Genomic DNA, 56,517 nt, shown 5'->3' on the forward strand with positions numbered 1-56,517 from the left:
AAGGTCTGGGCGTCCACATAGGCCTTCAGGATGCGACGCACCTCCCAGTGGTCGCGCTGCCCGCGCAGGGGCCGCAGGAAACCGAGTTCGGCGGCCTTCTTGATGGTCGTCTCGACCTGGTCGACGACGCGGGCGTCGTTGGTGGATTCGGCCTGGAACAGCCGCAGCATCTCCACGATCTGCTCGGCACTGAGCACCAGGCGTCCCTCACCCCCGTTGGTTTCGAACTCGACGAGCCGTTTGCGCAGCAGGACCAGCAGCAGACTCACGTTGTAGGTCAGGGCGCGTCGGCGCACCAGCCGCGGCAACGCCTCCTCGCCCTGTTCCTCGGGTCGTGACCGCAGGTAGGCGTAACCCTCGGTGTCGTCGATCACCACGTCGACGCCGATGGTGGCGAAATGGTCCTTCACGCCGGCGCCCAGCCGCTCCAACGTCCCCCAGGTGTCCTCATCTGCGGTGCGATAGACGACACCCTGCATCAGCCGGATGATGGCGGCGGCGACCCCGCGGTCGTTACTCATGACCGCCGTACCGTCACCTTCGGTAGCCGTGCCCGTTTGGTGACCTCGGGGTCGCTCGGGTCGGGGTAGTCGAGCACCGTCTCCTCGGTGTCGTCCAGGTCGATGCTGACATCCTCGTCGTTGAGGGCGAGGTAGCCCACGATCTCGGCGGCCCCCTGCTCGATCGGGTGGACCGCAATGACATCGGACAACAGTGCCGAGGAGTTCTGCGGCAGCACCGCACGGATGGTCTCGGCCAGCCGAGCCTGATCGATATACGTCTGCGCGAACAGCAGATCGGCGTCGACAGCCTCGTCGGCCTGGGCGACGTGGCTCTCGACGGCAGCCGCCACCGGCGGCTGATACAGCGGCCGCTCGAACGGCAGCGCGATCTCGATGCCCGCTTCGTCGACGTCCAGGCCGAAGGCCGGTGGATGGTCACGAACCGCGAGCGCCGCGGCCTCCACCGCCCGAACCAGATCCAGCACTCGTCGGTTCTCCAGCCACACTTGGTCATCGAGGAAACGGCGCAGTTGCTCGGAGATCTGCCGGACGGTGCGCTGGGCCCGGTCTGCGGCCTCCGACCAGTCGTGATGGATGCCGCGCATGCGTGGATCGGCATCGACGGTGTCGAGAGCGGACACCCTGGCCAGCAGCTCGGCTAGTTCGGTCTGGCGTTGCTCGGAGAGTAGGAAATCGTAGAAGGACTGAAAGCTGCGGCCCTGATCCGACCCGGCGATCTCGGAACGGCTGCCCACCAGATCGGCGAGCAGGTCACCCTTGGAACCCTCCCAGGCCGCGATCTTCTCCCTGGCCGCCCGATCCAGCAGCCGGAAGTTCTCCTCGACCTCCCGGAAGTCCGAGAGCAGTTCCCGCGCGGTCGACGACAGCTGCTGGTAGCGGTCCCGCACTCCAGTCGCATCGAGCATCGGCACATCGCCGGATTCCACGGCTGCGATCTCGGCGTCGAGTTCGGCCCGGCGCCGGTGCAATTCGGCCAACCGGGCCTCGGGTTTCACCTCCGTGCCGTGCACAATCTGGCGCAGCAATTCGATCACGGTGTGCAGCCGGGATTCGGTGCCGACGAAGGACCGGCCCTGCAGGCCCAGCACCCAGGCGTAGGCCTTTTCGAAGGCCGGCGTCACCTCGTAGTGCACCTCGTCGTCGCCGGGCGGGTAGAACCGCCGTAGGTATCCGGCGTCGGTCGCGGCCCAGTCCTCCAGGTAGGCGCGCGGCGCCTTCGGGTAGCGGGTCTCGTCGGCGTTGAGCGCATAGAGGTGGTCGTCGAGGGCGTCGGCGACCGCACTGGCCGAGCAGGCACCGCGGTTGCCCTCGACGAAGAAGTGGCCGAGGAAGGACAGGACCAAGGCTGCGTTCCCGGCGCGCAACAGCCGCCAGGCCGGGTGTCGGTCCCGGACCGCGGCGATCGCGTCGTAGTCCACAGCCATGAGCGTAAAGAGTCCGGCCGACAACGCCGTGTTGCGCATCGCCAGATAGGCCGTCTTCACGGACGACCTTGCAGCCCGAGAATCGATCGTTTAGTGACATGACCGAGCCAACAATGTCACTGAAGTGCCTATAGAGTGACATTGTGGACCTGTCCATGTTCGTAAATGACCACACGGGATCTCTGGTGCAGATCTCCGGGACCGACCCACGGACCGGCGACTGGCACCACCGCGCATTCGTCCCCGCACCGCTACCCACGACGATGCCCGCATTTTCGAACAACACATTCCTCGTCGTGGCGGCCGCGCGCGCCGCGCTGGCGGCATTGGACAGCACTGCCCGACAGTTGCCGAATCCGACCATGCTGAGAACGCCGGCGCTGCGCAGGGAGGCGCAGAGCACCTCAGCCCTGGAAGGGACGTACGCGCCACTGGCCTCGGTATTCACCGCCGACGAGGACGAACCCGCGTCCACCGAACTGGTCGAGATCCTCAATTACGTACGCATGGCAGATCATGGGTTCAGCTGGGTCGCCGACGGACGACCCGTCACCGTGGCGATGCTCGAACACCTACAGGGCGAGTTGATGCGCGGCACACCGCTGGCACATCACTCGGGGACCATCCGAGCCACCCAAGTTGTCATCGGGCGACGCGCCGACGCCGGCGAGCAGATACCGTCCGTGCATGCGGCGCGGTTCATCCCACCGCCACCGGGCGACCACCTGATGTCCGGGCTGCGCGATCTCATCAGCTGGCTGCAAGATGATCACTCCGACACCATCGACCCTGTCGTCGCCGCAGCGATGTCGCACTACCAGTTCGAAACACTGCATCCATTCCACGACGGCAACGGCCGGCTCGGTCGACTGCTGATCGTGCTGCACCTTCTGCAGATGAAAGTCCTCAGTGAGCCGACACTGACCGTCTCGCCATGGTTCGAGGCCAGACGCACCGAGTACTACGCACATTTGCTTGCGGTCAGCACGGACGGCGATTGGGATCGGTTCGTGAGCTTTTTCGCCGCGGGATTACGCGAAGCGGCCGACAGTACCCGCGAACAAATGCTCAAACTCGTTGCCGTCCAAGCCGATCTCAAGGAGACCGTTCGGGCATCACGGCTTCGCGCTGACAGCGCGCACGCGTTGGTCGACTTTGCCATTGCCAATCCGTCCTTTTCCGTGCGCAAAGTCGAAGCCGATCTCGGAATTTCCTATGGGCGGGCCAACAAGCTGGTGGGCCAGCTGGTCGAGTTGGGGATTCTCGACGTCCTCGATCCGGATGCGTACAAACGCCGGTTCTATGCGCCCCGGGTGCTCGACGTTCTGACCGCAGGAACCTGATGCCGCTCTGCGCCGAGGCTTCTGGGCGCACTGCTGTCGGCAATGGGATGGAACATCGCCAGGCTGGTGCAGAGGTCGACATCACTCGTCGGCGCTGGTCAGCCGCGGTAAATCTGGGCCCTCCGTATAGATCCGTATACTTCCGGGTCATCTATACCAACCTATACGCGGGGTAAACCACTTTACCTATGGACGGGCCCTACTCCTGCCGCAACCGGTCCCGGGCGGCAATCAGCGACTCCCGCTGGCTCGACACCAGGTACTCCGGTGAGCCGTACTGCACGTGGTACCCGTTTCCGGGGAATCCCGCGGCTCGCAGGAACGTGCCACCACGCTGCGATGGGGAGGACTTGATGCCGAAGTGCTCGACAATGTGGCTGGACCTCACCGGAGATCCGAAGTCGAATAACCCGTTGCCCTTACCCGCAATCCACACCACCGCCGCAGCCGCGGTCACCGTGCTGGCCCGCCGACGAAACGCCTCCGGAGCGCGGCGCGCCACCCGAGCCAACACCCGCCGGCAAACCGTGCGGTACTCGACGTTTAGCAGCTCAGCGCAACAGCGGTCGGCGGCATCGAGCACCGCGCTCACCGTTGCGGCGATGTCCTCGGGGATGTCCGACCAGTCGAACTCTTCGTCCGGCAGCGGCTGGGTATCGAGCCGATCCAGTTCCTCCTTACCTCCGACCGCATCCGCCACGCTCTGCAATTCCCAATCATGCCAATCGGAATCGGAGAAGCCGGCAGAACTACTGTCGATTGCCCGCAGATACCCGGGAACCTGCGCGATGACCGCGTCGAGTGTTTCGGCGGTCAGCTCCGGTGAGATCCCGACCTCATCGTGGGCGAACCTGATGAACGCCCGGGCCAACTCCGGAGCCAGCGCAAGATACCCGAAGGGCGCCATCACCTTTCGCGGAAGCCAGTCGGCGAACAGGATCTCCACCCGCTGCGCACTCCACCGCATCGGGTCGCCGGACCCGTAGTCGATGGCGTACCACAGCAGCGACTCCAGCAGACCTCGGTGGTCGTCGTTGTACAATCTCACCCCGTGCGGCGACGCAAAGAACCGCTGCGCCAGATGGTTCCGATCCTGCGGCGGCCATTCGGGCCGGACATACCCGGTGCCGCCCTCGGGCAGCCCGGCGGTCAGCCACTGGACAAGAAGCCGACTGGCCGGCCATGTCTCGGATTCCAGCGGCGGATAGAACATCGACCCCAGCGTGATACCACCGTCGATCCAGGCACGGGCATCGGCCAGGTCGATATCGTCGAAGCTGAACCCCTGGCCGTCGGTCTCCCGGACGAAGTCACCCACCACCTTCCCGATCGGCACCGGCACGATGAACGCGTCCTTGACCGCGCCGCCCATGTGCTGGTCGATGAACACCACCGCGGTGAGCTCGTGGCCGCCGGGAAGCCGCACCCCGAGGATGATGTCATCGCCGTCGCCGAGGACATGGCTCATCCTGACCGCGCGGTAGGTTACCGTGTCGGAAAGCTCTGTCAGATAACGCGGTTCGACCGGCTGCCGATCGGCCAGCGCACGCCGGATCCGGGCTCGCAGCAGATCGTTGTCGCCCAGCAGCACGGCCAGGACCGACAACAGTACCGTCGTCTCGGGTTCGTCGACGTCGATGAAGCTGCCGATGATCTCATCGCGCTGCGGGCCCGGCCCCTCGTCGAGCGGGTGGCGCTGCGGGTCGATGACGCACATCAAGGTGCTGACCAAGGACAGCAGGGCCACCGGACTCGGGCCAGCGACAGCCTCCCGGATTCCGGCCAACAGATCGGGTTCCTCGCGTCTGCTGCGGGTACGTCGGGCCATATCCGTCACCCTAATGCGCGGACCGAGCGCCCACCTGCACGTAATTCTCCACTGCGATCCGCTGCTCCCCCGACCACCGGTATGCCGTCAATGACCCGCCCTTGACCGCGCTGAAGTCCACACACGCGGAGTACTCGGTCCAGTCGTGCAGGTGTCGCGGCGAACCCTGTCGCCAGTAGTGCCCGTAGAACACCGGCACCGGATCGCCGTACACGTGCGACCGCTCCACCTCGACAGCCGGCAGCGCCGGGTACGGCTTCTTGTCTTCGGTGGTGAAGGTGCTGCTGATCTCGGCGAGGTCGGCCAGCGTCGTCGCCGCCCCGTTCCACCACCGCAGCCGGGCCTGCTCACGCGAATGCCCGTCCTTGTCCAGATACGGTGGCTGGCCGTGGTCGACCAGGCTGATCTCCGGGCCTTTGAGCAGCGTCTCCACCGCCACATACATTGGGTCACCCTTCGTCGACATCCTGACCAATTGCTCGTCTGTGCCGATCCGGTCATCCCCCAATACCGCCATCGACTCGGCATGCCAGCAGGCGTGCACCACCCGGATACCGCCGAGGTCCAGCCACAGCGGCTGGGTCCGGAACCAGGCCAGGTACTCGGCCCGCGCTTCCCCGGTCACCTGGCGCAGGAACTCGGCGTGCTGTTTCTCGTTCTTCGCCGACCACGGATGGTCGGGATCGTCGTGCGGGCGCAGATACTTCCCCGACCCGGCCGGCCACTCGGTGGCGTACGCCAGCGCGTTGAATTCGTGGTTGCCCAACACCATTCGCGCGCTGCCGGCGTCGGCCATCGCCTTGACGATCTGCAGCACCCGCAGCTGATCGGGCCCGCGGTCGATCAGGTCGCCGACGAACACCGCCGTCCGTTCCGGGTGCCGGTAGACCCCGTCATCCACCGTGTAGCCCATCTGCGCCAGCAGCGCCTCGAGATCGTCGGCGCAGCCGTGGATATCGCCGATCACGTCATAACCGGACATGGTTACCTCCTCTATAGGGACGGCATGCCGACCGCCGCGCACCGGAGAAGCCGGCGGGCAGGTCTGGAATCTGATCTCAGGATATCGCGGGCTTCCGACATGTCCGACGATCCTCCCGGCACACTGAGCAGATGTCCGAGTTGCTGATCGCGCGGAATCCGGTCGAGGACTCCCGGCTGCGTTATCTGCTGCGCATCCCTCACGCGGGGGGCGACCTGGTGTTCCGGACGTCTGACACCTGGCCGCGAGTCAAGGCGCTGTATTGCCATCCGGTCAGCCTCGCCGAGTGGCCGGACGACGCGGAGATCGTCGAGCGGCATCCGCTGCGGTCCTGCGAGCGTCGCGGTGCGTCGATCGATGTGATTCTGCAGCGCGCCCGCGAGAACCGCTCCCAACTGGTGTTCACCTCGGCCCGTGGCCGCGACGTCGTGTTCTGGCAGTCGCCCCGTACCCGCAAGCAGGCCCGTCCCAACGTGCGCACGCCGACCGCCCGCGCCCAGGGCATCGAGCAGTTGGCGATCCTCGTCGACAGCCACGAGCGCTATGCCTACCGGTTCGCGGGCCAGCAGGTGTCCACCGAGACCTGTGCGTTGCCGTGCGGCGACTACGGATTGAACGTCGACGGGCAGCTGGTGGCCAGTGTCGAGCGCAAATCGCTGGCCGATCTGGTGAGCAGCCTGATCAACGGTCGGCTGCGCTTTCAGGTCGCCGATCTGGCCGCGTTGCCGCGGGCGGCGGTCGTCGTCGAGGACCGCTATTCGCAGGTGTTCAAACTGGATTGGATTCGACCGGCAGTGGTGGCCGACGGGCTGGCCGAACTTCAGGTCCGCTGGCCGAGTGTGCCGATCGTGTTCTGCGAGACCCGCCCGCTGGCCGAAGAGTGGACCTACCGGTTCCTGGCCGCCGCGCACACCTGGGCGGTCACGGAAAGCGCTGCACTAGAGCGCATCTCGGCGGCGCGGGTCGACATCGCCACTCCGGCTGCAGCAACCGACGGTCCGACGACCGCCGACGTGCGCGCCTGGGCGCGGTCGGCGGGGCTGCCGGTGCCCGACCGCGGGAAATTGCGGCCCGAGGTGTGGCAGGCATGGCGTGATGCGCATCCGGACGCGGGGCCGGACGACGGTCGCTGATCTGCTGCGCCGGTTGGTCACGGCAGTTGGATGGCTGACGTGACGTCGGTGAAACCGAAGTCATCGCCGACGTACAGCACCGACTCGCCGGTCACGTCTGCCAATCCGTAGGTGTAACAGTCGCCGAGATTGAGCCCGGCACGATGACCGCTACCTCGCCCGAAATCTCGATAGGCGCGTGCGGCACTGGTGGCCTGCTTCCCGTCGAAGGGAACCGTTCTGATCCCCAGTCGCTCGATCAGGCGCTCGACCCTCCGGTAGTCCTCGGGAGTCAGTCGTCGTACCAACACCGCGGCGATCTCGACTCGCGAGGCCGCAGACACTTGTGGGTCGGTCGCATCCAATATTGCCTCGACGAGCCTGTCACGCTCAGGCTCGTTGAGCACGATCGCGACGATTGCACTGGTATCGACGATCACAATGGCAGCCCGTGGTCGTCGTACAGCCGATCCTGGGCGCCGCGGATCTCCTGCTTCTGAGCGTCGGTCAACGATTGGTCCAGCTCTGCCAGAAGACTGTCGATTCGCGCCCGGCGCGCCGGGCCGCCTTGGCCGACCTCGAATTCGGCCAGCTTTGCGCGAACAGCCTCTTCGACGGCGCTCGTCTGACTGAGCCCCGTACGCCGCGCGAGTTCCCGCACCAGCTCCACCGTCCGCTCGTTCTTGATATTCAGACCCATGGTAGAAGTCTAGCCCGATACGGTAGAAAGGGTCGATATTGTATTCCATCGTCACCGCGGCTGGCGCCTCGCCTACATGTCGGACCGGATCCGTACCCTGAACTCAGCTCACGAGCGGACGACTGTTCGGGTACCTGGCCCGTCGTCCCGGCAACCGCGCCCCACCGCACGGTGCCCCAGGGGAAGAGCCGGCACGACAGTGCAAGCGGTGGACGTCCGGACGTGGCGCCGCCAGAACGGCGAGACGATGACCGACTACCCCACCCAACCTGACCACGCGCTGCGCGAACGCATCACTGAACTCTCGGTGCACATCCCGTGCAGCACCCTGCGCGGGCCGATCAACCAGCGGCTGTGGCAGTCCTGCCGGCATGAGGACACACCGGCGCGCTGGGGTGTGGACGTGTCGCGGCTGCACGACCTGTGCATCGTCTGCTTCCGCGGCACCGCCGGCGGCACCTCGCGGTGGTCGTGGCTGGCCTGCGAGCACTGCCGGGCGGTCAACGATCAGCACGGTCGGCCGCTGCCGCTGGGCCGGCACACCCTGATGAACCGGCAGTCCGTCGAAGACGCCATCGGCGGGGACTGGCGCCTCAACGCCTGGAAGGAGCACGAATACCGGCTACTGGCACTGCGATTCGCCCCCGACGCCGACGTGCCGCTACGGGAGTGGCAGCAAGCCTGGCCGCCGAGTGTGATGGCCTCGCGGGAAGCGTTCGCGCGACTGACCGGCCTTTAACCGCGGAAGCGGTCCGGCACCGCCAGTTCGTGCACGATGCGCTGCGTCCGGAACAACTGCAGCGCAAGCGGTCCGGTGTTGTAGGGCAGATCGTACTTCTCGCACAGTTGCCGCACCCGGACGCTGACCTCGGGCAGTCGGTTGCTCGGCAGGTCCGGGAACAGGTGGTGCTCGATCTGGTAGCACAGGTGCCCACCGGAGATCTCGCCGAGCCGGTTCACCTCGAAGTTGGCGGTGCCGAGCATCTGACGCAGGTACCACTCGCCGCGGGTCTCGTCCTCGACCACGGCGGGGTCGAAAGTCTCGGCGCCGCCGGGGATGTGCCCGCAGATGATGTTCACGTACACCCACAGGTTGCGGACGATGTTGGCGGTGAAGTTGGCCGCCAGGGTGCGCCGCCACCGACGCAGGCTCAGGGCCGGGAAGAACAGGTAGTCCTTGCCCATCTGACGGGCGATCTTGTTGCGCAGCTTGCGCTTCTGCTCGGCGACCGCCCCGGGAGTGGCGTCGTTGTTCTGCTCGGCGCGGATGCCGTGCACGGCGATACCCCACTCGAAGGTGGCGGCCAGCACCAGGTTTCGCAGCGGGGTGAGCAGGTGGGCGCGGCGCCACGGCTGATCGGTGGTGACCCGCAGCCACCGGTAGCCGATATCGTCGTCCATGCCGAGCACGTTGTTGTAGACGTGATGCCGATAGTTGTGCGAGTGGCGCCACTGCGCGGAGTATCCGACCATGTCCCACTCCCAGGTGTTGGAGTGGATCTCCGGGTCGTTCATCCAGTCCCATTGGCCGTGGGAGATGTTGTGGCCGAGTTCCATGTTCTCGAGCGACTTCGCATAGGCCAGCGCCGCGGTGCCCAGCAGCCAGCCCTTCTTGGACCGGGTGCCGGCGATCACCAGCCGGGCCGCGACGTCGAGGGCGCGCTGGACGTGGATCACCCGCCGGATGTAGGCGGCGTCCTTGGCTCCGAGCGAGTCCTCGATGTCCTGGCGGATGACGTCGAGTTCGTAGGCGATCTCTTCGACGTCCGCGCTACTGAGATGCAGGTAGCTGGGAACATCGGCGATCGCCATCAAGGTGTCCTCGGGTGGGTGCGGGATGAAGAGCGGCGCAATCCACCGCGAGCGTCAGACCGCAGCTTAGAGGCTGCGGCTGAACGGCGAGTAATCGAGGTTCGCCGTCCAGGCGAAATGCCGGTGCGGACGTGCTGTGCGGCCACCCCGTGACTGCGCTCGGACTCAGCATCAACGTGCAGGAACGCTGGTCGACGACTCGGCGATGCACCCCGCGGACTTGCTGAGAGCGTGTTCAGGATCCCGCCGGGTGCCCACCATGATCGGGCGCCGCATCCACCAGGTCGTGCGCCATGCCGTAGCGCTTGCGCTGCTGCGCCATCACCTGCGGAATGCCGGCCTGCGCCCGCCAGGTGCGCCAATCGTTGACGCCGGGCACCGCGCCGAGCACCCGGTTCACTCCCCCGATCACCGGGCTGACCACGGCGGGCAGATGCTTCAACACCGTGTCCGGCACCCCCAGCTTCGCCGCGGCCTCATCACCGAGGAATGCGCGCGTCAGCCCGTTGACCACCGCCACACCCAACCCGTGCCCACCCACCGGCAGCAGGTCGGCGATCTCGACCGCCAGGTAGTCGTGAGTCAGCGCACGCACGAAGTCCCGATCGCCGTCATCCGGGTTGCTCCCGGTCAGTGCGTACAACTCCTCAATGCGCACATGGTCGGCCTCGCACGTCGGATTGAGCCCAGGGCCAACACCATTGAGAAATCCTACGTAGCGCCAGAAGTGGAAGATGTCGTCCAGCTCGGCAGCGGTGTACCGCACGCCGAGCTGACGCATCGCCGTCAACGCAATGTTCCCGAACTCGACGATGGTGAACGCCATGAAGCTCTGCGCGATCGGCGCACCCCAGGCTTCCGAGTCCCACGAACCACTGTCCCACAGCGATTTCCGCACAAACGCATGGATCAACCGCACCCGCAACGTCGTCGCGAAGCCAGCACCCTGACGTCGCAACCCACCGGGCGTCAGGATCGTCTCCATCCATGACCCGACCTCCAGTGAACGCACCGCGGCTTGGCTGGTGTAGCGGTTGGTGACCACCAGCGGCATGCCGGCGACCTGGTTCATCGCACCCTTGGCCAACGACGCTGCGCCGAGCACGATCCCGTAGGACGCCATGTGCCGCACCAGGTGTCCGGCAGCCCTGTCCAACGCCGCACGGTCCAGCCACGCGGGCTCGGTATCGACCTCGGCGAAGAGGTCCCGCAACGCCGCCGGCGCGTCGGGTACCGCGTCGATCCCCTCGGCCAGCGCCGTCCGGAACATCGCCATGCCCGTACCCCTGGGCAGCTCAGCGAACGCCGCCACCGCCGCATCGGCCAGCGGGTCGGCGGCATACACGCCGTCCACCCAGTCCTGGCCGGCCGGCCTGTACCGCTGCACGGCAATATCGGCCTTCGGAACAGCGGTTTCACTGGCAATACTCATGCCTCCATGCAAACATGAGAATTCCTCACTTACTACTCACCTTTAGACGAGACGAGAATGGCCACCAAAGCTCGATCCCGGCCCCAGCAGCAAAGGGCCCGCGAGATGCGCCGCCGACTGCTCGACGCCGCCCTGCAGTTGATCACCAAACGCGGCATCCAGGCGCTCACGACCCAGGCCATCGCGGACACCGCGCACGTCAGCATCGGCACTGTGTACCGGTATTTTCCGGACCGCGCCGGCATCCTCGCCGAGCTCGTCGACGAGGCCACCCGCGACATCTCCTTCGAACTCGTGCGCGGGGTCAGCGCCGCCATGGACCGCGACGTCCCCGATGCCGCCCACATCGTGGTCGACACCCTCACCACCGCCTACGAGAAGCACGCACCGATCCTGCACGCGGCGCTGAACTCCTCATCTTTCGACATCCCCGCCTACCTCAATCACACCGCGATGGACGAGATCGAACGCAGCCTGCTGCCACTCGGAAATGCCATCCCGAGCCGTTCCCGACCTGACCTCGACGCCAAGCAGCTGCAGGATCTGGTGTTCGTCACGATGGGCGTGACCTCGAGTGCCTGCCTCCGCATCGCGCTGCAACGCCCACCCGGCTCGGACCGCGACGCCATGGTCGCGCTGACCGCCAGGATGCTCGCGGCTGCGCTCACGCCGCCCCCCTGAATCGGCAACCAATCGTCGAATACCACCCGGCACTCGGTCACGTTGTTGGCGTGGCGCGGTCTCGCGGAGTAGCGAAAAGCGCCAATCAAACCGCACGAAAGTCATTCCGCGTCAATAACTTCCGGTCGGCTCACCTCGATCACCTCACCTTTGATGGCCCAGTTTCGGCCAACTGGCGCCGCAGCGAGCAACTCGCCCGCCACACACCAATGATCTGAGGGGTCCCACTTGACACCGTCACGGTAGGCGGCTGCGAGCTTCGGCACGCTGCCGAGAACCCCACGGCGCTGATCCAACAAGTACTGCTCGATCGATGTTGTATCGACCGAAACGGTTGTGGAGATCCGCTTGGCAACTTCACCCAAGTTCGTTGTGTCGGAATGAGACTGAAACGCAGTGATCACCCCGTCGAAGATCCCTTTCACCAATCCACCCCACACGGGCTGTGTTCCCTGCGGCGGGCGGACGTGGACTCTGACCGCGAACGTCGTATCCGGCAGGCGCCGCACCGTCGCAACCTCTGCCTCTGCGCTTGAGAGCGCGAGCCAAACTTGGGCCGGTTTCTTCTCGCCACTAAAAGCACCCAAGTCGGTCCAATCGAACGACGCGAGCGTCCGGCCGCCCCGCCAGTGAGCAAACGAGCTCGACCGGGAAACCAGCGAATACCGATAACAGAACGGATAGGCGGTCCCATCCGGGGCCGGAGGCACCGCGGAGCCGTGCTCGAAGCGGATTCCATTGCGTCCCGCAGTTCGAAACGAGCCAATGTTGTAGAGCACGATGTTCTCGATGTCTGCGTTCGGCAGCTTCGAGCCGAAAAAGCTGGCCTCCAGTACCTGGTCACCCGACGGCACCAACAGGTCGCACCGACTCCGAATCTCGTCTCGAAGACGAGCTTGCCATTCGGGCAGCCCACCAAAGCGGATGTAGTCATCAGCCCAAACCTCAACGACCGAGCGGCCACTCGATGGACCGTTGACAACGGAACGCCGCTCGGGCGCCGACGCTGTCACAGCTCCGGCCTGGTATCGAAACCGGATTTGACCGTGCCGCTCCTGTCCGAACCGAATCCGGCGAAGTTCTGTCCGGGGTCGCCCTGTGAGATGCCGCCAGCCGGGCCACAGATCCCGCACGCCGCGACTGATTGCCCTACCTCGCCGATTGCCCATTGCTGTAGTTCGGCGACACGTTCAGAGCACACCTTCACGTACGGTCCGGTCCATGTTCCGCCACGCGCTGGCCGACCGGAAATCGTTCGGCAGCCCGCATGATGCACGCGCGCGTAGGGCGCGGTGTATTTGCGCGGAATGTTGATAACAAACCCATCCGGATGCTCGGCGATCCACGCCAGGTAGCCACCATCGTCGTTACGAAATTCAACAATCCCCGCCATAGGCGCACATTCTGCCGCCCGGCACCGACAGCGACATTGTGTTCGGGCGGCGGATGACCTGTGCGTTGTCGATCCCGCGCTCCGGAATTAGTGCATTTGGGTGATCACGCGCGGCGGTAATCTGACAAGGCAGACGTATAACGGGGAGGACGTGGGGTGCCCGAGCAAGCCGAGCCGCTGAAGGTTGATCCGACTGAGTTGGTGCTCGCCGCCGGTCAGCTCGACGGCCAGGCCGGCGGCTTCAGGACGGCACATCAGTCCGCACATGCACGGGCGAGCCACGCGGCACTGGGCGCCGGCTCGTCCGCTGCCGCTCTGCCTGGAATGCTGGCTTCCTGGGAAAGCGACGGCATCCGCTACGACCGACAATTCACCTCACTCTCCGAAAAGCATCGTGCCGCTGCCGCGAAGTACGCGGCGACGGACGACCGGGAGTCTGAAGACATCGACAACGCAGGCTCCGCGCTCTGAGGTGACTGCGTGTCGATGACACTCAGGGAGCTCAGAGAATGGGTTCCCGAAATAGCCGACCTGGCGGGATCTACGCGCGACGCGGCGGCCAACCACACCTCCTCAGCGGACTTCTACCGGTCATTGGCCAGCGCGTCTACCTGGGAAGGTGACGGCGGCAGCGCGGCCCGAGCAGCCATGGTGGCCAGCGCAACCGACCACAGCGACACAGTTGACAATCTCACCACCGCCGCAACGGGCATGGACATCGCACACCAGCAAGCTGAGGCAATCGCCACAACGATCACCGGCATCTTGAACGACGCGGCGGCATCACCTGCCGTGCTTGTCGACGAGACCACCAACCAGGTGATCCCGCCCGACGTCTCCTACCTCGACGACGAGACCGCTGCCCAGGTCGCCGCAAAGGTTGCGGACCTACAGGCTCGTATCGCCGACGTACTCGCCGACGGCGAACAGGTCGACGCTGACCTTGCAAGCGCTATCGGCACAGCCACCGGCGTCCCGGCGCCAGCACAGCCTGCCACGTCGCTACAGGACTTACTACTCCCGAAGGCCGGAAGTCCCGCGCAACCATCTGCGCGCAGCCAATCAGACTCTGCACCAAATGATCTTGGCGAAGCGCTCGCCCAAGTAGCCGGACAACCCAGCGACCAACCCATCACGCCTCCCGCGCCGCCTCCGTTGGATCCCGTGAAAGTGGAGCAGTTCAAGGCGCTCGCGAGGCAGGAAATGCAACGTGCTGGAGTGCCGGCCGATCAGATCGAGGCACGACTCGATGCGATGGTTGCAGCAGCACAGCGACCGCTTCCGCGCTACGTCCCGCCCAAGCCTGAAGCGATGCCACCTCCGGGGTTCGGTGAGGGCTTCGCCGACCGGTGGTTTGAGACCGAGCAGGGAATCAAGGAACTCATGGGGCAAGGCGGCCCCGGTGCTCCCGGAGTGCTGGAGTCATGGCGCGAGCTCGCCGTAAGTACGCACGACCAACTCACCAACCCGTTCGGCGCGGCCGTGGACGAGATCCAACATGCACTGAACTCTCCCAGTGCTGCCTACTATCTGGGCGAGAAGGCGGCCGACGGCGCCGTCGCCACGCCAGGTTTGATCTTCGGCGGTGAAGGCGCTCTTATCGCACGGGCGGGAGCGCTTGACGGACCAGGGATCCCCGACGATCTGATCGACGGGCCGGCTCCGACAAGTTCATTCGATACCCCGACTCCCCTTCATGGCGACTCTTCGCCGTTCATCGGTGATAGTCACAGCCCCGACGCGCCAACGCCGAGCCCGTCGGTACCGCATCCATTACCCGCGGATTCGCCGATATTCGACGGCTATGAGCCGACGCCACCCGGTCCGCAGTTCACGAATCCCGACGGCGGGCTTTTCTACCCCGATGACTCCCTGCCCGACAAGCCCTATGCGATACAAGGCACTGTCATCGACAACGCCCAGTTACCTGCGGGCACCGCAATCGATCGCTTTGGCTATCCGGGCGGGGCGTATCTGTCACCGGATGGCGTGCCCTTTGCGGAGCGCGCTCTACCGCCTGACAGCGCCACCAAACCATACTTCCAGTACGTCGTCGCGGACCCATCTAAGCTCCCACCGGGATGGCGTATCGAGGAATCTCAGGTAGCGCCCTGGTTCCATCAGCCCGGAGGCGGCACGCAGTACCGCATCATCGCGCCAGGCAGCGAGAGGCCATCGACGCAAGCGTTGGTCGACTCGGGCTTCTTGAGAGAGGTCGGATAACAAATGTCGAACTTCACACGGCTAACGGAGCAGTGGATCAAATGGACACGGCTGTCAGGTATGACCGACGTATCTGTATCCGAGGCCGACGAAGATTGCCTCATCCGATTCAAGTCCGCGGATGAATCATTCTTCCTTAGGCGAGAAGGCACCTGGTGGGTAATCGACGAGGTTGACGATCGCGGCAAACGCTACGACGATACGGCGAGATTCTCTACCTTTGAACTGGCGGAAAAGTACTTGATTTGGACGTGGGGTTCGGTGGCGCGCAGTGTCCTCCGCGCTGAGCAGCTCGGCGTGCGCCTCAACTCACTTGGAATGGCGCCCGGCGTAAGAGTCGAGCCCACCGATCGGGAGTATGTGGTGGAACTGCATGCCGCTACCGGAGTCGCAATCCTGCCATTATCGAGGGCGACGATCGCGAGCCACTGGATGACCTTGTCCATCGAAGAGGTCGAGCAGATGCTTGAAGCAGGTCTTGGCTGACACAGCGCGCACCGCAGGGCCCGCGCGTCAAGGTACGACTGCGGGCTACGGGCACTCCTCGGAATCGATCCGCACCACACCGAAGTCGATCTTGGTGCTCACGGTGAACGTGCCACCCGGCGCCGGCGTCGAGCTGCATACCTGCCAGTTGCGGTCGCTCATCTGCGCACGATCCTGACCGGTGAGGTCGGTCGAACTGCTGAACCAAACCTGCCCGCCGCTCACCGACTGGATCGCGTCCTGCGCACCCTGCAGGTCCATGCCAATCAGGTTCGGCATAGTCCAGGACGGCTCCGCCGACGCAGGCGGGGCTCATCGCGATCGCAACACCGACCAATGCCGCCACCACAACAAGATTTCTCATCGATTTCTCCTTGGCTCTGAACTTCTCATCTTTCGACATCCCCGCCTACCTCAATCACACCGCGATGGACGAGATCGAACGCAGCCTGCTGCCACTGGGCAGCGCCATCCCCGGTCGCGCCCGACCGGACCTCGACGCCGATCAACTGCAGGATCTGGTGTTCGTCACGATGGGTGTCACCTCGAGCGCCTGCCTGCGCATCGCGCTGCAGCGACCAACCGGCTCGGACCGCGACGCCATGGTCGCGCTGACCGCCAGGATGTTGGCGGCCGCGCTGACGCCGGATCCGAGTTGACCCTGATCTGTTTCGCCACAGACGTGTCGCCACCTGGCCACCGGAACCGCGACTGAAATCCTGATACATAAACCCTTGCGCAGGTTGCATTTCCGGCATATACTCGAACACAAGTTCGAATGCGACGGGGCTCCCATCTTCACCCGGTGAGCTTCAGACCGCGACTACGGTCGCCGCCAGGTTCGACTGCCCCTTCGGGGTCCAGTCGGGCTGTATTGACTGATCGTGCGCTGTGCGTGCCTTCTGTGAAAGTCGGTATCCCCATGGACGCCACCTATCTCAATAACGTCATCGATGGGCTCATCGACGACCTCACCCCGGCAGCCGTCCCGGAGGACGGTGCCGATCGGCTGTTATGTCATCTTCTGGAATCTCCGCGCCGGATCGTGGATGAACCGGCGTTGCTCGCGGTATTGAGTGCCGCGGTCACGTTGCGCAACCTGGTCGATCATGTGATCGCCCAGGCCGTCGCAGCCGCAGAACGGGCCGGCATCCCGGCCCGCAAGCACCTGAGCACCGGCGCGGACCTACTCGCCCAACTGGGGATGTCGCCGGGTGCGACGTGGCGGGCGGTGCGGGTCGGACGCGCAGCACACTCCCTGCCGGCGCTGACTCAGCAGCAGCGCCTCGGTGCGGTCGGGATCGAATTCGCCGACGCCGTAGGCAAGGGAGTCACTCACATCACCGAACGGGTCCCCTTGTCCGACAACGACCGCACGAACATCGTGACGAAGTTGATGATCGAGACCACCCCGTCGGATGTGGCCAGGAAGGCTCGCACGATCGCCATCGACAAGGCCGCCGCGGCACCCTCGTCCGAGGATGTCGTACCGGTCGCGGAGAACACCGACCTCAACGACATGACACTGGCCGTAAACGGCGAAGGACGTATCACCGGCACCCTGGACCTCGATGCGCTCACCGGCGAAGAACTTATCGCAGCGCTCGATCCGTTGTGCCGGCCCGTACCGCTACCCGACGGATCAGCGGACCCCCGCCCGGTCGGGCGGCGTCGCGCGGAGGCGTTCGGGCAGATCATGCGGACCTACCTGTCGAATTCGCAGCGCCCAATGTCGGGAGGTGTGCTCCCGCACGTCACTGTGATCCGGCCCGCCGAACACGGCGTGGACACACTGGGATTCGGCGGGCCCGTCAGTGCCGCCACCGCCGAACTCATCGCCTGTGACAGCACTCTGACTTCGGTGATCGTCGACCACTCGGGCGTACCCCTGGATGTGGGGCGCAGCGAACGGCTCTTCCCGCCCCATATCCGTAAAGGGTTGGCGGTCCGTGATGGTGGTTGCGCGCACCCCGGCTGCGGGCGACCGGTGTCCTGGTGCGATGCCCACCACATCCGACCGTGGGAACACGGCGGAACCACCTGCCTCGACAACGGAGTACTCCTCTGCCGGCTCCACCACACCGCCATCCACCACGGCGGCTGGCAGGTCTACCTCGGCGCAGACCGGCATCCCTGGTTTATCCCGCCCCACCAGCCCGGTGAAGCAGAACCTGCGCACCTGCGATCCCACGCACGGCGCACCATGACCGATCTGCCCGCCGCCGCATAGCTTCAGCATCAGCTTCACGGAACCTTGAAAACTACACAGAGAACGCACACGCGGCGGGAACCGGCGAAGATCACGGCGCCGGACCCGCCACGATGAATCCTGCCGTGACCCACGGGCCTGCCAACTAGCCTCCGCCGAGCACCAACGACACACCGTTGGATTTCAGTTCGGCGAACGAGAAGCTGAGTTCACCGCGTCGCCCTACATTCACGACGTAGCGATCCTGCCCTTCCGTGATCTCAAAGGTGATCCCGAAAGTGCACATGTACCGACCGCCTCGCCCCTGCTCCAGGTAAGTCGTCGTCAGGATCTCGCCCTTGCCGTTCTTGACGGTGACGGGCGTGCCGGCGTTGACGTCGCTGTAACCGCCCGTTCCTTCGCAATCAGACCCGTCGACATCGATCGACGGCGAGTAGGTGCTCGGCGAGTCGTCGTTGAGGGTGAAACTACCGGTGATCGTCGCGGTCTCGAGGACGTGAAACCCTTCACTGAACTCCGGGCAGAAGTGCTGCACCGCAATCTCATCGGCGGGCATTCCTTGCTGCGCAGCACCCGCGCTCAGTTGGCGGCAGACCTGCTTGCCGTGGGCCACCGCGTTGGCATCCGAATTGAATTCGCCCGAGTAGTCGGACTGCTTCAGGGCTTTGAGATACTCCTCATCAGGGTTGACCTGCTCGTGGTTCAGATACAGGTACGCACCGACACCTGCAGCAGCGAGCACCACCATCGCCATCACCGACGACGCCACCAGCCACATTCGGCGTCGACTGCTGGTTTCCTTCTGCACCGGACGTGAATCAGACTCGGCAACAGCGCCTTCCAGCTGTTGCTTTCCGATCGGGTCGAGCGTCTCGCCACCGCCGTCGCGAGTCAGGTCTGTCGGCTGCCCACCGACGAAATAGCGGCCTTCGTGCCGTCCGGTCGGGTCAGGCCGCCACCCGGTGTCACTGGCCTCGCTGACGACGGGGACCGCCGCCTCATGCCAGGTGTCGCCCACCTTGACGGCGCCGCACGATCCGCACCGCGAGTAGTCGCTGAGCGCGGCCCCGCAGAACACACAGAATCCCATGGTCGCGTCACTCACTTTCGGTACACCGTGGTGCGCTCCGGGCCGAACATGGAGCTGATGAACTTGGCGAAGCAGTCGTCGACCCCGAAGTCCTGTTCGTCGCACCACTGGTTGGCGTTCTCGGGGAAGGTCCACGAAGGCCCGACCACGGTCACCCACCAATCGGTGTCGCTGAAGGTCGACCACTGACCCGAGTACACGAGGCGAGCCTGGCCGAATCGCTGCCGAAAGTTGAGATGATCGCGCAGCACGTCGGCGTCGGTCAGCGCCCGGCCGTCGACCACCAGACCGGCCCGCTTCGAACTGACCTGCGGTACCCATCGGTTGAACGCATTGCTTCGCAGATCGGCAAAGTCGGCGTCCCGCAACTCCCCGAGAACCGCCTTGGCCACACCGTCCACGCTCCCGTGTTCTGGATCCGCGGGTCCGACAGCGACCAGCTCCTCGGCGCCCGACTTCGAAGCAACCGGCGTCGCTGTGCGGTCTTCTGACCGATGCGCAGTGAGCGTCGGTTTGCCACCCACCATGTCGGGAGTCCTCCAGTACATCCCGTGCGGAAACACCAGCGTGCGGTGGTCCGGCACGCCGGCCTTCATCTCGACCGGCGATGCCGAGAAATCGAACTCGCCTGCCGCGATATCTCGTTGGCCGTCTGCCACCGTCACCCGGACCGCCTTGCCCGCTTCGACGTCACCGCCGGCGCATCCCGAGAAGAAGGCTGCACCGATCTTGATCCCCTCGGCCGTCATATCGAACGACTCAGTCTCCAGAATGGGTGGCTCCGTACACACAGCCTGCGTGGGTGCGGCGGGCGGCGTGCCGGCACCGAATCCCCCAGAATCCGGACTGGCTTCATCCCCCGGCGACCTGGTGAACAGCACCGCTGCGGTCACACCGGCGACCGTCGCCACCACCGCGGCAATGACTCCGACGATCAACCCGAGCCGCCGTGTGGATTGGGCCGTGCCGTCCTCGCGCGAGTCCTCATCGGCCGGAAACGGCACCACACCGATCGGTGACCCGCACAGACTGCAGAACCTGTACGCCGGTGAGTTCACGTGCCCCTGCGGACAGAGCACCGTCCCCGACGAGTCACCCGCCCGACTCCACGCGTCTGTCATTGCCTTATCCCCCTACAACAACCTGGGGACAAACTACGCTGACCTCGGAGTACGTGCACGGGATTGCATTCACCCGTTCGTTTGCCAGACCGCCCTACGGACACTCCTCGGAGTCGATCCGCACCACACCGAAGTCGATGTTGGTGCTCACCGTGAACGTGGCACCCGGCGCCGGGGTCGAGCTGCATACCTGCCAGTTGCGGTCGCTCATCTGCGCACGATCCTGACCGGTGAGGTCGGTCGAACTGCTGAACCACATCTGCCCGCCGCTGACCGACTGGATCGCGTCCTGCGCACCCTGCAGGTCCATTCCGATCAGATTCGGCATGGTCCACGACGGTTCCGCCGTCGCAGCCGGGCTCATCGAGATCGCCACACCAACCATCGCCGCGGCCATCGCAACACTTTTCATCTCAATCTCCTTGGCTTGAAGTAGCCGGACATCGTCGCATCCGGTACCGACAAGACCATGGCAGAGCCCTAGGAGAGCTCGAAGCCGAACCGCTCTAGAGACGCGAGCGGCGCAGATTCGCGGCTTTCAACGGCGACGAACACCCACGTTCTTCCTCGGTCGTCGGTGCGGGTGGCATAGCCATGCTCGACGCCGATGGTGCCCACGTCACTGGTTGCCGCCGCGGGATCTTCGTACACACCGACCAGAACGCCATCTCGCCCTGGCAGAGTGATGCACAGCGCCACCGGGTCTGCCCCAGGAAGCCAAGAGTTCGGCGACGCATCCCCGACAGACGGGCTGCCGCAGGCCGCGGTCAACCACGCGACGCCGTCGCGTGTCTCAAAGGGCGACTCCGGCTCGGTCGGTTCGGCGACTCCCGAAGACGTCGACGGTGGGGCAACCGGGTCGTCGGTTGCACAACCCGCGAGCACCGAAACAACACCAAGAAGCCCTACGCCCCGCCAAGTGACTGCCATGCCATACATCCTGCACTCAGGGCGCGACTCACTCGCACTTCTGCGCCATCACCGCAGAGCCAAGCGGAAATAGTCAATGTCGCTCAGAGGCGGGCAACTAGATACCCAAAAATTTTCCGCGCGCGGCGGGGGCGACCGGAATCAGCGCCGGCCCGAAGGGATCGCATCGCTGTACGGCGCGGTACTCCGACCAGCCACCGGGTGAACCACCATGTACACCAACCCGATTCCGATCACCACGACCGCCGAGAGCGCGACGATCCAGTTGTCGTACCACGCCGCATCCGGGGTCCGCGGCCACGCCATGTTCACCATCGCGATCACGCCGTACGCCAGTGCCGCGACGTTCACCGGCAACCCCCAGCGCCCCAACGAGTATTTCCCGGACGGCACCCAGCCCTTCAGCCGGGCCCGCAACGCCGCCAGCACCACCATCTGGAACGCGATGTAGATGCCCAGCGCGGCGAAGCTGATGATCTTGGTGATGGCATCGGTGGAGAACCGCGACCCGATCACGATGACCGCCGGCACCACCGCCGCGATCACCAGCGCGTAGGGCGGCACATGCCGGGTCGCCGAGAACTTCGAAAGCAGAGACGATCCCATGATCATTCCGTCGCGCCCGTACGAGTAGGCCAGCCGGCTCGCCGCGGCCTGCAGGCTCATCGCGCACGACAGGAACGAGATCAGCACGACCACCAGAATGACCTTGGATCCGACCGGGCCGAACGCCTCGCCCAGCACCGTGCTCACCGGGTCGGTGTCCTCACCGGCGATCACCGCCGGAATATCGGCCACCGCGAGGATCAGCGCCAAGCAGACGAAAGTGGCTGCGGCGCCACCGATGTAAATGGTGCGGCGCATCGCCTTGGGGATCAGCCGCCCCGGGTCGGGCACCTCCTCGGCGACATCGCCGCACGCCTCGAAGCCGTAGTACTGGTAGATGCCGATCAGTGCCGCCGCCGCGAACGCGAAGAGGTAGTTGCCGTCACCACCGGTGCCGAAGCTGTCGAACAGCACCCCGAGGTTGTGCTCGCGGTGCGCGATCAGCAGCCAGCCGCCGACCACCAGCGCGCCGATGATCTCGGCGACGAAGCCGATGATCGCCGCCTTGGCAAGGACTTTCGTGCCCAGGAAGTTGATCACCGTCGCCACCGCGATCAACAACAACGCGAACAGGATGATGTTGTCGGTGGTGGCTTCGATACCGAAGACGGCGGCGACGAACGGCCCGCCGCCGTAGGTGACCGAGGCGATGGTGACCAGCAGCGCCACCAGGTACACCCACCCGGTCATCCACGCATACCGTCTCCCCCACAGTCGGCGCGCCCACGGGTACACCCCGCCGGCCACCGGGAACTGCGCGACGATCTCGCTGAACACCAGCGCAACCAGCAGCTGGCCCACACCGACGATCAGAAAGCTCCAGATCATCGGCGGCCCACCGGTGGCCAACGCGAACGCGAACAGCGTGTACACGCCGACGACCGGCGACAGATAGGTGAACCCGAGGCTGAAGTTCGCCCACGGGCTCATATCGCGCTTGAACTCCGACTTGTATCCCAGCGAGTCGAGGTGTGCGGCGTCGTCGTCGGGGCGAGAAGTCGGTGGCGTGGCAGTGGTCATGAGCCTGCTCTCCTTCGGGCAAGAACCGAGTGAGCGAAAAACTACAGTCCTATTGTTTAACTCGCTACCGGAACGGCAGAATTCGTTCTCGATCCGGTACATTTCGACGTCAGGCCAACGGGGAGGGAGGCAGCAGTGGTGTCCTCGCTGTCCCCCCTGGTCGCCCCCGACGCGCCGGTCGGCCGCGCCGACGAGATCGTGCAGCGCATCACCGAGGCCATCCACCTCGGCCTGCTCGACGACGGTGAACGCCTCCCCGTCGAAGTCGACCTCGCCGCCCAGTTCGGCGTCGCCCCCATGACCGTCCGCGAGGCCCTGGCCACGCTGCGCGAACAGCATCTCGTCGAGACCCGGCGCGGCCGCAGCGGTGGCTCCTTCGTCCGGCGTCCCGAGGGCCCGCCGGTCGACCAGCTGACCGAACGCCTGGCCGCGATGAGCGCCTCGGACCTGCGTGACCTGTTCGACGAGCACACGGCCATCGCCGGCCAGGCCGCGAAACTCGCCGCCGAACGCGCCGCCCCCTACGCGGTCCGCCGACTGTTCGCGCTCACCGATCAGCTCGGCGCGGCCGCCACCCTGGGCGACCGGATCCGCGCCGACAGCCGCTTCCAGATCCAGGTGGCCGTCGCCTCCCAGTCCGCGCGACTGGCCCGGCGCGCAGCCAACCTGCAGGCCGAACTCGCCGGACTCATCTGGCTGCCCATCGGTCCCGACATCGACGTCGCCGCCTACGTCGACACCCAGCACGCCATCGCCGCGGCGGTCGCCGCCGAGAACGCCGCCGAAGCGCGCCGACTCGCCGAAGACCACGCGATGAGTCAGCTCCCCCGATTGACCACCGTGAACATGGATCTGGCCGGGCAATCATGACCGCACAGCAGTTGGCCGCCGAAGCCTCGCGGGCCGTCGAGCCGTTCTATCGGCTACTCGACGCCGTCGCCGAGGAAGTGCTGCGCAGCCGCCCGCCGCGCGCGGCCCTCACCGAGACCCACTTCTCCGGGTTACAACGCCTGCTCGCCGGACTGCTCGCCGAAGAACACGGCATCTGGGGCATGGGCTTCGTCGCCGCACCGTCAGTCGTCGAGGGCCGCGAACGCTATATGGCGTGGTGGCAGCGGCACAACGAACGGGTCGCCCGGCTGCGGTTGAACTTCGACCCGACCAGCATCGACGTCTACGACTACCTGCAGATGGACTGGTACCAGCTCGCCCAGCGCGGCCAGCAGCGCGTCGCCTATGGCCCGTATGTCGACTACAGCGGCTCGGACATGTACACCATCACCGCGACCATCCCTGTGATCGCCGACGGCATCTTCCTCGGCGTGGCCGGCGCCGATCTGGTGGTCGGCGATGTCGAACGCCGGCTCATCGAGGTGCTGCGCCACACCGACGAGGACGCCGTCGTGGTCAACACCGAGCGCCGCGTGATCGCCGCGAACACCCCGCGCTGGCTGGTCGGCTCCCGGCTCGACACCGTCCCGACCGTCGGCGAAACATTCGCCGACGTCGCGGAATTGCCGCTCGGCACCGGCTGGTGCCTGGCTATAGCTCGGCGCTGAACAAGCGGTTACCCAGACGTAACTCCCAGCCCTTGACATTAACCCTCTACTTCTAGAGTCTTTAAGGGCATCCGGTCACGCACCCTGGAGGTTGTCCCGATGTCGCCCCTCGACCTCGTTCCCCACTTCGATGTCGCCGATCCGGAATTCTCGCTGACCTCGGCCGAAGTCCACGAGGCCCGCGAGCGCAGCTGGTACGCCACCACCCCCTACGGCATCGCCGTGCTGCGCTACGCCGAGATGAACAAGCTGCTCAAGAGCCGCCAACTCCGCCAGGGCAGCATCGCCTGGCCCGCGCACAACGGTGTCACCGAGGGCCCCTTCGCCCGATGGTGGGCCAGCTGGCTGCTCAACAAGGAGGGCGAAGAACACCGCCGGCTGCGCCGCCTCATGACACCGGCCTTCACCCAGCAGCTCATCGCCGGGCAGGTGCCCCGATTCCAGGCGCTGGCAGGCGAACTCGTCGACGCCTTCGCCGCACCCGACCGCTGTGAGTTCATGGCCGAGTTCGCCGAGCCCTATTCCGCGCGGGTCACCGCCATCATGCTCGGCACCCCCGAGCAGGACTGGCGCCTCCTCGCCAGGGAGTCCACCACCCTCGGGCTGGCCATGGCGGTCACGCTCAAAGACGACCTACCCCGCATCGAGGCCGCCCTGGCCCGCCTCTATGACTACTGCGACGCCCAGATCGCCGACCGTCGCGCACACCCACGCGAGGATTTCGTCACCGCGTTCGTCAACGCCGCCGACCCCGAGGACGGCCGACTCTCCGACGACGAGTTGCGCGACGGCCTGACGATGCTGATCTTCGCCGCCTTCGACACCACCCGCAACCAGCTCGGCCTGGCCATGCAGACCTTCCTGGCGCACCCCGACCAGTGGCGCCTGCTCGGCGAGCGGCCCGACCTGGGCGGCAAGGCCGTCGAGGAGGTGATGCGCCTGAACCCCACCACCCGCTGGGTGACCCGCGAGGTCATCGAGGACTTCGAGTACGAGGGCGTGGCACTCAAGGCCGGCACCACCGTGCACCTCTACACCGAAGCCGCCGGCACCGACCCACGCGTCTACACCCCCGGCCTGGACATCACCGCGGAACGCAAGCCGCACTTCGGGTTCGGCGGCGGCCTGCACTACTGCCTGGGCCACTTCGTGGCCCGCGCCGATATGAGCGAGGCGCTGCCGCTGCTGGCCCGGCGGATGATCGACCCTCACGAACTGCCCGGCGCCACCTGGCTTCCCGACTCCGGCAACACCGGGCCCGTCACCCTGCCCATCGGCTTCACCCCAGCCCCCTGAGATCAGGAGATCCGATGACCACCACCCCGCTCGACGCGCACCGGCAGGCCAACGCCACCAGCGCACACCTGGCTCACGCGTGCGAGACCATCGCCGAGCGCGGCGTGGAGTTCGTCTACTTCCAGGCCATCACAATCACCGGCCGCGTGGTCGGAAAGGTGGCCCCCGCACGGCATTTCGAGCGCCTGGCCGTCAAGGGCGTGCAGCAGCACCAGACCGCGATCGCCAACCTGCAGGGCACCCGCGAAGGTGTGCTGCTGGCCGGCGGGGTCAACGCCCCCGAGTACACCGCGATCCCCGATCTTGACACCTTCGCCGTGCTGCCCTGGGACACCAGTTTTGCCCGGGTGTTCTGCCGGCTGTATGAACCCGACCACCTGGCCGTCGACGCCGGCATCGAGCTGGCCTGCGACTCCCGAGGGCTACTTCGAAAGGCGCACGCCGGGTTCACCGATCGCACCGGCCTGGAGCTGCGCACCGGATGCGAACCCGAAATGACCTGGCAGGGTGAAGGGCTGGAGGCGCAGTTCCGGCCCGGATCCAGCCCGGCCTATCACATCGAGCACCTGGAGCGGAACCGCCCGATCGTCAAGAAGGTCGTCGAATACGCCCAGGCGCTGGGCCTGGACATGATCGAGGGTGACTACGAGGACGAGTTCCAGGTCGAGCTGAACTTCATGTATGACCACGCCAACCTGACCGCCGACCGGCTGACCACCTACCGGCAGATCTGCAAGCAGGTGGCCCGCGAACTCGGTATCCAAGCCAGCTTTATGCCCAAACCCGCCACCGGCATGATGGGCAACGGCTGCCACCACAACTTCAGCCTGTGGCGCGACGACGTCAACGTGCTGGTCGACCCGGGCGTCACCGAACTACACCTCTCCGAGATCGGCCGCCACGCCCTGGGCGGGCTGCTATCGCATTCCGCCGGCGCCATGCTGGTCAACGGATCCACGGTGAACTCCTACAAACGCTATTGGGACGCCGGACAATTCGCGCCATCGAAGATCAACTGGGGCCTGGACAACAAGACCTGCACGGTGCGTCTGTCGGCCAACGGGCGCCTGGAGTACAAACTGCCCGATGCCGCGGTCAATCCCTATCTGTCCCATACCATCCTGCTCGCCGCCTGCGAGGACGGCATGAAAAACGCCACCGACCCGGGCGTGCCGTGCCAGGGGTCGTCCTATGACGCCCCGGCCGACGACCGCTTCCCGGCGCTGCCGCTCACCCTGGGCGACGCCATCACGGCCTTCGGCAAGGACACCGTGATCACCGAGGCGTTCGGCCCGAAACTCTCCACACTGCTCATCGATTTCCACACCGATGAGTGGGCCCGATTCTGTGGATACGTCACCGACTGGGAGCGTGAAATGTACTGGAACGATGCGCCGTGACCGACACGCTGAGACTGGCCTGCCTGGACGCCGAAGCCCCGCCGCTGTTCACGCTGTGGACCCCGGAGCACGGCCGCGACGGCTATGAGCCGGGTGTCGCGGCGGCACTCGGCGCCGAACTCGGCCGTGAGATCGAATGGGTGCGGGTGCCGTGGGTGGACATGATCCCCGCGGTACAGCGCGGGGACGCCGACGCGGTGCTGTGCGGGCAGGGCATCACGGCCGAGCGGCTGGCCCAGGTCGACTTCACCCGCCCGTACGCGATCTTCCACGAGGGCGTGCTGATCCGGCGTGGTGACGACATCCACTGCGCGGCCGATCTGGTGGGCCGCAAGGTCGCGGCCATCGAGAACAGCACCAATATGACGCTGGCCCAGACCTTCACCGGTGCCGAGCCGGTCGCGTTCGGAGCGGGCAGCGACGACGTGTACGCCGATATGCTGGCCGCCCTGCTGGCCAAGGATGTCGACGCCGTGGTCGACGACGACGTGGTGTTCGTGCCGCTCGGGGCGACGCACCCCGACTACGAACTGGCCTTCACCGTGCAGACCGCCAATCGTTGGGGTATCGCGGTGTCCAAGGACCGGCCCGACACGCTGGCCGAGATCGACGGCGCGCTGGGCCGGCTCATCGACTCGGGGCGGCTGCAGCAGGTGTGGACCCAGCACCTGCCGACCCTGCACTACCCGTTCTGAGATGACCCGTCCGCTGATCGCGGTCACCGGCCGCCGGGCCGCGCAGGTGCCGATCCTGCGATTCTCGGCGACCGTGGCCGCCGAGGCGATCTGCGAAGCCGTGTGGGCGGTCGGCGGCGAGCCGGTGATCCTGCATCCCCCGGCTGCGGACCCGATCGCCGAACTACCCGCCAGACTGGAGGGTTTCGACGGGGTGCTGCTGCCCGGCGGCGCCGACCTGGATCCGTGTCGCTACGGTGCCCAGCCCGCCGCGGAGACCACCGGCACCGTGGCCTTCCAGGACGACTTCGACATCGGCATCACGAAAGCGCTCCTGGATTCGGGCATCCCGGTGCTGGCCATCTGTCGCGGCATGCAGGTGCTCAACGTCGCGCTCGGCGGCACCTTACACCAGCATCTACCGGAGGTCATGCACCACAACAGCATTCACCCGGTCGACGTGCAGGACAGCTCCCGGCTGCACGGCATCCTCGGCGCGGACCGCATCGAGGTGTCGTCCTACCACCACCAGGGGATCGACCGGCTGGGACGCGATCTCACCGTCACCGCCACCTCCGCCGACGGTGTCATCGAGGCCGTCGAGCACCGCTGCGCCGACATCGTCGCGGTGCAGTGGCACCCGGAGGACCGGCACGCCGAATCCCACACCGACGCCGCACTGTTCGCCGATCTGGTGGACCGCGCCCGCAAACGAAAGGCCAATCGATGACCACCCTGGTTCGCCTGCAGGACGTCGTGCCGGACCTGCCGGCTCCGGACTGCCCGCGCGCCCATATCTACGTGCTGGCATCGTTGAACTACCCGGACATCAGCGCCGCCGACGTCGCACTGGTCAAGCGGTTCACCAAGACGGCACTGACCACGTTGATCGAACTGGGCGCGGACTACGAGTTCTTCGACACCACCGTGCCGCTCGATAATCCCTCCGCGGCAGCGCACTTCGACGGCCTGCTGCTACTCGGCGGCGGTGACGTCGACAACTCCTGCTACGGGATGAGCACCCCGCACCCCACGACCTACGGGGTGGATGGCCGCGCCGACCGCGACGCGTTCGCCGCCATCGCCGCGGCCGGGGCCGCCGACCGCCCGATCTTCGGGATCTGCCGAGGATCGCAGCTGCTCAACGTGTTCCGCGGCGGCACGCTGATCGGTGATATCGAGGATTACCGCCTGCACCACGGGGCGCCCGGTGAACCGGAGTTCGTCGACGAGCCCGTCGACATCATCCCCGGTACCCGGCTGGCGGCCATCCTGGGAACCGACCGGATCATGGCCCGCAACGGGCATCACCAGGCCGTGGACAAACTCGGCGGCGGACTGGTGGTCGCGGCCCGCGCGCTGGACGGCATCACCGAGGGCATCGAGGACCCCAAGCGGTTCTTCCTGGGTGTGCAGTGGCATCCCGAGGACGACGCCGGGCCCGCCGCCGATCGGTTGGCCCTGTTCGGCGCCTTCGTCGACGCCGCCGAGCAGTCGCGTCACCGCAGCGCGGCGGCGGCACAGCCGATCCGGGAACGGCGATCCGCGAAGCTCACCCCTCCGAGCTTCGCGGATCGCACCTAGATATCGGCGGCCTCCGGGGTGAACTGCCCCTTGCGGATGAGGGCCGTCACGGCGGCATCCCACCGGTTCAACTGGCTGACGGAGTAGAACGGCTCGGGGATGTGCCGTTCGATGTGGTGGCGCAGCATGGTCGCGCCGACGCGTAGGATCAGCGGGTTGATGGTCCCCCAGAGCAGATCCAGGTCGGCCCGCACGAGTCCGTGCTCGGCGTACTTCTCGCCCTGTTCGGTGCTGATGCGCAGCAGCCCGTCGAAGATGACGTTGCCGATTTCGTCACCCTGGCACAGGGCATGCGCGACGTAGTCGGTGACCTCGGGGTACTTGTGGAAGAGCTTGGCGAACCGACCGCGGAGCTCGACGGAGTGATCGCCCGGCGGTTCCGGGAGCGGCTCTGACTCCAGGACTTCACCGAACACCCTCAGCACGTATTCGTCGACCGCGGCGGTCAGACCGGCCTTGTTACCGAAGTAGTGCTGCACGAGTCCGACGCTCACCCCGGCGGCATCGGCGACAGCGCGCAAAGGCGTATTCGAAACACCCTGCTGCGAAAAAGATTTGATGGCGGCATCGACTATCCGCTCCCGGGTGGACGGCACGGCAGGCGTCGACTCCCGGAGAAACACCGTGCCTGTCACCACGGCGACAATACAGCAGGGCCGGTTCGGCATACAAGTGTCCGGTATTGCCATATGACCGTGGGGTGATGCAATATGCACATACCGGTTGCCTGTGAGCAACCTGCGAGTCGGGGGCTTTGAACGTGAATTCTGTACTGCGGCAGCAGATCCAATCGGCGTGCGATGATGTGCACCGCGATCCGGAGGACAACGCCGCCATCGACCGCCTGCGGCGGCTGCTCGGCGCGCACCAAGGGGTGTCGCACGCGACCTGGCGCCGGCTGGTGGAACTGGCGTGCGACCAATTGTTCGACGATCCCGAGGACCACGACACCCGGGACCGGCTGTTGCTCCTGCTGGCCGCCCGTGGATCGGTCACACTGTAGCGGTGACGGCGAAGAAGCGGGGACATCCACCCACCGGGGGTGGCTGTCCCCGCAACAGCAGCGCGCGTGGGTGGCCTACATGCGGGTGCAGCTGCGGATGAACTACGAGATGAATCGGCAGTTGCAGGCGGATTCGCAGCTGTCGCTGGCTGACTACGACGTGCTCGTGGCACTCAGCGGCAATCGGGATCGGGCGATGCGGGTCAGCGACCTGGCCGCCCAGATCGGCTGGGAGCGCAACAGGTTGTCACATCAGTTGCGCCGCATGGAAGAACGTGGTCTCACCGAGCGCAGGCCGAACGCCGAGGATGGCCGCACCAGCATGTCGTCCTCACCGAGCGGGGACACGCCGCCATCATCGAGGCAGCCCCGGCACATGTCGACCTGGTGCACCGGCTGTTCTTCAACCCGCTTCCGGACAACCTGCTGGCGCCGTTCACCGCGGCGCTGGAACATATCCACGTCAACCTCAATCTCAACAGCTCGCTGCCGCCCGCACCGAGCTGAAGTTAAGTGAACCGTCACCTAATTGGAGAGCCGACGATGACCGATGGGGACTGCCCCCAGTTTGGTTGACTCCTGACCTGTGAGGATTCGTCCTTGCTGGAAGGATCAACCTCGTGCCGACACCGTTTCCTGCCGAGTTCCGTGCCGACGTCATCGCGGTGGCCCGCAAGGGCGAGGCGCCGCTGCGCCAGATCGCGAAGGACTTCGGCATATCGGAGGCTTGCCTGCACCGCTGGCTCAAGATCGCTGATCGTGAGGATGGCCGCGGTAAGCCCGCCTCAGCGGCCGATGCTGAGGACATGGCCGCGCAGCTGCGCGAAGCACACAAGCGGATCAAACTCCTCGAGCAAGAGGCCGAGGTGATGCGCCGCGCGGTCGGCTATCTGTCCCGGGACGCCAACCCAAAATGATGTACCCGCTGGTCCTTGACCTTGCCGCTGACGGCGTGCCCGTCACGGTGACCTGCCGGGTCCTGGGATTCTCCACCCAGGCGTTCTACAAGTGGCGCAAAGCACCGCTGTCACAGCGGGATTGGGACGACGCGCACCTGATCAACGCGGCTCGCGAGATCCACGCTGATGATCCCGCTTTCGGGTACCGGTTCATCGCTGATGAGTTGCCTGGGCGCGGGATCACCACCAGCGAGAACCGTGTCGCACGGCTGTGTTCCCAGGAACGGATCTGGTCGATCTTCGCCAAGAAGCGAGGGCTGAACCGCCGATCCGGGCCGCCCGTGCATGACGACCTCGTGCAACGTCAGTTCAGCGCCCACGCTCCCAACCAGGTCTGGCTGGCCGACATCACCGAGCACCGCACCGATGAAGGCAAGCTCTACCTCTGCGCCATCAAAGACGTCTACTCCAACCGGATTGTCGGCTACTCGATCGACTCCCGAATGAAGTCGTCGTTGGCCGTGGCGGCGCTGGACCACGCTGTGGCGCTGCGCTCACCGGTTGCGGCGATTGTCCACTCCGACAGGGGTAGCCAGTTTCGATCGCGAAAGTTCGTCCACGCGCTGTCACACAACGGATTACACGGATCGATGGGCCGTGTCGGTGCCTGCGGAGACAACGCAGCCATGGAGTCGTTCTTCGCCCTGTTGCAACGCAACGTCCTGGACCGACGACGCTGGACAACCCGCGCCGAACTCCGGATGGCGATCGTCATCTGGATCGAGCGGACCTACCACCGCCGCCGGCGCCAACGCGCCCTCGGCAGGCTCACCCCGATAGAGTTCGAACTGCTCCACACACCAGTCGCAACCGCGGCCTGAAATTCACACCCCGCGAGTCAACTGAACTCGGGGCAGTCCCATGTGACCACCCGCCTGATGGAAGCCAACCTGATGGACGTCTTCAATGAGCGCGACGCGGATCGACGTGCCGCGGCGATCGCCGCCACCTACTCCCCCGACGTGCAGTGGTTCGACGACGAAGGCGTCGCCACCGGCCTCGACGAACTGAACACCAAGGCCGCTGCCTTGCAGGAGAAACTCAGCGGTCTGCATTTCGCGGCGGCGGGCCCCGTCCGACAGACCCGTGGACTGGGGGTTCTCGCATGGGAACTGCGAGCCCCGGATGACAGCGTGGTGGCCACCGGCTTCGACGTCGCCGAGATCGCCGACGACCGCATCGTCAAACTGTGGACCATCCTCACTGGGAATAGGTGATTAATCACCTAGGTTGCGCCGGGTGAGTCAACACCATCATCGAGACACCGGGCTGGCCGGGCTGGCTCCCGCCGAGGAACAACAGGCGGCGCTGGACGGCATGGCCGCCGTGGTGCCGATGAAGCGGCTCGGGCATGTCGACGAGATCGCCTCGGCGGTACTGTTTCTCGCCTCGGACCAGAGCAGCTATATGACCGGGGCCGAGCTGGCCGCCGACGACGGTCAGCTCCAGCTCTGGCCGCTCACAGATCGAGCACCAGACGATCACCGGCAGACCGCGACACACACAGCAGCATCTGCCCGAGCCGGCGCTGCTCATCGGTCAGCAATTGGTCACGGTGCTCGACCTCACCGGCCACCACCTGCTGCGCGCAGCTCCCGCAGAATCCCTGCCGGCAGGAGTAGCTGACATCCGACTCGACGGCCAGCAACGCCGCCAGCGCACTCTGATCCGCGCGGACCGGGACAATGACCGCACTGCGCCGCAGCTCGAGTTCGAAGGGCTGCCCGTTGACCACTGGCACCGGGGAGAACCGCTCGATGTGCAGTTCGGTGCGCTCCGGGACCGCGCCGTGCACCAGATCCATCATCGGCGGCGGGCCGCACGCGTACACCGCGGTCCACGGGTCCACGTCATCGAGAAGATGTGCCGGCGTGGGCAGTCCGGACACGTCATCGGTCAGCACCCGGACCCGGTCGCCGAACGCCTCGAGCTGGTCCAGGAACGGCAGGCTTTCGCGGTGGCGGCCGGTGTAGCGCAGCGACCAGTCGAGCTGCAGTCGGTCGGCCAGCCGCACCATCGGCAGGATGGGCGTGATCCCGATGCCGCCGGCGATGAAACGTAGCCTCTCCGCCCGCGATCCGGAACCCGGCAGCGGCATCATGAACGCGTTGCGCGGCTCGCTCACCTCGATGAGCTGCCCGACGGTCAGGGCGTGCACCTCGTGGGAGGCGCCCTGCTCGCCAGGGATCAGGCGTACGGCGACGCGGTAGTGATCGGCGCGGTCCGGGTCCCCGCACAGCGAATACTGCCGGGTCCGGCCGGAGGGCAGATGCACATCGATATGTGCGCCGGCGTGCCACCGGGGCAGGTCCTCGCCGTCGGCGGCGACCAACGTCAGCGCCACGACATCGGGATCTCCGGCCACCAAACTACGTTCCTCGACAACCATCGCCCGGCGGTTGGTCCGGCGCGGCAGCGCGGGCAGTGCCGCGTCGCCGCCCAACCGGGTCACCACCGACAGAAAGTGCGGGACCGCGATTCCGGCAATCCGGATCAGCAGGTCCGAGGACTTGCCGTAGAGGCCCGGCGGCGGCTCCCCGGTGTAGGGCTTGAGCAGGCGCGCCAGCCGATCACCCATGCGCGGCACGGGCCGCCGGCGAACTGGCGAGGTAGGCGACGGCCTGGGCGGTGCTGCCCTCGTCGACGGGGCTGTAGTCGCGACGGAGCAGGGTCAGCCCGGAGCGCACGTAGAACCCCATCGACGGCAGGGCCCCGGACTTGCCGGAGTTGCGCAGCCGCCACAACAGCCTCAGGTACCCCAGCTTGGGCAGGGCCGGATCCTGGTGCACCAGGTACTTGGTGCCGCGCAGCATCATCGCGAAGAAGACGACCGTGACCATCACGCCGGCCGCGGCCTGCGCGAAGTAGTCCATGCCGAAGTACTTGGCGACGTTGAACGAGACATGCCGGTGCTCCACCTCCTCCGCGCCGTGCCAGCGGTACAGGTCGGTCAACGTCGGGTCGGCCCCGAGCTCGTCCCACCGATTGTTCAGCGCCCAGTTGCCCAGCACGCCGGTGTAGTGCTCGGCGGCACTGAGCGCATGGGTCCCCGAGGCGAGCGCCTTGCGCTTCTTGTCCGGCGGCGCCTGGTCGATACGCAGGTCGTACTGACCGGCCACCCACTCGAGCTGCTTGGTGAAGGGCTCCGGGTCGATGCCGTGGCCGCGCAGGTACTCGGCCAGCACAATGTCGTGGGTACGGGCGTGCACGGCCTCCTGCCCGACGAAGCCGACGATCTCCTCCCGCAGGTGTTCGTCCCGCACGTAGACCAGCGAGTCGGAGAGCAATTTGCTGAACCACCGCTCGGCGACGGGCAGAAACAGGTTCAACGCGGTCACCCCGTGCGACGCGTACGGATCCGAGGGGATCCAGTGCAACGGGGCCTGTGACCAGTCGAACTGCACATTGCGCGGGCGAAGAGCCACCTCTTCGGGCGCGAACGTGTCCGCGGCACCATCGACAGCCCGGTCTTCGATCATCAGCCCAACATTCCCGGCCATGTCGTTGCTCAAACACCCGGCAGCGAATGACCGTAGCGGGGCAGGTAACGCGCCTGCCCGGCCTACGCGGGCACGTCGATGCCGCGCGCCGCCAGCCTACGCCGAGACGCCTCGGTGCGGATGGCCTGCGGCCACCAGAACCATTTGCCCAGCAGGGCGGCGATCGCCGGGGTCATGAACGAGCGCACCACCAGCGTGTCGAAGAGCAGGCCGAGCGCAATCGTGGTGCCGACCTGGGCCATCACCGTCAGGTCGCTGAACGCGAACGAGGCCATCGTGAACGCGAACACCAGACCCGCCGAGGTGACCACCGACCCGGTGCCGGCCATGGCTCGGATGATGCCGGTCTTCAGCCCGCCGGGCAGCTCCTCCTTGAACCGGCTCACCAACAGCAGGTTGTAGTCCGAGCCCACCGCCAGCAGCAGGATCACCGACATGGGCAGCACCATCCAGTGCAGCTCCAGACCGAGGATGTGCTGCCACAGCAACACCGACATGCCGAATGACGCGCCCAACGACAACAGCACCGTGCCGACGATCACCGCGGCCGCCACCAGTGCCCGGGTGATGAGCAGCATGATCACGAAAATCAATGAGGCGGCGGCGATCCCGGCGATCACCAGATCCCACTGCGCACCGTCGTGCATGTCCTTGTAGGTGGCCGCGGTGCCGGCGAGAAAGATCTTCGAACCTTCCAGCGGGGTGCCCTTGATAGCCTCCTTGGCGGCCTGCTTGATCGGGTCGACGTGCGCGATGCCCTCGGGGGTAGCGGGGTCCCCGTCGTGACTGATGATGAACCGCACCGACTTTCCGTCCGGTGAGATGAAGTTCTCCATGCCGCGCTTGAAGTCTTCGTTCTCGAAGGCCTCCGGTGGCAGGTAGAAGGAGTCGTCGTTGCGCGCGGCGTCGAAGGCCTCCCCCATCGCCGTCGAGTTGTCCTGCATCGCCGACCCCTGGTCCTGCATGCCCTTCTGGGTCTGATACATCGTGAGCATCGAGTTCCGCATGTTCTCCATGACGCGGATGTTCTCCGGCATCAGCGCGACCATCTGCGGCAGCAGGGTGTCCAGGCGCTGCAGGTCCGGGACCAGCTGTTCGACATCGGTTGTCAGCAGGTCGATTCCGTCGAGGGTGTCGAACACCGACCGCATGGTCGCACACACCGGGATGTCGTAGCAGTGCGGTTCCCAGTAGAAGTAATTCCGGATGGGCCGCAGAAAATCATCGAAATCGGCAATATGGTCCCGCATTTCGGCGACGTCGAGCGTCATGTCGGTGGTCTTGAGCACCATCGAGTGGGTGGTGGCCGCCATCTGCTCGGTGACCGACGACAACTGCTGCATCGTCTCGATATTGGTCTGCATATCGTCGGCCTGTTTGAGCATGTCGGCGAACTGGTCCTGGCGGTACTTCTCGTTCATCGTCTGGGTGGCGCCCTGTTGGCTGAGCATGAACGGAATCGTGGTGTGCTCGATGGGTTTTCCGTTGGGGCGGGTGATGGTCTGAACCCGCGCGACACCGGGCACAGCCAGGATCCCCTTGGCGATCTTGTTGATCACCAGGAAGTCGGCGGGGTTGCGCAGATCCCGGTCGCTTTCCACCATCAGCAGTTCGGGGTTCATCCGCGCCGCACCGAAATGCCGTTCGGCAGCTTCGTATCCGACGTTCGCCGACAGGTCGGCGGGCAGATAGCGACGCGCGTCGTAGTTCGTCCTGTAGCCGGGCAGGGTGATCAGACCGATGATCGCCAGCGCCAGGCTGGCGACCAGGATCGGGCCGGGCCAGCGCACCACGGTGACCCCGATGCGGCGCCACCCCCGGGAGCGGATGGCCCGCTTGGGTTCGAACCGGCCGAACCGGCTCCCGATCGTGATGACCGCCGGCCCCAGTGTCAGCGCCGCGAGCACCGCGACCAGGGTGCCGATCGCGCACGGTACGCCCATGGTCTGGAAGTAGGGCAGCCGGGTGAACGACAGGCACAGCATGGCGCCGGCAATGGTGAGGCCCGAGCCCAGCACGACATGCGCGGTGCCACCGAACATGCTGTAGTAGGCCCGCTCCCGGTCCTCACCGGCCCCGCGCGCCTCCTGATAGCGGCCGACGGCGAAGATCGCGTAGTCGGTGCCCGCCGCGATGATCATCAGCGTCAACAGGTTCACCGCGAACGTCGAGAGCCCGATGACGCCGACATTGGCCAGGAATGCCACCACACCCCGGGCGGCGCCGAGTTCGACGAACACCATCAGCAGGATCAGGATGGTGGTGCCGATGGAGCGGTACACGATGAGCAGCATCAGCAGGATGACACCGAGGGTGATCATGGTGACCTTGGCGATGCTCTTGTCGCCGGCATGGTGCTGATCGGAGATCAGGGGCGCACCGCCGGTGACGAACACCTGCAGTCCGGGTGGCGGCGGAGTTGCGGCCACGATATCGCGGACCGCCTGCACCGACTCGTTGGCCAGCGTCTCGCCCTGGTTGCCGTGCAGGTAGAGCTGGACGTACGCGGATTTGCCGTCAGCGCTCTGGGCGCCCGCGGCGGTCAGGGTGTCCCCCCAGAAGTCGGCCACGTGCTGGATGTGGGCGGGGTCGGCCTCGAACTTGTCGATCAGACCGTCGTAGTAGTGGTGGGCCTCGGCGCCGAGGGGTTGGTCGCCCTCGAGCACCACCATGGCATTGCTGTCGGAGTCGAACTCGTCGAAATTGGCGCCGATGCGCTTCATCGAGATCATCGCCGGCGCGTCCTTGGCGCTCAGCCCGACGGTGTTGGCCTCGCCGACCTCTTCCAGCGAAGGCACCAGAACGTTCGAGGCGACGGTCAGCACCAACCAGCCGACCAGGATGGGCACCGCGAGGGCGCGGACGAGGTGCGCGATCCTGGATCGCTGGGCGTTCGTGGCATTCATGAAGTGGGGCCCGTCGTTCTACAGAATCGCTATCGCGCGTAATTTACGTAGCCCGTTTAATCATTAGCAAGCCATACGGACAATTGACAGCAATCTCACAGACTCGGGCCACAGGTCGCCGGGCGACCATCCCGGCCATGCACAAGGGCAAGCGACGGGCGAAGCCGGGGCGCGCGAACTGAGCCGTTTCCCGAACGCCCGGCGAGTTACCCCACTTCGTCATCCGGACGTCGTAGGTTCGAAGCACTATGGCGAACAACGGTCCCCCCGAGAACCCGGGCTACTACTCCGATGACGAACCGACGCAGTACGCCGCGAACTACAGCGACTACACCCAGCCGTATCCCGCGGGCGACCCGTACACCGGCGGCGAACCCCCCGAGCCGCCGCTGCCCTGGTACCGCAAGCCCGCCGCGCTGGTCGTGATCGGCGCGGTGGCGGCGCTGGTGCTCGCCGGCGCCATCTGGGGCATCATCACCGCCCTGGGCGACGACTCGTCGCCGTCGACCATCACGACGACCACCACCACATCGGAAGCAGCCACCACGACCGCGGTGGCGCCGGTGCCGACCGAGACGGTCACGGCCACCCCGGAAACCACCACCACGACCGCGCCGACCACCACCACAACCACGACCACCACGCCGCCGACCACCACGACGACCACGACCACCACCACGACGACCACGCCGAGCACATCGGTGAGCACGAGTATCAGCACCGTCACCGAAACGCAGACCGAGACCCAGACCGTGACACCCGAGCCGCCGGCCGAGGACAACGGCTGACACCCTCGCCCAGCGTTGGCCGGTGTGCGAGTTCGCGCGAAGATCTCGGGCATAAGCCAACGTTGGGCGCACAGTAGGGCCACAGTTGCGTCACGGCCGGTTCCGAACCGCCCGCACCGCTGGTTGTATCGACCCGATGGGGACCCTCGCGCTCGTCATCGGGGTCGCCGTGATTGCCGCGCTGGGCGGCTACCTGGTCGGTCGCCGTCCGCGCCGGGCCCGCCGAGTGTTCATCGCCGGCTTCGTCTGCGGGTCGGCGGCCGGATCAATCCTGCAGGGTCGACGTCGCCGGCTGGCGAATCACGCGTTGCGCCGGGTCGTCGGCGGCGGGGTCGCCGTGGGCCCCAGAAGGTCGGTGCCGCTGTTCGATGAGGTGCGCCGCCACCGCCCGTACAGCGGCAACTCCCGCAAGGACTCCCATGACCATCGCCGGGCAAGGAACCGGACGACCGTCCGGACATAGCGACTGGTCTCGGAGTACCACCGCCATTCGTAGAGCCGCCCACCCGCCAATCGCTGCGCAAGCGCTTCGGATTCGACGCCCTGCAAATACGGCCGGACCCACGTCACCATCACCCAGGCCTGCCCGGCGTCGGGAAGCCGGAACGTCCACTCGATCGGCGCGTCACCGGCGGCCATGGTGTGCCGCACCGCCGGTGACTCGACGCCCTGTGCGCCGAAGAGTGCGACCGTGACGTTGTGGAAGACGCCGGGCCCACCGACCTCGAAACGCACCCGGTGCTCGTCGCCGTCACGTGTGACCGAGAACGCCACCAACCCGCCCACCGCGACGTAGCGGGAAAAGACCAGCGCGCCGCCGACCATGAGGATCCGGCGTGCGGCGAGCAGCATCGTGAAGGTCGCAACGGTCAGCGCGACGACGCTCCACATGAGATCCACGCGCACAGCGTGTCAGACGATCCCCGCGGTTACCGCGCCGCACCGATGAATTCGACGCCGGCGTTGATCGCGGCCCGGTGCCGCAGGATCCGGTAGTGCGCCAATCGGCCCAGCCCGCGGGTGGTCACCAGCTCCATACCCGGCCAGACACCGAGGAGTTCCTGGCTGTAGCGATAGGGCGCGTCCGGGTCGTCGGGGTCGTGGATCACCAGCAGCGGGGTCGCGGCGGCAAGGGTGGACCCGATGACACCGAGGTCGGTCTCGTGCAGTGGCATCTCGATGCGCTTGGCGAGCCGGCGATGCAGCCCGTCGCGGATGCGCGGGCCGAACCCGTGCCGTTCGGCGAACAAGTCCAGGTAGTAGTCGAAGTCGCCCATCGGCGCCAGGAACACCAGGCGTTCGATATCGGCGCCGCGGGTCAGCGCCAGCGCGGCGGCCTTGGCGCCCAGCGAGTGCGCGACGACCGCCCGCGCCGGGCCGTGCGTGCGCACGAACGCGGTGACGGCCTCGGTGCACTCGACGAGGTGGGTGCGGCCCGGGGCCAGCGCGCCGGTGTCGGAATCGTTGTGCGCCGGGAGGTCGAACGCGATGACACGGTGTCCGGCCTGCACGAGGGGTTTGACGAAGACGCCGAGGTGCGCGCGGCAACCGCCCCAGCCGTGCACCAGATACACCGTGGGTCCCTGCCCCCAGGCCTCCCCTGCCACCCGGTGCCCCGACCAGTACGCCTCGACGGGTTCACTCGGGGGAACCCCGGGTGGCATGCGCAGGCTGGCGTCGACATCCGGCGGCGTGCACCACAACTCGGTGGCCCACCGGGCCCCGATCGCCGGGGCGAACCGCTCCAGCAGGCCCAGCGCCCGGCGGATGCGGGGCTCGACCGGCGGCTCGATCCCCGACCCGGCCTGGGTGGCCGGCTGCGTGCTGTCACCGACCATCAAACGTTCCCTCTCCCCATGGCGCCGATCCTAAATGCGGGTGTCCGCCGTGCTCATACCCGCCCGACGTCGGTTATTCACCGCCGCCATGACGAAAACCGCAGCCACAACGAAGAACAGGCCAGGGCGGGTGGCCCTGGCCTGTTCTCTGTGGTGGAGCTGCCGGGAATTGAACCCGGGTCCTACGGCATTCCCTCAAGGCTTCTCCGTGCGCAGTCCGCTATGCCTCTACTCGGATCTCCTGATCACGCCGACAAGTCAGGATGACGATCCCAGTCGCTGTTTGATGTCCCCACGGTTCCCGCGACCGAACCCGTGGGTGGGTCCCTCTAGCTGATGCCAGGATCCGGGCCGAGGGCGCTCCCGGTCTGACAGACACGCAGTCGCTACTTAGGCAGCGAGGGCGTAGTCGCGCTGATTGGAATCGGCGCTTAATTGGTTGCAACGACGCTTACGGTGGTCTCTTGCCTGCACCGGCACGCTTCCCTTGATTCGATGCGCGAAGTCGAAACCGTTCAGCCCCTCGCACCCCCGCCGACGTTCGGCAGGACACTCCATCATAGCGCTCCCGCCGACAACCGCCAGTGATTAAGCCTGGCCCTGCACCATGGCCAGCGATTCGACGAGTTCGGACACCGGCACCGGGCGTCCGTACAGGTGCCCCTGCGCCAGCCGGCCGCCGGCCCGGGACACCATATCGGCCTGCTCGACGGTCTCCACGCCCTCGGCGATGACGTCCAGCCCCAGGTCGTCGCACAACTTGATCACCGACCGGTACAGCGTCTGATCCCGCGCCGGGTTGCTGCCGGAGGCCAGGCTGCGGTCCAGTTTCACGATGTCCACGGGCAGCGCGTGCAAATAGGTCAGCGAGCTGAACCCCGACCCGAAATCGTCGAGTGCCACCTTGACGCCCAGTTCACCGAACCGGCGGATCTGCCGGGCGGCCCGTTCGAGGTCCACGATGGGCATCGTCTCGGTGATCTCCAGCACCAGCCGGTCGCGCGGGATCTGGTAGCGCTCCAGCACCTCGCGCACCTGCACCTCGAACGCCGGGTTGCCCAACCGTGCCCCGCCGATGTTGACGTGGATGTCCAGTTCCAGGCCACGCCCACGCACCTCCCGGCACGCCTGGTCGAGGACCAAGGCGTCGAAGTCGGCGCCCAACCCGGCCGCCTCGGTGTCCGCGACGAAGGTCTCCGCGGAGATGTCGATCCCGTTGGCCGCCGTCCACCGGGCCAGTGCCTCCACCGCCACCGGCGTCCCACCGGCGAGCTGCACGACGGGCTGATAGACGAGCCGGAAGCCCGGTGGCGGTTCCCCTCTCGCGATGCGCAACAGTGTCGGGAAGTCGACCACCGCACCCGAGGACGGTGCATAGACGACGGCGGTGTCCTTGCCCATCCGCTTACCCGCATACATCGAGATGTCGGCCTGGCGCAGCAGATCGTCAGACGTCTGCGGCAACCCGTGCAGATCGGGCCGCACCAGCCCCATGCTGGCCTTAACCCGGAGCGACGAACCGTGCACCGGGAACGGCTCACGCAATGCGCTCCGTAGTCGCTCGGCGGCCGCCTCGAGCTGCCCGCCGCGGTCGTCGGCATCCTCGATCAAGATCGCGAACTCGTCACCGCCGATCCTCGCCAGAGTGTCACCCTCGGCCACGAAGCGCGCCAGCCGCTGCCCGACCGCGCACAGCAATTCGTCCCCCGCGGCGTGGCCGTACCGGTCGTTGACTTCCTTGAAATCGTCCAGGTCGATGAAGATCAGCACGAACTGCCCGTGCCGCATGGCCGCGTCGAGCCGCAGCGCGAACAGGGTCCGGTTCGGCAGCCCGGTCAACGCGTCATGGTGCACTTGATGGGCCAGGCCACGCTGGGCCCAGTACAGCCATTGCGTCAGTGACCGCTGCGCCCGCGTCGCAAGTACCTGCCGGGTGGCCACCAGCGCCACCATCGCCACCGTCAGGCAGGCCGCGGCAATGGACAGCTCACGGTCGATGTAGAGGTGGAAGGTGAACAGCACTGCGACGCCGAGGAACCCCACATAGGGCAGCAGCAACTGCGGCCAGTCCTGGCGGCGCAGCGCCACATCCTCCGGCAGCGGCGAGGTCGGCAGGAAGGCGAAACCGGTGAGCGCCGGGCCGACGATCAGACCGATTCCGACCCACAACTGCGCGTCGGTCATGTCCACCGATCGCAGATACGCGAGCAGCCTGTTGGACACCCCCATCAGCAGCAGGCCCCCGGCGAGCAGCAGGTAGTTCGTCCGATTCGGGCGGGCCGGGTCATAGATGGTGGCGATCAGCATCACGGTGCCAATCACGAAGATCTCGGCACCGATGAACGTGACGTCGAGCAGGCGCGTCACGGGCCCGGACGCCGCGAACCTGGTACCGAGATCGCTCATCACCGCAAGGATCAAGAAGGCCAGGCCGGCGATGACACCGTCGAGCACGTTGGTCACGAACGGTTGCCGCCGCGGACTGCCGGGCGGGGCCGTCACGCCGCCGCTGGATCGCACCAGCAGGGCCACCGCCGTGAACACCAGCACCGGTAGCGACATGTAGATGACCCTCGCCAGCACCGGCGCCCAGTCGGCCACGTGCAGCCGCCACAGTGTCTGGCCGAGCACCCAGTTCACCAATGCGGCGACGAACACCAGCCGCCACCAGCGTTCGGTACCGCGCTGGCGGCGTGCGACGGTCAGCCCGCACACGATGGCGGCCACCCCGACGCCGACCTGCAACACGTGCTCGACGACGCCCGCCACCGACTTGCCCCACAGCGCCATCGCGTTGACCGCTGCCAGGGTGAAGACCCCGGCGAGCACGAGTAAACGGAGACGCGAGTGTCCTAGTGTCACCCATCCTCCCCGTACGTGGTGGGGCGCACTATATCGCTGTCACCGTTGAGACCCACGCGAATACGACCATGCTGGACCCATGACGGCGTCGGGATCGGCTCCGCACCGGAGAGCCTGACGGAGTGCGTCGAGCGGCGCGGTCAGACCATGCCCTTGTTGCGCCGGCCCAGCTCGCGGATGATCTCCCGGTCGGCGTCGCGCTTGGCCAGATCCTGACGCTTGTCGCGGGCCTCTTTACCGCGGGCCAGCGCGAGTTCGACCTTGACCTTGCCGTCGGAGAAATACAACGACAGCGGCACCAGGGTCAGGTTGCCGTCGCGGATCTTGCCGACCAGATTGTCGATCTGGCTGCGGTGCATCAGCAGCTTGCGGTTGCGCCGCGGCGCGTGGTTGGTCCAGGTGCCGTGGTGATACTCGGCGATGTGCAGGTTGCGCAGCCAGATCTCACCGTCGTCGACGGTGGCGAACGCATCCGCCAGCGACGCCTGCCCCTCCCGCAGGCTCTTCACCTCGGTGCCGACCAGCATGATGCCGGCCTCGTACACATCCAGGATCGAATAGTTGTGGCGCGCCTTGCGATTGGTCGCCACCACGTGGTTGTTGGCCTTTTCGGCGGCTTTGTCGGGTTTTTTCGCCATCTTCTATCTTCGAACGTAGAGGCGCAGCGTCACATAGGCGGTGACACCGGCCATCGCCACACCCACGAACAGCAGGATCGGCGCGATGTAAAGGATATCGGCGAAGTCCAGCGGCGCAATCAAATTAGCTTGGGTGAACTGGGACAGCGCCTTCTCCAGGAACAGCGTGCGCACCGTGAGCAGACCGATGAGCGCCAACACCACACCGATGAACGCGGCCAACATCGCCTCCACGAGGAACGGCAACTGGGTATACCAGCGGGTCGCGCCGACCAGACGCATGATGCCGATCTCGGTGCGCCGCGTGTAGGCCGCCACCTGAACCATGTTGGCGATCAACAACACCGCACCGATCGCCTGCACCAGCGCCACCGCGAACGCCGCGTTCGACATCCCGTCGAGTAGCGCGAACAACCGGTCGATCAGATCCTTCTGGTTCAGCACGTTCAGTACGCCGGGCTGACCCTGCATGGCGCTGTCGAAGTCGAGGTGCTGCTCCGGGTTCTCCAGCTTGACGATGAACGACGCCGGGAACGCGTCCTTACTCGCGACGTCCTTGAAGGCCGGGATCTTCTTGATCGCGTCGGCGTAGGCCTCCTCCTGGTTGAGGTAGCGCACCGATTTCACGTCATCACGCGAATCGATCAGTGCCCGCAGCGCCTTGCACGGATCGGCATCGCAGTTCGGGTCGTTGACCGACACGTCGTTGGTCAGGAAGACCTGGCTTTCCACCCGGTCGAGGTAGATATCGCGGGACTGATCCGCCACCCGCATCACCAGCAGACCACCGCCGAACAGACCGATGGAGATGGCGGTCGTCAGGATCATCGCCACCGTCATCGTGACATTGCGACGAAGCCCGGTCAGAACCTCATTGACAAGGAACCCAAAACGCACTAGCGATCCATTCCGTAGACGCCGCGCTGCTCGTCGCGGATGAGCCGGCCCAATTCGAGTTCGATGACACGCTGACGCATGGAGTCCACGATGTGGTGATCGTGCGTCGCCATCAGGACCGTGGTTCCGGTGCGGTTGATCCGCTCGAGCAGATCCATGATGTCCTTACTGGTCTCCGGGTCCAGGTTGCCGGTCGGTTCGTCGGCCAGCAGCACCAGCGGCCGGTTCACGAACGCCCGCGCGATCGCGACGCGCTGCTGCTCACCGCCGGAGAGCTCGTGCGGCAGCCGGCTGGCCTTACCGGACAGTCCGACCATCTCCAGCACATCGGGCACCACCCGGTTGATCACGTCGCCCCGCTTGCCGATCACCTCCAGCGCGAAGGCCACGTTCTCGAACACCGTCTTCTGCTGCAGCAGGCGGAAGTCCTGGAACACGCAGCCGATCACCTGCCGCAGTTGCGGGATGTGTCGGCCGGAGAGCTTGTTGACGTGGAACTTCGACACGCGGACATCGCCCTTGGAGGGATGCTCGGCGCCCAGCAGCAGACGCATGAACGTCGACTTGCCCGAGCCCGACGGTCCGATGAGGAAGACGAACTCACCCTTGTCGATCTTGAGAGAGACGTCATCCAGTGCCGGACGAGCAGAGGATTTGTACTGCTTGCTCACTTTGTCGAGGGTGATCATCACGGCACGCCAGTGTAGACGCGTGTCAGTTCGCGGTGCGGGCAGGCGGCGGAGGTGTGGCGGTCGTCTGCGGCGCCGGAGCCGGCGCGGCGGGGGGCACCACCGGCAGCGTGATCGGCGGGATCAACCCGTTCGGTCCGTCCGGGTCGATGACCGTCGTGGTCGGCGGCGCCTCCGTGGTCGACGTCGGCGTGTCGCCCGGCGACGTCGTGTCGGTCGGGTCGGTCGGCGACGTCGTCGTGGTGGTCGGCGGCTCGGTCGTCGTGGTGGTGGTGGTCGTGGTGGTCGTGGTCGGGTACGTGGTGCGCGGTACCTCCACATTGGTGCGCGGCACCCAGGTGTACTCCGGGTCGGGCACGAAACCCGGCGGGACGACCTGGGTGACCGGCGCGGGTTCCGGCGGTGGGCTGTAGGTCTCGTAGAGCCACGAGGTGAACAGGAGCGCGACGATCAGGCCGATGGTCGACGTGCGCATCCGGCCGCCGAGGACGTAGGCCGGCCACTGCTTGTTGTCGTCGGTGGAACGCGAGATCAGCTTCATTGGCCACGCACCTCCGAGTTCGCGGCCAGCGAGGTGGACTCCGGCTTGGCGACGATGCCGGCCCGCGCCAGCGCCGCGATGACCAGCAGCCGCAGCTGCCTGCCCACCTCGAACTGCTTGCCGGGCAGGGTGCGGGCGACCATCCGCAGGTTCACGGTGTCCAGTTCGAGGCTCTCCACACCCATCAGCTGCGGCTGGTCCAGCAGCAGCTCGCTCATCGCCGGGTTCTTCATCGCGTTCTCGCACACCGCGTGCAGCAGCTCGTTAACGGCGTTGAGGTCCGCCGAGGTCGGCACCGGGATATCGACCACGGCACGCGCCCAGTCCTTGGACAGGTTGAGCGATTTCATGATCTGGCCGTTGGGGACGGTGAAGACCTCACCGTCACTGGTGCGCAGCTTGGTCACCCGCAGCGTGACGTCCTCGACGGTTCCGGTGGCGTCGTTGGACGCACCGAGCGTCAGCGTGACCAGGTCACCGAAGCCGTACTGCTTCTCGGTGATGATGAAGAACCCGGACAACAGATCCTGCACGATGCGCTGCGCGCCGAAGCCGAGCGCGGCACCCAGCACGGCGGCCGGCGCCACCAGCGAGCTCAGCGGGATCGCCAGGATGTCGGTGATCTGCAGCAGCACCACCACGCAGATCAGCGCGATGGTCACCCAGGAGATCACCGACGCGACGGCCTGACGATGCTTGGCGGTCTCAGTCCGCACCAGGGCATCGCTCTCCCGGAAGTCGGCGTCGATCCGCCTGCTGATGCGTTGGGCGGCCCAGTTCACGAACCGGGCCAGCAGGACCGCCAGGATCAGCAGCATGACGATGCGCAGGCCCTTGGTGATGATCCACTCACCGATGTCCCCGCGCCAGAAGTCGTGCCAGCGATCGGCCATGGACAGTGCGTTAGTCGTCGTCATCTTTCCTATTGCGCCAACGGATTCCCGCCTCCAGGAAGCCGTCGATGTCTCCGTCGAGAACCGCGGCCGGGCTACCGACCTCGAATTCGGTGCGTAGGTCTTTGACCATTTGGTAGGGGTGCAGCACATAGGACCGCATCTGATTGCCCCACGAGCTGCCGGCGTCGCTCTTGAGCGCATCCATCTCGGCGCGCTCCTCCTGCCGCTTGCGCTCCATCAGCTTGGCCTGCAGCACGCGCATCGCCGACACCTTGTTCTGCAGCTGGGACTTCTCGTTCTGGCAGGTGACCACGATGCCGGTCGGGATGTGGGTGAGGCGCACCGCCGAGTCGGTGGTGTTCACCGACTGACCGCCCGGCCCGCTGGAGCGGTACACGTCGACCCGAATGTCGCCTTCGGGGATCTCGATGTGGTCCGTGGTTTCCACGACCGGCAGCACCTCGACCTCGGCGAACGAGGTCTGCCGGCGGCCCTGGTTGTCGAACGGGCTGATGCGCACCAGCCGATGGGTGCCCTGCTCCACCGAGAGGGTGCCGTAGGCGTAGGGCGCGTGCACGGCGAAGGTGGCGCTCTTGATGCCGGCCTCTTCGGCGTAGGACGTGTCGAACACCTCGACGGGGTATTTGTGCGCCTCGGCCCACCGGATGTACATCCGCATCAGCATCTCGGCCCAGTCCGCGGCGTCGACACCACCGGCGCCCGAGCGGATGTTGACCAGCGCCTCGCGCTCGTCGTACTCGCCGGACAGCAGGGTCCGGACCTCCATGGCCTCGATGTCCTCGCGCAGCTTGGCCAGTTCGGCGTCCGCTTCGGCACGCGCCTCAGAGCCGGCGTCGCCCTCTTCCTCGGCGGCCATCTCGTAGAGCACCGGCAGGTCCTCGACGCGCTGGCGTAATTCCTCGACGCGGCGCAACTCGTTCTGGGCGTGCGACAACTCGCTGGTGACCTTCTGCGCGTGCGTTTGGTCGTTCCACAGGTTGGGGTCGGCGGCCTCGGCCTCGAGAGTCTCGATGCGGCCGCGCAGACCGTCGACATCGAGCACCCGCTCCACGGTCGTCAACGTGGTGTCGAGGGCAGCGATATCGGCAAGACGGTCAGGATCCACGACTGTTGAGGTTACCGGCCGCTTCCGGCGACTCCGCCCCCGATCGCCGCGGCGCCGCTAGCATCGGGTGCGGTAACAACCTCCGGTGGCGTCGCGACAGCCCCTTGCGCACCGCCGGTCAGCCCCATGAAAAGGCTTTCCATGCGCCCGTACCACGTGGCGATTGTCGGCTCAGGCCCGTCCGGGTTCTTTGCCGCCGCGTCGCTGTTGAAAGTTGGACACGAAGACCGCGATTTTCGGGTCGACATGCTGGAGATGTTGCCCACACCGTGGGGACTGGTCCGCTCCGGCGTCGCACCGGATCACCCGAAGATCAAGTCGATCAGCGCGCAGTTCGAGAAGATCTCCGCGGACCCGCGGTTTCGGTTCTTCGGCAACATCGCCGTGGGCGAGCATGTGCACGCCGCCGAGCTGGCCGAGCGGTACGACGCGGTGATCTACGCGATCGGCGCCCAGGCCGACCGTGAGCTCGGCATCCCCGGCGAAGATCTGCCCGGCAGCATCGCCGCCGTCGACTTCGTCGGCTGGTACAACGCCCACCCGCATTTCGGCGAGATGGCGCCCGATCTGTCCGCCGACCGCGCCGTGGTGATCGGCAACGGCAATGTCGCGCTCGACGTGGCGCGGATCCTGATCAGCGACCCGGAAATCCTCGCGCAGACCGATATCGCCGACCATGCGCTCGACCGGCTCGGGCCGCGCGGCCTGCGCGAGGTCGTCGTGGTGGGACGCCGCGGACCGCTGCAGGCACCGTTCACGACGATGGAACTCCGCGAGCTCGGGCACATGGAGCAGATGGCAGAGGTCGACGTCGTCGTCGAGAGCGCCGACCTCGACCGCATCACCGACGAGGAACTCGAAGCCGCCGACAAGAGCGTGCGGCAGAACATCAAGGTGCTGCGCGAGTATGCCGCGCTGGAGCCCCCGGGTGCGCAGCGCCGGGTGGTCTTTCGCTTCGCCACCTCCCCGATCGAGATCCGCGGGGACGGTCGGGTCGAGTCGATCGTGTTGGGTCGCAACGAACTCGTCGACGAGGGCGGCCGGGTCGTGGCGAAAGACACCGGTGAGCGCGAAGAGCTCCCCGTGCAGTTGGTGGTGCGCGCCGTCGGCTACCGCGGCGTGCCCGTCGACGGTCTGCCGTTCGACGAGCGCTCCGGCACCATCCCGCACGCGGACGGACGCATCGAGGGCCACGAGCACGAATACGTCGTGGGTTGGATCAAGCGCGGCCCGTCGGGCGTCATCGGCAGCAACAAGAAGGACTCCGCCGACACCGTCGAGACGCTGCTACGCGATTTGGGCGAGCCCGGCTTCGACGAGACACACGCCGCGCAGTTGCACGAGTGGCTGCTGTCGCGCCAACCCAAGCTGGTCACCGACGATCACTGGCAGCGCATCGACTCCCACGAGCGTGCGGCGGGCGATGCCCAGCACCGGCCGCGGGTGAAGTTGTCCAGCGTCGAGGAGATGCTGGGGATCGCGCACGGCTGACGCTCTGCAGGCCTCGCCGCGCCACCGCGAGATTGCCGTTATCGAGGCGGCTACTCGCACTTTGTCTCGACAGGTGCAATCTCGCGGGGCTTGTCGGTGCGGTTGGGCAGCATCACCGCATGGGGGAGCTGATCGTGGGTAGCCACGCACGTGCCGCGGGAACCGTAACCGACCATGAACTGCGGCGCTGGTATGACCGCGTCCACCGCGACATCTACACCTCACGCGGCCACCAGCTCACGTTGGACGAACGCATCGCCGCCGCGCACCTGCGTACGGGAGGTACAGGTGTGATCGCGGGTGTCGCCGCATCGGCACTGCTCGGCGCGGAGTGGGTGGACGGCGACATACCCATAGAAATGATCTGGAACATCAGCCGCGCCCCGGCCCGGATCATCGTGCGACGGGAGCGCATCGGCGCCGACGAGATCACCGCGCACAGGGGCGTTCCCGTGACGACGCCGACGCGGACTGCCCTCGACATCGGTCGCCACCTCGGACGCGGCGAGGCCATCGCCCGTCTGGACGCGCTGCAGCGCGCGACGCCGTTCCAACAGGACGACGTTGTCGCGCTGGTGGAGCGGTATCGAGGTGCGCGCGGCCTCAAACAGTTGCGGTCGTTACTGCCACTCGTCGACGGCGGTGCCGAGTCACCCCGGGAATCCCGGCTGCGGTTGCTCTACCTCGACGCCGGATTCCCGGACCTCACCACCCAGATCCAGGTGTACGACGGTCGTCGTCCACTGCGCAGGCTCGACATGGGTTGGGAGCAGTTCATGGTCGCCGTGGAGTACGACGGCGGGCAGCACCAGACCGACCGCTATCAGTACTTGAAGGATCTGCGCGTGATCCCGCAGCTGGAGCGGATGGGGTGGACGGTGCTGCGGGTGGTGAGGGAACAGAGCGACAGAGAAACCCTGGTGCAGGCGTATCGCGCGCTGATCGCCCGCGGCTGGGACGGAATACTCGGCACACCGCACCCGTCCGTCGCCCGGCTCGTCGCGAGTTTGCCGTTGTCGAGGACGTCACTCGCACTTCCACTCGACAACCGCAAACTCGCGGGCTGATCACTCCCCGGGCGGCAGACCAGCCGGAAGTCGAAGTGGCATCGACGCGCTCTCAGTTGGCGGGCGGGTAGTTGGGAGGCGGCGGCGGGTAGTTGGGAGGCGGCGGCGGGTAGTCGGGCGGCGGGGCGTCCAGCGGCGCGAAACCCCACTTGTCGGGATTCTTCGGCGAGTAGACGACGTCGATCAGCTGGCCGATGGTGGGCCACTGGGTGACGTCGACGACCATCCGTTGGTACACCACGTGTTCGTTGACCGTCGGGCCGTTGATCACACCGCTGATGGTGACGAACTGCTCGCCGACCTCGTCGGGGCGCGGGCTCACACCGGTCACCAGCAGAGTCCCGGGGGCCATGTTCGCCCCTACCGCTCCGCCACCGTTGCGGCGGCGGATCCACGGCATCGCTATCAGGACCAAGGCACCCACCAGGAGCAGGATCATCGCGAATTCGATCACGCCCCCATGGTAGGACTGCGGTCATGAGCGAAGCGTGCGAGCGAATCATCGGACCCCAATGCGGCAGCCGAGCCTGCGAGGCGACCGCATGAGCGACGTGTCCGACGATCTCGACCTTGCCCTGCGACTGGCCGACCAGGCCGACGAGCTGACGATGGCCCGGTTCGGCGCGCTGGACCTGCGCATCGAGACCAAGCCCGATCTCACCCCGGTCACCGACGCCGACAAGGGGGCCGAGGAGGCGCTGCGCGCCGCGCTGTCCGCCGCCCGCCCCGATGACAGCATCTTCGGCGAGGAGTTCGGCGGCGCCGCACCGTTGACAGGGGCCGACACCGGCCGCGTCTGGGTGCTCGACCCGATCGACGGCACCAAGAACTTCGTCCGCGGCGTCCCGGTGTGGTGCACGCTGATCGCCCTGATCTCCGACGGCGTCCCCGTCGTGGGGGTGATCAGCGCTCCCGCGCTGGGGCGGCGCTGGTGGGCGGGTGCGGGCCTGGGTGCCCACACCTCGTTCGGCGGCAACACCCGGCGCATCCAGGTGTCCGGGGTCGGTGAACTGTCCGCGGCGAGCTTGTCCTATTCGGATCTGACGACGGGTTGGGACGACCGCCGCGAGGGTTTCCTGGCGTTGACGGACGCGGTGTGGCGGGTGCGCGCCTACGGGGACTTCTGGTCGTACTGCCTGGTGGCCGAGGGGGCTGTCGACATCGCCTGCGAGCCCGAGGTGAAGGTCTGGGACATCGCCCCGCTGGACATCCTGATCAGGGAGGCCGGCGGCCGGTTCACCAGCATCGACGGCGCCGCCGGCCCCCACGGCGGGAGCGCGCTGGCCACCAACGGCCGGCTGCACGAGGCGGTGCTCGCCGCGTTGTGAGGTTCGTTACAGCCCTCGTCTATCTTACTCTGGAGTAAGATACGGTCATCACGCATTGCCCATCCCACCAGAGGCTGCCGAAATGACTCAGATCGAATCCCGCCCGAAGCGCAAAGGCCCGGAGAGCGCCGTCGGGCTCCAGAAGCACAAGCGGACCGCCACCGATATCGGCATCGCGCTGCTCACCCCGCTGGTCGGCCAGGAGTTCCTGGACCGTTACGGCCTGCGCGACCCGCTGAACAAGGGCATCCGCTACGGCGTCAAGACGGCGTTCTCCGCCGCCGGCGCATCCACCCGTCAGTTCAAGAAGATCCAGAACCTGGGCGGCTCCCCCACCCGACTGGCGGCAAAACCGTCGGACTACTTCGACCTGACCCCCGACGACGACCAGAAGATGATCGTCGAGACCGTCAGCGAGTTCGCCGAGGAGATCCTCCGCCCGGCCGCGCATGACGCCGACGCGGCGGTCAGCTATCCGGCCGATCTCATCGCCAAGGCCGCCGAGCTGGGGATCACCGCGCTGAACATCCCGGAGAACTTCGACGGCATCGCCGAACACCGCAGCACGGTCACCGGCGCGCTCGTCGCCGAAGCGCTCGCCTACGGGGACATGGGCTTGGCGCTGCCGATCCTGGCCCCCTCGGGCGTGGCCTCCGCGCTCACCCACTGGGGCAGCGCGGACCAGCAGGCGACCTACCTGCCCGAGTTCGCCGGCGAGAACGTGCCGCAGGCAAGCGTCGTCATCGCCGAACCGCACGCGCTGTTCGACCCGACCGCGTTGAAGACCACGGCCGTGCGCACCCCGGGTGGCTACCGGCTTTCCGGCGTGAAATCACTTGTCCCGGCGGCTGGTTCGGCCGAGCTGTTCATCGTCGCCGCACAGCTCAACGGCAAGCCGGCCCTGTTCATCGTGGAGGCCTCGGCCGATGGGGTGACCGTCGAGGCCGATCCGTCGATGGGTGTGCGGGCCGCCGCACTGGGCCGGGTCGCACTCGACAACGTCGCGGTGCCGCTGCACAACCGCCTCGGGGAACCGGACCGATCCGACCAGGACTATGCTCAAGATTTCTCCGAAGCGATCGCCTACTCCCGATTGGGTTGGGCCGCACTGGCAGTCGGCACCTCGCACGCCGTGCTCGACTATGTCATCCCGTACATCAAGGAGCGCGAGGCGTTCGGTGAGCCCATCGCCCACCGGCAGGCTGTGGCCTTCATGACGGCCAATATCGCCATCGAACTCGACGGGCTGCGATTGATCGCGCTGCGCGGTGCCGCACGTGCCGAGCAGGGCCTGACCTTCGCGCGGGAAGCCGCGCTGGCCAAGCGGATCGCCACCGACAAAGGCATGCAGATCGGACTGGACGGCGTCCAGCTGCTCGGCGGCCACGGCTTCACCAAGGAGCACCCGGTCGAACGCTGGTACCGCGATCTGCGGGTACTCGGCGTCGCCGAGGGTGTCGTCGTCCTCTAAAGACTTCTAGGAACGGAAAACCCAGTCATGGCAATCAATCTGGAACTACCCAAGAAACTGCAGGCGGTCGTCGAGAAGGGTCACCAGGGAGCGGCGGAGATGCTGCGCCCGATCTCGCGCAAGTACGACCTCGCCGAGCACGCCTACCCCGTTGAGCTCGACACCCTGGCCAACCTCTTCGAGGGGTTGCAGGAGGCCAAGACCATCTCCTTCGCCGGAGCGGACGCCTTCGGTGGCCGCAACGACGAGGGCAAGAAGACCAACGTCAACGGCGCCAACATGTCTGCGCTGCTGAACGCCCTGGAGGTCAGCTGGGGCGATGTCGCACTGCTGTTGTCGATCCCCTTCCAGGGGCTCGGCAACGCCGCGATCTCCAGCGTCGCCAACAAGGAGCAACTGGAACGTTTCGGCAAGGTGTGGGCCTCGATGGCCATCACCGAGCCGAGCTTTGGCTCCGACTCGGCCGCGGTGTCCACCACCGCGACGCTCGACGGTGACGAGTACGTCATCAACGGCGAGAAGATCTTTGTCACCGCGGGATCCCGCGCCACCCACATCGTGGTGTGGGCGACGGTCGACAAGTCACTGGGTCGTGCGGCCATCAAGTCGTTCGTGGTGCCGCGTGAGCACCCCGGTGTCACCGTCGAACGCCTCGAGCACAAGTTGGGCATCAAGGCCTCCGACACCGCGGTGATCCGTTTCGAGAACGCGCGGATCCCGAAGGAGAACCTGCTCGGCGACCCGGAAGTCAAGGTCGACAAGGGTTTTGCCGGGGCCATGGAGACCTTCGACAACACCCGGCCCATCGTGGCCGCCATGGCGGTCGGCGTCGCCCGCGCCGCCCTGGAGGAGCTTCGGGTCATCCTCACCGAGGCCGGCATCGAGATCTCCTATGACAAGCCCGCCCACGCGCAGAGCGCGCCGGCGGCGGAGTTCCTGCGCATGGAGGCCGACTGGGAGTCCGGTTATCTGCTGACCGTCCGCTCGGCGTGGCAGGCGGACAACAAGATCCCGAACTCCAAAGAGGCCTCGATGGGTAAGGCGAAGGCCGCCCGGGTGGCCAGCGATATCACCCTCAAGGCGGTCGAGATGGCCGGCACCGCAGGGTACTCGGAGCAGACGCTGCTGGAGAAGTGGGCCCGCGACTCGAAGATCCTCGACATCTTCGAGGGCACTCAGCAGATCCAGCAGCTGGTGGTCGCCCGCCGCCTGCTGGGTCTGTCCTCGGCCCAGCTGAAGTGATGCTCGGTGGCGCCGATCGGGGGGTCGGCGCCACCTCCCACTTCTGCTCGCCGAGAGTGCGGTTTCATTCGCAACACACCGCGGCCCCCGTATCCCGACGCACACTCGGGTGAGTCAGCCTGTGGATAACATGCGCGAATCGGGTGTCGACGGCTGATTCGTGTCGGCGCTCGTCGTCACCGTCGGTGGCATGAACCCCGTCGATTGGCCATTCCGCGGCCCGGAGGCCGTGTCCGACGGCACCCTGACGTTCCGTGAACTTCGCCGCTTCAACAGGGCCATCTACCCGGCGGTGTGGATACCTCGCGACACCGCGCTGTCCCCGCAGGAGCTGGCCCGCGCGGCGTGGTTGTGGTCAGACCGCCGCGGCGTGGTGAGCGGCCTGTCCGCCTCGGCACTGTTGGGCGCCAAATGGATCGACGCCGGTGAGCGCGCCGAGATCATCCACAGCAACCGCAGGCCGCCGGCCGGGCTGATCGTGCGTAGCGACACCCTGGCGCCCGGTGAGACAACCGAGGTCTCCGGCATGCAGGTCACCAACCCGGCCCGCACTGCATTCGATCTCGGGCGTCGACTCAAGCTACGCGCGGGCGTGCAACGCGTCGATGCCCTGATAAGCGCCACCCGGGTGCAGGTTGCCGACGTCCACGCCGTCGCGCGTCAACATCCGGGCGCCCGCGGGCTACGCCAGTTGCGAGAGACTCTGGATATCGTCGACGGAGGCTCGGAATCCCCGTACGAGTCGTTGACGCGACTCGTACTGGTGCGCGCCGGGTTTCCGCGGCCGGTGACTCAGATCAGGGTCTACGACAGGTACGGCATCGCGCTGGCCCGGCTCGACATGGGCTGGCCCGAGTATCGCATCGCGGTCGAGTTCGACGGCGCTCAGCACTGGACGGACCCAGAGCAGCGGGACCGCGACATCGAACGCCACGCCGCCCTGGAAGCGCAGCGATGGATAGTCATCCGGATCAGTGCCGGCCTGCTGCACACCCATCGAGGGGCGTTCTTGGACCGCGTCCATGCGGCATTGCTGTCGCGGGGCTGCCCGCCGTTCGAGTATTCGGGTGACGACTGCCGCTATTGAGCAGGCGAGCTCCCCGAAAGTGCATCCGCATACGCCCGATGTCGGCGAGCCGCGGACGAAACCGCACGCTCGCCGAGAAGCAATAGAAAAATCCCCCGAGGCGCAGTGCCCCGGGGGATTCTCTACGGCTTACTTATGCGCCGAGAACACGCTGCAGGTCGGGCAGCATGGCCTGGAGCTCGCGGCCCCAGTACGCCCAGTTGTGCGTGCCGTTGTTGGGGAAGTTGAACACACCGTTGCTACCGCCCGCGGCCAGGTAGTTGTCGCGGAAGGTGATGTTGGTACGGATGGTCAGATCCTCGAGGAAGGTGGCGGGCAGGTCGCCGCCGCCGAGCTCGTTGGGCTGGCCGTTACCGCAGTAGACCCAGAGACGGGTGTTGTTGGCCACCAGCGTCGGGATGTTGACCATCGGGTCATTGCGCTTCCAGCCGCTGTTCGGATCCTGGGTCTTACCCCACATGTCGTCGGCCTTGAAGCCGCCGGCGTCACCCATGGAGATGTTGATCAGGAACGGCCACCAGCCCTCGGAGGGGTTCAGGAAGCCCGACATGGAGCCGGCATAGATGAATTGCGCGGGGTGCCAGGTCGCCAGGTTCAGCGCGGACGAACCGGCCATCGACAGACCGACCGCGGCGCTGCCGGTGGGCTTGACGGCCTTGTTGGCCTGCAGGTACGCGGGCAGTTCCTGGGTCAGGAAGGTCTCCCACTTGTAGGTGACGGTCGGGCCCTTGTTGCGGGCCGGTGCGTACCAGTCGGCGT

At 66.3% G+C, this 56,517-nt stretch carries 58 protein-coding genes, 1 other RNA gene, 1 pseudogene and 1 riboswitch (2 of these 61 running past the window's edge); of the genes and pseudogenes, 28 read left to right on the plus strand and 32 right to left on the minus strand.

Annotated features, from left to right (window positions below):
* Positions 1-521: the 5' portion of a DUF4194 domain-containing protein gene (locus A7U43_RS21890; RefSeq protein WP_067999349.1), read on the minus strand. It extends 58 nt beyond the left edge of the window; only the first 521 of its 579 coding nucleotides appear in the window; it begins with the start codon at positions 519-521; its stop codon lies off the left edge, out of view.
* Entirely contained in the window at positions 518-1,942 is a 1,425-nt protein-coding gene (locus tag A7U43_RS21895) for a DUF3375 domain-containing protein (RefSeq protein WP_068003397.1), read from the minus strand. The genes A7U43_RS21890 and A7U43_RS21895 overlap by 4 nt, the downstream gene beginning before the upstream one ends.
* Positions 1,943-2,091: 149 nt before the next feature.
* Here A7U43_RS21895 and A7U43_RS21900 point away from each other — a divergent pair, with 149 nt between their 5' ends.
* Entirely contained in the window at positions 2,092-3,291 is a 1,200-nt protein-coding gene (locus tag A7U43_RS21900) for a Fic family protein (protein WP_197499891.1), read from the plus strand.
* A gap of 199 nt (positions 3,292-3,490) precedes the next feature.
* On the opposite strand, the gene A7U43_RS21905 is transcribed toward A7U43_RS21900, so the two are convergent.
* Both A7U43_RS21905 and A7U43_RS21910 read right to left on the minus strand, forming a co-directional pair.
* Positions 3,491-5,119 carry a DUF6398 domain-containing protein gene (locus A7U43_RS21905; protein WP_068003406.1) on the minus strand — a complete coding sequence of 543 codons (1,629 nt, stop codon included), beginning with the start codon at positions 5,117-5,119 and terminating at the stop codon, positions 3,491-3,493.
* Between the two features lie 10 nt (positions 5,120-5,129).
* On the minus strand, positions 5,130-6,101 hold the full coding sequence (locus A7U43_RS21910; RefSeq protein ID WP_067999351.1) for a metallophosphoesterase: 972 nt from the start codon (positions 6,099-6,101) through the stop codon (positions 5,130-5,132).
* Between the two features lie 131 nt (positions 6,102-6,232).
* Between A7U43_RS21910 and A7U43_RS21915 the strand changes: the two genes are divergently transcribed.
* Positions 6,233-7,234 carry an ERCC4 domain-containing protein gene (locus A7U43_RS21915; RefSeq protein ID WP_067999352.1) on the plus strand — a complete coding sequence of 334 codons (1,002 nt, stop codon included), beginning with the start codon at positions 6,233-6,235 and terminating at the stop codon, positions 7,232-7,234.
* 17 nt (positions 7,235-7,251) lie between these two features.
* Here the strand turns inward: A7U43_RS21915 and A7U43_RS21920 are convergent, their stop codons facing one another.
* Both A7U43_RS21920 and A7U43_RS21925 read right to left on the minus strand, forming a co-directional pair.
* Positions 7,252-7,653 (minus strand): type II toxin-antitoxin system VapC family toxin, encoded by a 402-nt coding sequence (locus A7U43_RS21920; protein WP_067999354.1) that lies wholly within the window; start codon positions 7,651-7,653, stop codon positions 7,252-7,254.
* A complete protein-coding gene (locus A7U43_RS21925; RefSeq protein WP_067999355.1) occupies positions 7,650-7,913 on the minus strand; it encodes a type II toxin-antitoxin system VapB family antitoxin in 264 nt (87 codons plus the stop codon). The genes A7U43_RS21920 and A7U43_RS21925 overlap by 4 nt, the downstream gene beginning before the upstream one ends.
* A 106-nt stretch (positions 7,914-8,019) precedes the next feature.
* A riboswitch (SAM riboswitch) is annotated at positions 8,020-8,127 on the plus strand.
* On the opposite strand from A7U43_RS21925, the gene A7U43_RS21930 reads away from it, so the two are divergent.
* Complete coding sequence (locus A7U43_RS21930; RefSeq protein ID WP_231963379.1) at positions 8,122-8,652, plus strand: hypothetical protein; 531 nt, start codon at positions 8,122-8,124, stop codon at positions 8,650-8,652. (Overlaps the previous riboswitch by 6 nt.)
* Here the strand turns inward: A7U43_RS21930 and A7U43_RS21935 are convergent.
* Both A7U43_RS21935 and A7U43_RS21940 read right to left on the minus strand, forming a co-directional pair.
* A complete protein-coding gene (locus A7U43_RS21935; RefSeq protein WP_067999357.1) occupies positions 8,649-9,725 on the minus strand; it encodes a fatty acid desaturase family protein in 1,077 nt (358 codons plus the stop codon). The genes A7U43_RS21930 and A7U43_RS21935 overlap by 4 nt on opposite strands.
* A 235-nt stretch (positions 9,726-9,960) precedes the next feature.
* Positions 9,961-11,157 carry an oxygenase MpaB family protein gene (locus tag A7U43_RS21940; RefSeq protein ID WP_067999359.1) on the minus strand — a complete coding sequence of 399 codons (1,197 nt, stop codon included), beginning with the start codon at positions 11,155-11,157 and terminating at the stop codon, positions 9,961-9,963.
* Positions 11,158-11,214: 57 nt separating this feature from the next.
* On the opposite strand from A7U43_RS21940, the gene A7U43_RS21945 reads away from it, so the two are divergent.
* Positions 11,215-11,838 carry a TetR/AcrR family transcriptional regulator gene (locus tag A7U43_RS21945; RefSeq protein ID WP_231963380.1) on the plus strand — a complete coding sequence of 208 codons (624 nt, stop codon included), beginning with the start codon at positions 11,215-11,217 and terminating at the stop codon, positions 11,836-11,838.
* Between the two features lie 101 nt (positions 11,839-11,939).
* On the opposite strand, the gene A7U43_RS21950 is transcribed toward A7U43_RS21945, so the two are convergent.
* Both A7U43_RS21950 and A7U43_RS29830 read right to left on the minus strand, forming a co-directional pair.
* Positions 11,940-12,851, minus strand: a complete 912-nt coding sequence (locus A7U43_RS21950) for a hypothetical protein (protein ID WP_156525992.1) — start codon at positions 12,849-12,851, stop codon at positions 11,940-11,942.
* Positions 12,848-13,231, minus strand: a complete 384-nt coding sequence (locus A7U43_RS29830) for a hypothetical protein (protein WP_156525993.1) — start codon at positions 13,229-13,231, stop codon at positions 12,848-12,850. Before A7U43_RS29830 ends, A7U43_RS21950 begins: the two co-directional genes overlap by 4 nt.
* A 156-nt stretch (positions 13,232-13,387) precedes the next feature.
* Between A7U43_RS29830 and A7U43_RS21955 the strand changes: the two genes are divergently transcribed.
* The 3 genes from A7U43_RS21955 to A7U43_RS21965 are packed head-to-tail and all read left to right on the plus strand — an operon-like array spanning position 13,388 to position 15,940.
* Positions 13,388-13,702: a type VII secretion target gene (locus A7U43_RS21955; protein WP_067999365.1), complete on the plus strand. Its 315-nt coding sequence runs from the start codon at positions 13,388-13,390 to the stop codon at positions 13,700-13,702.
* Between the two features lie 15 nt (positions 13,703-13,717).
* Positions 13,718-15,454 carry a TNT domain-containing protein gene (locus A7U43_RS21960; protein ID WP_082902459.1) on the plus strand — a complete coding sequence of 579 codons (1,737 nt, stop codon included), beginning with the start codon at positions 13,718-13,720 and terminating at the stop codon, positions 15,452-15,454.
* A gap of 60 nt (positions 15,455-15,514) precedes the next feature.
* Complete coding sequence (locus A7U43_RS21965; protein WP_156525994.1) at positions 15,515-15,940, plus strand: hypothetical protein; 426 nt, start codon at positions 15,515-15,517, stop codon at positions 15,938-15,940.
* A 45-nt stretch (positions 15,941-15,985) separates the two neighbouring features.
* Here the strand turns inward: A7U43_RS21965 and A7U43_RS21970 are convergent, their stop codons facing one another.
* Positions 15,986-16,201: a hypothetical protein gene (locus tag A7U43_RS21970; protein WP_231963381.1), complete on the minus strand. Its 216-nt coding sequence runs from the start codon at positions 16,199-16,201 to the stop codon at positions 15,986-15,988.
* A gap of 113 nt (positions 16,202-16,314) precedes the next feature.
* Here A7U43_RS21970 and A7U43_RS21975 point away from each other — a divergent pair, with 113 nt between their 5' ends.
* On the plus strand, positions 16,315-16,599 hold the full coding sequence (locus A7U43_RS21975; RefSeq protein ID WP_067999371.1) for a hypothetical protein: 285 nt from the start codon (positions 16,315-16,317) through the stop codon (positions 16,597-16,599).
* A 236-nt stretch (positions 16,600-16,835) separates the two neighbouring features.
* Positions 16,836-18,170: an HNH endonuclease signature motif containing protein gene (locus A7U43_RS21980; RefSeq protein ID WP_231963382.1), complete on the plus strand. Its 1,335-nt coding sequence runs from the start codon at positions 16,836-16,838 to the stop codon at positions 18,168-18,170.
* A gap of 124 nt (positions 18,171-18,294) precedes the next feature.
* Here the strand turns inward: A7U43_RS21980 and A7U43_RS21985 are convergent, their stop codons facing one another.
* The 5 genes from A7U43_RS21985 to A7U43_RS22005 all read right to left on the minus strand — a co-directional run bounded on the left by A7U43_RS21985 (position 18,295) and on the right by A7U43_RS22005 (position 22,916).
* Positions 18,295-19,239 (minus strand): DUF732 domain-containing protein, encoded by a 945-nt coding sequence (locus tag A7U43_RS21985; RefSeq protein WP_068003414.1) that lies wholly within the window; start codon positions 19,237-19,239, stop codon positions 18,295-18,297.
* An 11-nt stretch (positions 19,240-19,250) separates the two neighbouring features.
* Entirely contained in the window at positions 19,251-20,360 is a 1,110-nt protein-coding gene (locus A7U43_RS21990) for a zinc ribbon domain-containing protein (protein ID WP_067999374.1), read from the minus strand.
* Positions 20,361-20,454: 94 nt separating this feature from the next.
* The gene (locus tag A7U43_RS21995) at positions 20,455-20,772 is read right to left on the minus strand and encodes a hypothetical protein (RefSeq protein WP_067999375.1); all 318 of its coding nucleotides are present in this window, start codon (positions 20,770-20,772) and stop codon (positions 20,455-20,457) included.
* 68 nt (positions 20,773-20,840) lie between these two features.
* Entirely contained in the window at positions 20,841-21,059 is a 219-nt protein-coding gene (locus tag A7U43_RS22000) for a hypothetical protein (RefSeq protein ID WP_067999377.1), read from the minus strand.
* A 372-nt stretch (positions 21,060-21,431) separates the two neighbouring features.
* The gene (locus tag A7U43_RS22005; protein WP_067999379.1) at positions 21,432-22,916 is read right to left on the minus strand and encodes an APC family permease; all 1,485 of its coding nucleotides are present in this window, start codon (positions 22,914-22,916) and stop codon (positions 21,432-21,434) included.
* 138 nt (positions 22,917-23,054) lie between these two features.
* Between A7U43_RS22005 and A7U43_RS22010 the strand changes: the two genes are divergently transcribed.
* The 7 genes from A7U43_RS22010 (at position 23,055) to A7U43_RS22040 (ending at position 29,429) form a co-directional block, all read left to right on the plus strand.
* Positions 23,055-23,786, plus strand: a complete 732-nt coding sequence (locus tag A7U43_RS22010; RefSeq protein ID WP_068003417.1) for a FadR/GntR family transcriptional regulator — start codon at positions 23,055-23,057, stop codon at positions 23,784-23,786.
* Positions 23,783-24,475, plus strand: coding sequence for a cache domain-containing protein (locus A7U43_RS22015; RefSeq protein WP_067999381.1), 693 nt, complete (start codon positions 23,783-23,785; stop codon positions 24,473-24,475). Before A7U43_RS22010 ends, A7U43_RS22015 begins: the two co-directional genes overlap by 4 nt.
* 99 nt (positions 24,476-24,574) lie before the next feature.
* The gene (locus A7U43_RS22020; protein ID WP_067999383.1) at positions 24,575-25,771 is read left to right on the plus strand and encodes a cytochrome P450; all 1,197 of its coding nucleotides are present in this window, start codon (positions 24,575-24,577) and stop codon (positions 25,769-25,771) included.
* 14 nt (positions 25,772-25,785) lie between these two features.
* Complete coding sequence (locus A7U43_RS22025) at positions 25,786-27,171, plus strand: glutamine synthetase family protein (RefSeq protein WP_067999385.1); 1,386 nt, start codon at positions 25,786-25,788, stop codon at positions 27,169-27,171.
* Positions 27,168-27,866 carry an ABC transporter substrate-binding protein gene (locus A7U43_RS22030; RefSeq protein WP_067999387.1) on the plus strand — a complete coding sequence of 233 codons (699 nt, stop codon included), beginning with the start codon at positions 27,168-27,170 and terminating at the stop codon, positions 27,864-27,866. The genes A7U43_RS22025 and A7U43_RS22030 overlap by 4 nt, the downstream gene beginning before the upstream one ends.
* A 1-nt stretch (position 27,867) precedes the next feature.
* Positions 27,868-28,575 (plus strand): gamma-glutamyl-gamma-aminobutyrate hydrolase family protein, encoded by a 708-nt coding sequence (locus A7U43_RS22035; RefSeq protein ID WP_067999389.1) that lies wholly within the window; start codon positions 27,868-27,870, stop codon positions 28,573-28,575.
* Positions 28,572-29,429, plus strand: a complete 858-nt coding sequence (locus tag A7U43_RS22040; protein WP_067999392.1) for a gamma-glutamyl-gamma-aminobutyrate hydrolase family protein — start codon at positions 28,572-28,574, stop codon at positions 29,427-29,429. The genes A7U43_RS22035 and A7U43_RS22040 overlap by 4 nt, the downstream gene beginning before the upstream one ends.
* Here the strand turns inward: A7U43_RS22040 and A7U43_RS22045 are convergent.
* Positions 29,426-29,950: a TetR/AcrR family transcriptional regulator gene (locus tag A7U43_RS22045; RefSeq protein WP_231963383.1), complete on the minus strand. Its 525-nt coding sequence runs from the start codon at positions 29,948-29,950 to the stop codon at positions 29,426-29,428. The two genes, A7U43_RS22040 and A7U43_RS22045, sit on opposite strands and share 4 nt — an antisense overlap.
* Positions 29,951-30,189: 239 nt before the next feature.
* Here A7U43_RS22045 and A7U43_RS22050 point away from each other — a divergent pair, with 239 nt between their 5' ends.
* The 5 genes and pseudogenes from A7U43_RS22050 to A7U43_RS30685 all read left to right on the plus strand — a co-directional run.
* On the plus strand, positions 30,190-30,432 hold the full coding sequence (locus tag A7U43_RS22050) for a hypothetical protein (protein ID WP_067999395.1): 243 nt from the start codon (positions 30,190-30,192) through the stop codon (positions 30,430-30,432).
* Positions 30,433-30,511: 79 nt separating this feature from the next.
* Complete coding sequence (locus tag A7U43_RS22055; protein WP_231963384.1) at positions 30,512-30,949, plus strand: MarR family winged helix-turn-helix transcriptional regulator; 438 nt, start codon at positions 30,512-30,514, stop codon at positions 30,947-30,949.
* A 103-nt stretch (positions 30,950-31,052) separates the two neighbouring features.
* A protein-coding gene (locus A7U43_RS22065) for an IS3 family transposase (RefSeq protein WP_156525996.1) occupies positions 31,053-32,212 on the plus strand; the annotation gives its coding sequence in 2 pieces (ribosomal slippage) (positions 31,053-31,344 and positions 31,344-32,212; 1,161 coding nt in all).
* 42 nt (positions 32,213-32,254) lie between these two features.
* Complete coding sequence (locus tag A7U43_RS22070) at positions 32,255-32,608, plus strand: nuclear transport factor 2 family protein (RefSeq protein ID WP_231963385.1); 354 nt, start codon at positions 32,255-32,257, stop codon at positions 32,606-32,608.
* Between the two features lie 118 nt (positions 32,609-32,726).
* Positions 32,727-32,771, plus strand: a pseudogene (locus A7U43_RS30685) (hypothetical protein); the annotation flags it as partial.
* Between the two features lie 79 nt (positions 32,772-32,850).
* Here the strand turns inward: A7U43_RS30685 and A7U43_RS22080 are convergent.
* From A7U43_RS22080 to A7U43_RS22090, 3 genes are all read right to left on the minus strand, one after another.
* A complete protein-coding gene (locus A7U43_RS22080; protein ID WP_068003422.1) occupies positions 32,851-33,969 on the minus strand; it encodes a PDR/VanB family oxidoreductase in 1,119 nt (372 codons plus the stop codon).
* Positions 33,962-34,870: a metal-dependent hydrolase gene (locus tag A7U43_RS22085; protein WP_067999400.1), complete on the minus strand. Its 909-nt coding sequence runs from the start codon at positions 34,868-34,870 to the stop codon at positions 33,962-33,964. The genes A7U43_RS22080 and A7U43_RS22085 overlap by 8 nt, the downstream gene beginning before the upstream one ends.
* Positions 34,871-34,953: 83 nt before the next feature.
* Positions 34,954-37,797 carry an MMPL/RND family transporter gene (locus A7U43_RS22090; protein WP_067999402.1) on the minus strand — a complete coding sequence of 948 codons (2,844 nt, stop codon included), beginning with the start codon at positions 37,795-37,797 and terminating at the stop codon, positions 34,954-34,956.
* A 248-nt stretch (positions 37,798-38,045) separates the two neighbouring features.
* On the opposite strand from A7U43_RS22090, the gene A7U43_RS22095 reads away from it, so the two are divergent.
* Positions 38,046-38,585, plus strand: coding sequence for a hypothetical protein (locus A7U43_RS22095; protein ID WP_067999404.1), 540 nt, complete (start codon positions 38,046-38,048; stop codon positions 38,583-38,585).
* A gap of 300 nt (positions 38,586-38,885) precedes the next feature.
* Here A7U43_RS22095 and A7U43_RS22100 read toward each other — a convergent pair whose 3' ends face one another.
* From A7U43_RS22100 to prfB, 10 genes are all read right to left on the minus strand, one after another.
* On the minus strand, positions 38,886-39,485 hold the full coding sequence (locus A7U43_RS22100; RefSeq protein ID WP_067999406.1) for a hypothetical protein: 600 nt from the start codon (positions 39,483-39,485) through the stop codon (positions 38,886-38,888).
* Positions 39,486-39,514: 29 nt separating this feature from the next.
* Positions 39,515-40,423, minus strand: coding sequence for an alpha/beta fold hydrolase (locus A7U43_RS22105; RefSeq protein WP_067999408.1), 909 nt, complete (start codon positions 40,421-40,423; stop codon positions 39,515-39,517).
* Positions 40,424-40,574: 151 nt separating this feature from the next.
* Positions 40,575-40,946, minus strand: a transfer-messenger RNA (tmRNA) gene (gene ssrA, locus A7U43_RS22110).
* Between the two features lie 65 nt (positions 40,947-41,011).
* Entirely contained in the window at positions 41,012-43,213 is a 2,202-nt protein-coding gene (locus A7U43_RS22115) for a putative bifunctional diguanylate cyclase/phosphodiesterase (RefSeq protein WP_156526162.1), read from the minus strand.
* Positions 43,214-43,425: 212 nt separating this feature from the next.
* A complete protein-coding gene (gene smpB, locus A7U43_RS22120; RefSeq protein ID WP_067999413.1) occupies positions 43,426-43,923 on the minus strand; it encodes an SsrA-binding protein SmpB in 498 nt (165 codons plus the stop codon).
* Between the two features lie 3 nt (positions 43,924-43,926).
* The gene (ftsX, locus tag A7U43_RS22125) at positions 43,927-44,820 is read right to left on the minus strand and encodes a permease-like cell division protein FtsX (protein ID WP_067999415.1); all 894 of its coding nucleotides are present in this window, start codon (positions 44,818-44,820) and stop codon (positions 43,927-43,929) included.
* The gene (gene ftsE / locus A7U43_RS22130; protein ID WP_067999417.1) at positions 44,820-45,509 is read right to left on the minus strand and encodes a cell division ATP-binding protein FtsE; all 690 of its coding nucleotides are present in this window, start codon (positions 45,507-45,509) and stop codon (positions 44,820-44,822) included. The genes ftsX and ftsE overlap by 1 nt, the downstream gene beginning before the upstream one ends.
* 25 nt (positions 45,510-45,534) lie before the next feature.
* Positions 45,535-46,050, minus strand: coding sequence for a hypothetical protein (locus A7U43_RS22135; RefSeq protein WP_067999419.1), 516 nt, complete (start codon positions 46,048-46,050; stop codon positions 45,535-45,537).
* Positions 46,047-46,967 (minus strand): mechanosensitive ion channel family protein, encoded by a 921-nt coding sequence (locus A7U43_RS22140; protein ID WP_067999421.1) that lies wholly within the window; start codon positions 46,965-46,967, stop codon positions 46,047-46,049. Before A7U43_RS22140 ends, A7U43_RS22135 begins: the two co-directional genes overlap by 4 nt.
* Positions 46,954-48,072 carry a peptide chain release factor 2 gene (prfB, locus tag A7U43_RS22145; protein ID WP_067999423.1) on the minus strand — a complete coding sequence of 373 codons (1,119 nt, stop codon included), beginning with the start codon at positions 48,070-48,072 and terminating at the stop codon, positions 46,954-46,956. Before prfB ends, A7U43_RS22140 begins: the two co-directional genes overlap by 14 nt.
* A 141-nt stretch (positions 48,073-48,213) precedes the next feature.
* Between prfB and A7U43_RS22150 the strand changes: the two genes are divergently transcribed.
* Entirely contained in the window at positions 48,214-49,563 is a 1,350-nt protein-coding gene (locus tag A7U43_RS22150) for an FAD-dependent oxidoreductase (protein WP_067999425.1), read from the plus strand.
* 119 nt (positions 49,564-49,682) lie between these two features.
* Positions 49,683-50,630, plus strand: coding sequence for a hypothetical protein (locus tag A7U43_RS22155; RefSeq protein WP_067999427.1), 948 nt, complete (start codon positions 49,683-49,685; stop codon positions 50,628-50,630).
* A 52-nt stretch (positions 50,631-50,682) separates the two neighbouring features.
* Here the strand turns inward: A7U43_RS22155 and A7U43_RS22160 are convergent, their stop codons facing one another.
* The gene (locus tag A7U43_RS22160) at positions 50,683-51,030 is read right to left on the minus strand and encodes a hypothetical protein (protein ID WP_411289533.1); all 348 of its coding nucleotides are present in this window, start codon (positions 51,028-51,030) and stop codon (positions 50,683-50,685) included.
* A 142-nt stretch (positions 51,031-51,172) separates the two neighbouring features.
* Here A7U43_RS22160 and hisN point away from each other — a divergent pair, with 142 nt between their 5' ends.
* From hisN to A7U43_RS22180, 4 genes are all read left to right on the plus strand, one after another.
* Entirely contained in the window at positions 51,173-51,958 is a 786-nt protein-coding gene (hisN, locus tag A7U43_RS22165; protein WP_068003424.1) for a histidinol-phosphatase, read from the plus strand.
* An 82-nt stretch (positions 51,959-52,040) separates the two neighbouring features.
* A complete protein-coding gene (locus A7U43_RS22170; protein ID WP_067999431.1) occupies positions 52,041-53,429 on the plus strand; it encodes an acyl-CoA dehydrogenase family protein in 1,389 nt (462 codons plus the stop codon).
* 27 nt (positions 53,430-53,456) lie between these two features.
* On the plus strand, positions 53,457-54,671 hold the full coding sequence (locus A7U43_RS22175; RefSeq protein WP_067999433.1) for an acyl-CoA dehydrogenase family protein: 1,215 nt from the start codon (positions 53,457-53,459) through the stop codon (positions 54,669-54,671).
* Between the two features lie 190 nt (positions 54,672-54,861).
* Positions 54,862-55,758 (plus strand): endonuclease domain-containing protein, encoded by an 897-nt coding sequence (locus A7U43_RS22180; protein WP_068003427.1) that lies wholly within the window; start codon positions 54,862-54,864, stop codon positions 55,756-55,758.
* Positions 55,759-55,891: 133 nt separating this feature from the next.
* Here A7U43_RS22180 and A7U43_RS22185 read toward each other — a convergent pair whose 3' ends face one another.
* Positions 55,892-56,517 carry the 3' portion of an esterase family protein gene (locus A7U43_RS22185; RefSeq protein ID WP_067999435.1) on the minus strand. The gene runs 346 nt beyond the window's last position, so 626 of the gene's 972 nt are visible here — the last part of the coding sequence; its start codon lies off the right edge, out of view; its stop codon occupies positions 55,892-55,894.

This window comes from Mycobacterium adipatum (genome assembly GCF_001644575.1).
Classification (GTDB): domain Bacteria; phylum Actinomycetota; class Actinomycetes; order Mycobacteriales; family Mycobacteriaceae; genus Mycobacterium; species Mycobacterium adipatum.

What these genes read in the sequence shown, in the direction of transcription:
- A7U43_RS21905 (WP_068003406.1), bottom strand. Translation starts at nt 5,119, where the DNA reads ATGGCCCGACGTACCCGCAGCAGACGCGAGGAACCCGATCTGTTGGCC.
- A7U43_RS21910 (WP_067999351.1), bottom strand. Translation starts at nt 6,101, where the DNA reads ATGTCCGGTTATGACGTGATCGGCGATATCCACGGCTGCGCCGACGAT.
- A7U43_RS21915 (WP_067999352.1), top strand. Translation starts at nt 6,233, where the DNA reads ATGTCCGAGTTGCTGATCGCGCGGAATCCGGTCGAGGACTCCCGGCTG.
- A7U43_RS21925 (WP_067999355.1), bottom strand. Translation starts at nt 7,913, where the DNA reads ATGGGTCTGAATATCAAGAACGAGCGGACGGTGGAGCTGGTGCGGGAA.
- A7U43_RS21935 (WP_067999357.1), bottom strand. Translation starts at nt 9,725, where the DNA reads ATGGCGATCGCCGATGTTCCCAGCTACCTGCATCTCAGTAGCGCGGAC.
- A7U43_RS21940 (WP_067999359.1), bottom strand. Translation starts at nt 11,157, where the DNA reads ATGAGTATTGCCAGTGAAACCGCTGTTCCGAAGGCCGATATTGCCGTG.
- A7U43_RS21945 (WP_231963380.1), top strand. Translation starts at nt 11,215, where the DNA reads ATGGCCACCAAAGCTCGATCCCGGCCCCAGCAGCAAAGGGCCCGCGAG.
- A7U43_RS29830 (WP_156525993.1), bottom strand. Translation starts at nt 13,231, where the DNA reads ATGGCGGGGATTGTTGAATTTCGTAACGACGATGGTGGCTACCTGGCG.
- A7U43_RS21960 (WP_082902459.1), top strand. Translation starts at nt 13,718, where the DNA reads ATGACACTCAGGGAGCTCAGAGAATGGGTTCCCGAAATAGCCGACCTG.
- A7U43_RS21965 (WP_156525994.1), top strand. Translation starts at nt 15,515, where the DNA reads ATGACCGACGTATCTGTATCCGAGGCCGACGAAGATTGCCTCATCCGA.
- A7U43_RS21970 (WP_231963381.1), bottom strand. Translation starts at nt 16,201, where the DNA reads ATGGACCTGCAGGGTGCGCAGGACGCGATCCAGTCGGTGAGCGGCGGG.
- A7U43_RS21985 (WP_068003414.1), bottom strand. Translation starts at nt 19,239, where the DNA reads ATGGGATTCTGTGTGTTCTGCGGGGCCGCGCTCAGCGACTACTCGCGG.
- A7U43_RS21990 (WP_067999374.1), bottom strand. Translation starts at nt 20,360, where the DNA reads ATGACAGACGCGTGGAGTCGGGCGGGTGACTCGTCGGGGACGGTGCTC.
- A7U43_RS21995 (WP_067999375.1), bottom strand. Translation starts at nt 20,772, where the DNA reads ATGAAAAGTGTTGCGATGGCCGCGGCGATGGTTGGTGTGGCGATCTCG.
- A7U43_RS22005 (WP_067999379.1), bottom strand. Translation starts at nt 22,916, where the DNA reads ATGACCACTGCCACGCCACCGACTTCTCGCCCCGACGACGACGCCGCA.
- A7U43_RS22015 (WP_067999381.1), top strand. Translation starts at nt 23,783, where the DNA reads ATGACCGCACAGCAGTTGGCCGCCGAAGCCTCGCGGGCCGTCGAGCCG.
- A7U43_RS22020 (WP_067999383.1), top strand. Translation starts at nt 24,575, where the DNA reads ATGTCGCCCCTCGACCTCGTTCCCCACTTCGATGTCGCCGATCCGGAA.
- A7U43_RS22025 (WP_067999385.1), top strand. Translation starts at nt 25,786, where the DNA reads ATGACCACCACCCCGCTCGACGCGCACCGGCAGGCCAACGCCACCAGC.
- A7U43_RS22035 (WP_067999389.1), top strand. Translation starts at nt 27,868, where the DNA reads ATGACCCGTCCGCTGATCGCGGTCACCGGCCGCCGGGCCGCGCAGGTG.
- A7U43_RS22040 (WP_067999392.1), top strand. Translation starts at nt 28,572, where the DNA reads ATGACCACCCTGGTTCGCCTGCAGGACGTCGTGCCGGACCTGCCGGCT.
- A7U43_RS22055 (WP_231963384.1), top strand. Translation starts at nt 30,512, where the DNA reads ATGCGGGTGCAGCTGCGGATGAACTACGAGATGAATCGGCAGTTGCAG.
- A7U43_RS22080 (WP_068003422.1), bottom strand. Translation starts at nt 33,969, where the DNA reads ATGGGTGATCGGCTGGCGCGCCTGCTCAAGCCCTACACCGGGGAGCCG.
- A7U43_RS22085 (WP_067999400.1), bottom strand. Translation starts at nt 34,870, where the DNA reads ATGATCGAAGACCGGGCTGTCGATGGTGCCGCGGACACGTTCGCGCCC.
- A7U43_RS22090 (WP_067999402.1), bottom strand. Translation starts at nt 37,797, where the DNA reads ATGAATGCCACGAACGCCCAGCGATCCAGGATCGCGCACCTCGTCCGC.
- A7U43_RS22095 (WP_067999404.1), top strand. Translation starts at nt 38,046, where the DNA reads ATGGCGAACAACGGTCCCCCCGAGAACCCGGGCTACTACTCCGATGAC.
- A7U43_RS22105 (WP_067999408.1), bottom strand. Translation starts at nt 40,423, where the DNA reads ATGGTCGGTGACAGCACGCAGCCGGCCACCCAGGCCGGGTCGGGGATC.
- A7U43_RS22115 (WP_156526162.1), bottom strand. Translation starts at nt 43,213, where the DNA reads ATGGCGCTGTGGGGCAAGTCGGTGGCGGGCGTCGTCGAGCACGTGTTG.
- smpB (WP_067999413.1), bottom strand. Translation starts at nt 43,923, where the DNA reads ATGGCGAAAAAACCCGACAAAGCCGCCGAAAAGGCCAACAACCACGTG.
- ftsE (WP_067999417.1), bottom strand. Translation starts at nt 45,509, where the DNA reads ATGATCACCCTCGACAAAGTGAGCAAGCAGTACAAATCCTCTGCTCGT.
- A7U43_RS22135 (WP_067999419.1), bottom strand. Translation starts at nt 46,050, where the DNA reads ATGAAGCTGATCTCGCGTTCCACCGACGACAACAAGCAGTGGCCGGCC.
- A7U43_RS22140 (WP_067999421.1), bottom strand. Translation starts at nt 46,967, where the DNA reads ATGACGACGACTAACGCACTGTCCATGGCCGATCGCTGGCACGACTTC.
- A7U43_RS22150 (WP_067999425.1), top strand. Translation starts at nt 48,214, where the DNA reads ATGCGCCCGTACCACGTGGCGATTGTCGGCTCAGGCCCGTCCGGGTTC.
- A7U43_RS22155 (WP_067999427.1), top strand. Translation starts at nt 49,683, where the DNA reads ATGGGGGAGCTGATCGTGGGTAGCCACGCACGTGCCGCGGGAACCGTA.
- A7U43_RS22160 (WP_411289533.1), bottom strand. Translation starts at nt 51,030, where the DNA reads ATGCCGTGGATCCGCCGCCGCAACGGTGGCGGAGCGGTAGGGGCGAAC.
- hisN (WP_068003424.1), top strand. Translation starts at nt 51,173, where the DNA reads ATGAGCGACGTGTCCGACGATCTCGACCTTGCCCTGCGACTGGCCGAC.
- A7U43_RS22170 (WP_067999431.1), top strand. Translation starts at nt 52,041, where the DNA reads ATGACTCAGATCGAATCCCGCCCGAAGCGCAAAGGCCCGGAGAGCGCC.
- A7U43_RS22175 (WP_067999433.1), top strand. Translation starts at nt 53,457, where the DNA reads ATGGCAATCAATCTGGAACTACCCAAGAAACTGCAGGCGGTCGTCGAG.
- A7U43_RS22180 (WP_068003427.1), top strand. Translation starts at nt 54,862, where the DNA reads ATGAACCCCGTCGATTGGCCATTCCGCGGCCCGGAGGCCGTGTCCGAC.